The organism is Terriglobia bacterium, from assembly GCA_020072565.1.
Lineage (GTDB): Bacteria > Acidobacteriota > UBA6911 > UBA6911 > UBA6911 > JAFNAG01.
In genome coordinates this window covers 1-57,671 of the sequence record JAIQGI010000048.1, presented here as the reverse complement: position 1 = coordinate 57,671, position 57,671 = coordinate 1, and the positions used below count along the sequence as shown (strand labels likewise).

Annotated in this window: 53 protein-coding genes and 1 tRNA gene; 24 read left to right on the top strand and 30 right to left on the bottom strand. The window is 58.5% G+C overall.

All coding sequences use genetic code 11. From position 1 onward, the window contains the following. The first annotated feature begins 116 nt into the window (after nucleotides 1-116). From rimO to LAP85_23145, 11 genes are all read left to right on the top strand, one after another. The gene (gene rimO, locus LAP85_23195) at nucleotides 117-1,460 is read left to right on the top strand and encodes a 30S ribosomal protein S12 methylthiotransferase RimO (GenBank protein ID MBZ5499315.1); all 1,344 of its coding nucleotides are present in this window, start codon (nucleotides 117-119) and stop codon (nucleotides 1,458-1,460) included. Between the two features lie 729 nt (nucleotides 1,461-2,189). Continuing rightward, nucleotides 2,190-2,492: a hypothetical protein gene (locus LAP85_23190; GenBank protein MBZ5499314.1), complete on the top strand. Its 303-nt coding sequence runs from the start codon at nucleotides 2,190-2,192 to the stop codon at nucleotides 2,490-2,492. Nucleotides 2,493-2,512: 20 nt separating this feature from the next. Next, complete coding sequence (gene yacG, locus LAP85_23185) at nucleotides 2,513-2,704, top strand: DNA gyrase inhibitor YacG (GenBank protein ID MBZ5499313.1); 192 nt, start codon at nucleotides 2,513-2,515, stop codon at nucleotides 2,702-2,704. Beyond that, nucleotides 2,701-3,168: a phosphatidylglycerophosphatase A gene (locus tag LAP85_23180; GenBank protein ID MBZ5499312.1), complete on the top strand. Its 468-nt coding sequence runs from the start codon at nucleotides 2,701-2,703 to the stop codon at nucleotides 3,166-3,168. The genes yacG and LAP85_23180 overlap by 4 nt, the downstream gene beginning before the upstream one ends. Nucleotides 3,169-3,191: 23 nt before the next feature. Beyond that, complete coding sequence (locus LAP85_23175; protein MBZ5499311.1) at nucleotides 3,192-4,439, top strand: competence/damage-inducible protein A; 1,248 nt, start codon at nucleotides 3,192-3,194, stop codon at nucleotides 4,437-4,439. Then, complete coding sequence (thpR, locus tag LAP85_23170; GenBank protein MBZ5499310.1) at nucleotides 4,436-4,996, top strand: RNA 2',3'-cyclic phosphodiesterase; 561 nt, start codon at nucleotides 4,436-4,438, stop codon at nucleotides 4,994-4,996. Before LAP85_23175 ends, thpR begins: the two co-directional genes overlap by 4 nt. A gap of 5 nt (nucleotides 4,997-5,001) precedes the next feature. Beyond that, nucleotides 5,002-5,601 (top strand): glycerol-3-phosphate 1-O-acyltransferase PlsY, encoded by a 600-nt coding sequence (plsY, locus tag LAP85_23165; protein MBZ5499309.1) that lies wholly within the window; start codon nucleotides 5,002-5,004, stop codon nucleotides 5,599-5,601. 20 nt (nucleotides 5,602-5,621) lie between these two features. Then, on the top strand, nucleotides 5,622-5,813 hold the full coding sequence (locus LAP85_23160) for a Trm112 family protein (protein MBZ5499308.1): 192 nt from the start codon (nucleotides 5,622-5,624) through the stop codon (nucleotides 5,811-5,813). Nucleotides 5,814-5,911: 98 nt separating this feature from the next. Next, complete coding sequence (locus tag LAP85_23155; GenBank protein ID MBZ5499307.1) at nucleotides 5,912-7,021, top strand: glycosyltransferase family 9 protein; 1,110 nt, start codon at nucleotides 5,912-5,914, stop codon at nucleotides 7,019-7,021. 242 nt (nucleotides 7,022-7,263) lie between these two features. Further along, nucleotides 7,264-7,572, top strand: a complete 309-nt coding sequence (locus LAP85_23150; protein MBZ5499306.1) for a four helix bundle protein — start codon at nucleotides 7,264-7,266, stop codon at nucleotides 7,570-7,572. Nucleotides 7,573-7,733: 161 nt separating this feature from the next. Continuing rightward, complete coding sequence (locus LAP85_23145; GenBank protein MBZ5499305.1) at nucleotides 7,734-8,429, top strand: VIT1/CCC1 transporter family protein; 696 nt, start codon at nucleotides 7,734-7,736, stop codon at nucleotides 8,427-8,429. A gap of 256 nt (nucleotides 8,430-8,685) precedes the next feature. On the opposite strand, the gene rfaE1 is transcribed toward LAP85_23145, so the two are convergent. The 12 genes from rfaE1 to LAP85_23085 form a co-directional block, all read right to left on the bottom strand. Continuing rightward, entirely contained in the window at nucleotides 8,686-9,702 is a 1,017-nt protein-coding gene (gene rfaE1 / locus LAP85_23140; protein MBZ5499304.1) for a D-glycero-beta-D-manno-heptose-7-phosphate kinase, read from the bottom strand. Between the two features lie 39 nt (nucleotides 9,703-9,741). Then, nucleotides 9,742-10,383: a hypothetical protein gene (locus LAP85_23135; GenBank protein MBZ5499303.1), complete on the bottom strand. Its 642-nt coding sequence runs from the start codon at nucleotides 10,381-10,383 to the stop codon at nucleotides 9,742-9,744. Nucleotides 10,384-10,833: 450 nt separating this feature from the next. Beyond that, nucleotides 10,834-11,568, bottom strand: coding sequence for a hypothetical protein (locus LAP85_23130; GenBank protein ID MBZ5499302.1), 735 nt, complete (start codon nucleotides 11,566-11,568; stop codon nucleotides 10,834-10,836). Nucleotides 11,569-11,861: 293 nt separating this feature from the next. Further along, a complete protein-coding gene (locus LAP85_23125; protein ID MBZ5499301.1) occupies nucleotides 11,862-12,023 on the bottom strand; it encodes a hypothetical protein in 162 nt (53 codons plus the stop codon). Nucleotides 12,024-12,056: 33 nt separating this feature from the next. Continuing rightward, nucleotides 12,057-12,218 carry a hypothetical protein gene (locus tag LAP85_23120; GenBank protein ID MBZ5499300.1) on the bottom strand — a complete coding sequence of 54 codons (162 nt, stop codon included), beginning with the start codon at nucleotides 12,216-12,218 and terminating at the stop codon, nucleotides 12,057-12,059. Between the two features lie 33 nt (nucleotides 12,219-12,251). After that, nucleotides 12,252-13,298 carry a UDP-3-O-(3-hydroxymyristoyl)glucosamine N-acyltransferase gene (gene lpxD, locus LAP85_23115; protein ID MBZ5499299.1) on the bottom strand — a complete coding sequence of 349 codons (1,047 nt, stop codon included), beginning with the start codon at nucleotides 13,296-13,298 and terminating at the stop codon, nucleotides 12,252-12,254. A 255-nt stretch (nucleotides 13,299-13,553) separates the two neighbouring features. Further along, nucleotides 13,554-15,515: a radical SAM protein gene (locus LAP85_23110; protein ID MBZ5499298.1), complete on the bottom strand. Its 1,962-nt coding sequence runs from the start codon at nucleotides 15,513-15,515 to the stop codon at nucleotides 13,554-13,556. A 233-nt stretch (nucleotides 15,516-15,748) separates the two neighbouring features. Continuing rightward, entirely contained in the window at nucleotides 15,749-16,249 is a 501-nt protein-coding gene (locus tag LAP85_23105) for an isoprenylcysteine carboxylmethyltransferase family protein (protein MBZ5499297.1), read from the bottom strand. A 194-nt stretch (nucleotides 16,250-16,443) separates the two neighbouring features. Further along, nucleotides 16,444-18,456 (bottom strand): hypothetical protein, encoded by a 2,013-nt coding sequence (locus LAP85_23100; protein ID MBZ5499296.1) that lies wholly within the window; start codon nucleotides 18,454-18,456, stop codon nucleotides 16,444-16,446. A gap of 5 nt (nucleotides 18,457-18,461) precedes the next feature. Next, on the bottom strand, nucleotides 18,462-19,634 hold the full coding sequence (gene lpxB / locus LAP85_23095) for a lipid-A-disaccharide synthase (GenBank protein MBZ5499295.1): 1,173 nt from the start codon (nucleotides 19,632-19,634) through the stop codon (nucleotides 18,462-18,464). 15 nt (nucleotides 19,635-19,649) lie between these two features. Beyond that, complete coding sequence (gene mnmA, locus LAP85_23090) at nucleotides 19,650-20,768, bottom strand: tRNA 2-thiouridine(34) synthase MnmA (protein MBZ5499294.1); 1,119 nt, start codon at nucleotides 20,766-20,768, stop codon at nucleotides 19,650-19,652. Further along, nucleotides 20,765-21,658 (bottom strand): hypothetical protein, encoded by an 894-nt coding sequence (locus LAP85_23085; protein ID MBZ5499293.1) that lies wholly within the window; start codon nucleotides 21,656-21,658, stop codon nucleotides 20,765-20,767. The genes mnmA and LAP85_23085 overlap by 4 nt, the downstream gene beginning before the upstream one ends. A 234-nt stretch (nucleotides 21,659-21,892) precedes the next feature. On the opposite strand from LAP85_23085, the gene LAP85_23080 reads away from it, so the two are divergent. Together LAP85_23080 and LAP85_23075 are read left to right on the top strand one after the other, a co-directional pair. Beyond that, complete coding sequence (locus LAP85_23080; GenBank protein ID MBZ5499292.1) at nucleotides 21,893-22,354, top strand: (2Fe-2S)-binding protein; 462 nt, start codon at nucleotides 21,893-21,895, stop codon at nucleotides 22,352-22,354. An 8-nt stretch (nucleotides 22,355-22,362) separates the two neighbouring features. Then, nucleotides 22,363-24,522: a molybdopterin-dependent oxidoreductase gene (locus LAP85_23075; protein ID MBZ5499291.1), complete on the top strand. Its 2,160-nt coding sequence runs from the start codon at nucleotides 22,363-22,365 to the stop codon at nucleotides 24,520-24,522. Nucleotides 24,523-24,734: 212 nt separating this feature from the next. On the opposite strand, the gene LAP85_23070 is transcribed toward LAP85_23075, so the two are convergent. From LAP85_23070 to LAP85_23060, 3 genes are all read right to left on the bottom strand, one after another. Further along, nucleotides 24,735-25,352 (bottom strand): RNA polymerase sigma factor, encoded by a 618-nt coding sequence (locus LAP85_23070; protein MBZ5499290.1) that lies wholly within the window; start codon nucleotides 25,350-25,352, stop codon nucleotides 24,735-24,737. A 292-nt stretch (nucleotides 25,353-25,644) separates the two neighbouring features. Continuing rightward, nucleotides 25,645-27,057, bottom strand: a complete 1,413-nt coding sequence (locus tag LAP85_23065) for a sigma-54 dependent transcriptional regulator (protein ID MBZ5499289.1) — start codon at nucleotides 27,055-27,057, stop codon at nucleotides 25,645-25,647. Further along, entirely contained in the window at nucleotides 27,054-29,228 is a 2,175-nt protein-coding gene (locus tag LAP85_23060; GenBank protein MBZ5499288.1) for a HAMP domain-containing protein, read from the bottom strand. Before LAP85_23060 ends, LAP85_23065 begins: the two co-directional genes overlap by 4 nt. Before the next feature lie 149 nt (nucleotides 29,229-29,377). Between LAP85_23060 and LAP85_23055 the strand changes: the two genes are divergently transcribed. From LAP85_23055 to LAP85_23045, 3 genes are read left to right on the top strand one after another with little or no spacing between them, the layout of a single operon-like run. Continuing rightward, complete coding sequence (locus tag LAP85_23055; GenBank protein MBZ5499287.1) at nucleotides 29,378-29,968, top strand: sigma-70 family RNA polymerase sigma factor; 591 nt, start codon at nucleotides 29,378-29,380, stop codon at nucleotides 29,966-29,968. Beyond that, entirely contained in the window at nucleotides 29,969-30,526 is a 558-nt protein-coding gene (locus tag LAP85_23050) for a hypothetical protein (protein MBZ5499286.1), read from the top strand. It abuts the gene before it with no gap. Further along, entirely contained in the window at nucleotides 30,523-31,011 is a 489-nt protein-coding gene (locus LAP85_23045; protein MBZ5499285.1) for a Spy/CpxP family protein refolding chaperone, read from the top strand. The genes LAP85_23050 and LAP85_23045 overlap by 4 nt, the downstream gene beginning before the upstream one ends. A gap of 215 nt (nucleotides 31,012-31,226) precedes the next feature. On the opposite strand, the gene LAP85_23040 is transcribed toward LAP85_23045, so the two are convergent. From LAP85_23040 to LAP85_23025, 4 genes are read right to left on the bottom strand one after another with little or no spacing between them, the layout of a single operon-like run. Continuing rightward, the gene (locus tag LAP85_23040) at nucleotides 31,227-31,838 is read right to left on the bottom strand and encodes an HAD family phosphatase (protein ID MBZ5499284.1); all 612 of its coding nucleotides are present in this window, start codon (nucleotides 31,836-31,838) and stop codon (nucleotides 31,227-31,229) included. Further along, on the bottom strand, nucleotides 31,835-32,539 hold the full coding sequence (locus tag LAP85_23035; GenBank protein MBZ5499283.1) for an amino acid racemase: 705 nt from the start codon (nucleotides 32,537-32,539) through the stop codon (nucleotides 31,835-31,837). The genes LAP85_23040 and LAP85_23035 overlap by 4 nt, the downstream gene beginning before the upstream one ends. 57 nt (nucleotides 32,540-32,596) lie before the next feature. Continuing rightward, nucleotides 32,597-33,703, bottom strand: coding sequence for an o-succinylbenzoate synthase (gene menC, locus LAP85_23030; protein ID MBZ5499282.1), 1,107 nt, complete (start codon nucleotides 33,701-33,703; stop codon nucleotides 32,597-32,599). After that, nucleotides 33,703-35,304, bottom strand: a complete 1,602-nt coding sequence (locus tag LAP85_23025) for a hydantoinase B/oxoprolinase family protein (GenBank protein ID MBZ5499281.1) — start codon at nucleotides 35,302-35,304, stop codon at nucleotides 33,703-33,705. Before LAP85_23025 ends, menC begins: the two co-directional genes overlap by 1 nt. Nucleotides 35,305-35,832: 528 nt before the next feature. Between LAP85_23025 and ubiA the strand changes: the two genes are divergently transcribed. From ubiA to LAP85_22985, 8 genes are all read left to right on the top strand, one after another. Continuing rightward, nucleotides 35,833-36,723, top strand: a complete 891-nt coding sequence (ubiA, locus tag LAP85_23020; GenBank protein ID MBZ5499280.1) for a putative 4-hydroxybenzoate polyprenyltransferase — start codon at nucleotides 35,833-35,835, stop codon at nucleotides 36,721-36,723. A gap of 2 nt (nucleotides 36,724-36,725) precedes the next feature. Beyond that, nucleotides 36,726-38,459, top strand: coding sequence for a type IV-A pilus assembly ATPase PilB (gene pilB / locus LAP85_23015; protein ID MBZ5499279.1), 1,734 nt, complete (start codon nucleotides 36,726-36,728; stop codon nucleotides 38,457-38,459). A 15-nt stretch (nucleotides 38,460-38,474) separates the two neighbouring features. After that, nucleotides 38,475-39,617: a type IV pilus twitching motility protein PilT gene (locus LAP85_23010; protein MBZ5499278.1), complete on the top strand. Its 1,143-nt coding sequence runs from the start codon at nucleotides 38,475-38,477 to the stop codon at nucleotides 39,615-39,617. Nucleotides 39,618-39,632: 15 nt separating this feature from the next. Continuing rightward, entirely contained in the window at nucleotides 39,633-40,844 is a 1,212-nt protein-coding gene (locus LAP85_23005) for a type II secretion system F family protein (protein MBZ5499277.1), read from the top strand. A gap of 78 nt (nucleotides 40,845-40,922) precedes the next feature. Next, nucleotides 40,923-42,626 carry a PAS domain S-box protein gene (locus LAP85_23000; GenBank protein ID MBZ5499276.1) on the top strand — a complete coding sequence of 568 codons (1,704 nt, stop codon included), beginning with the start codon at nucleotides 40,923-40,925 and terminating at the stop codon, nucleotides 42,624-42,626. A gap of 5 nt (nucleotides 42,627-42,631) precedes the next feature. Beyond that, on the top strand, nucleotides 42,632-44,065 hold the full coding sequence (locus tag LAP85_22995) for a sigma-54 dependent transcriptional regulator (protein MBZ5499275.1): 1,434 nt from the start codon (nucleotides 42,632-42,634) through the stop codon (nucleotides 44,063-44,065). A 192-nt stretch (nucleotides 44,066-44,257) separates the two neighbouring features. Beyond that, the gene (locus tag LAP85_22990; GenBank protein ID MBZ5499274.1) at nucleotides 44,258-44,491 is read left to right on the top strand and encodes a hypothetical protein; all 234 of its coding nucleotides are present in this window, start codon (nucleotides 44,258-44,260) and stop codon (nucleotides 44,489-44,491) included. Next, a complete protein-coding gene (locus tag LAP85_22985) occupies nucleotides 44,460-44,942 on the top strand; it encodes a prepilin-type N-terminal cleavage/methylation domain-containing protein (protein ID MBZ5499273.1) in 483 nt (160 codons plus the stop codon). The genes LAP85_22990 and LAP85_22985 overlap by 32 nt, the downstream gene beginning before the upstream one ends. Before the next feature lie 180 nt (nucleotides 44,943-45,122). On the opposite strand, the gene rpoC is transcribed toward LAP85_22985, so the two are convergent. From rpoC to tuf, 11 genes are all read right to left on the bottom strand, one after another. Continuing rightward, complete coding sequence (gene rpoC, locus LAP85_22980; protein ID MBZ5499272.1) at nucleotides 45,123-49,301, bottom strand: DNA-directed RNA polymerase subunit beta'; 4,179 nt, start codon at nucleotides 49,299-49,301, stop codon at nucleotides 45,123-45,125. 122 nt (nucleotides 49,302-49,423) lie between these two features. Next, on the bottom strand, nucleotides 49,424-53,722 hold the full coding sequence (gene rpoB, locus LAP85_22975) for a DNA-directed RNA polymerase subunit beta (GenBank protein ID MBZ5499271.1): 4,299 nt from the start codon (nucleotides 53,720-53,722) through the stop codon (nucleotides 49,424-49,426). 342 nt (nucleotides 53,723-54,064) lie between these two features. Continuing rightward, nucleotides 54,065-54,454 carry a 50S ribosomal protein L7/L12 gene (gene rplL, locus LAP85_22970; protein MBZ5499270.1) on the bottom strand — a complete coding sequence of 130 codons (390 nt, stop codon included), beginning with the start codon at nucleotides 54,452-54,454 and terminating at the stop codon, nucleotides 54,065-54,067. Between the two features lie 58 nt (nucleotides 54,455-54,512). After that, on the bottom strand, nucleotides 54,513-55,019 hold the full coding sequence (gene rplJ, locus LAP85_22965) for a 50S ribosomal protein L10 (protein MBZ5499269.1): 507 nt from the start codon (nucleotides 55,017-55,019) through the stop codon (nucleotides 54,513-54,515). An 87-nt stretch (nucleotides 55,020-55,106) separates the two neighbouring features. Next, on the bottom strand, nucleotides 55,107-55,805 hold the full coding sequence (gene rplA, locus LAP85_22960) for a 50S ribosomal protein L1 (GenBank protein MBZ5499268.1): 699 nt from the start codon (nucleotides 55,803-55,805) through the stop codon (nucleotides 55,107-55,109). Between the two features lie 33 nt (nucleotides 55,806-55,838). Continuing rightward, a complete protein-coding gene (rplK, locus tag LAP85_22955; protein MBZ5499267.1) occupies nucleotides 55,839-56,264 on the bottom strand; it encodes a 50S ribosomal protein L11 in 426 nt (141 codons plus the stop codon). Nucleotides 56,265-56,359: 95 nt separating this feature from the next. Beyond that, on the bottom strand, nucleotides 56,360-56,896 hold the full coding sequence (gene nusG / locus LAP85_22950; protein MBZ5499266.1) for a transcription termination/antitermination protein NusG: 537 nt from the start codon (nucleotides 56,894-56,896) through the stop codon (nucleotides 56,360-56,362). 17 nt (nucleotides 56,897-56,913) lie between these two features. After that, nucleotides 56,914-57,141, bottom strand: coding sequence for a preprotein translocase subunit SecE (gene secE / locus LAP85_22945; protein MBZ5499265.1), 228 nt, complete (start codon nucleotides 57,139-57,141; stop codon nucleotides 56,914-56,916). 66 nt (nucleotides 57,142-57,207) lie between these two features. Continuing rightward, nucleotides 57,208-57,284 (bottom strand) — tRNA-Trp (locus LAP85_22940). 31 nt (nucleotides 57,285-57,315) lie between these two features. Further along, nucleotides 57,316-57,465 (bottom strand): 50S ribosomal protein L33, encoded by a 150-nt coding sequence (rpmG, locus tag LAP85_22935; GenBank protein MBZ5499264.1) that lies wholly within the window; start codon nucleotides 57,463-57,465, stop codon nucleotides 57,316-57,318. Nucleotides 57,466-57,528: 63 nt separating this feature from the next. Next, nucleotides 57,529-57,671: elongation factor Tu (tuf, locus tag LAP85_22930; GenBank protein MBZ5499263.1), on the bottom strand; the 143-nt coding region annotated here is incomplete at its 5' end.

The following is a 57,671-nucleotide window of genomic DNA, read 5'->3' as shown; positions in this document are numbered from 1 at the left end:
CCGTGGCGGTCTTGGTATCCTGCTTGTCCCCGGGGGTGCCACTTGAACGAGTCGGGCGGAAGGCCTAGTATTCATTGTCCCGTGGCATTGAGGCGCCCGGGCTCGGGAGCGGTTGAGTGGCAAAGATCGGATTCATCAGTCTGGGGTGCCCCAAAAACCTGGTCGACAGCGAGGTCATGCTCGGCTTGCTGCAGAAAGCGGGGCATACCATCACAACTGATACGGCCGAAGCCGAGATCGTCGTCATCAACACGTGCAGTTTCATCGAAAGCTCAAAAAAAGAATCCATCGACACCATACTCGAAGCGGCAGAGCTGAAGAAGACGGGTGCATGCAGGCGACTGATTGTCACCGGTTGCATGGCTGAACGCTATCCGAAGGAAATTCAGTCCGATCTCGGCGAGGTCGACGCCATCCTTGGGACGAACCAGCTGCAGCAGATCACGCAGGCCGTCGCGGGGGATCCCGTATTGCCGCCGACTTCGTTCGGGCGCAGCAACGCCGACTATTATCTCTACGATCACACAACACCGCGAGTCCTGGCCACGCCGGCCTATACCGCCTACATCAAGATCGCCGAAGGGTGTGACCACACCTGCTCTTTCTGCATAATTCCTAAGCTGCGCGGGCCCTTCCGCAGCCGGAAAATCGAATCGCTGGTGGAGGAAGCGCGCGGCCTTGCGGCGCAGGGGGTCAAAGAGATCACTCTGGTCTCGCAGGACACAACCAGCTTCGGGCTTGACCTGGGAATCGGCGACGGGCTGGCCCGCCTGTTGGAGGCGCTCGCCGGGGTTGAAGGCATCCATTGGCTTCGATTTCTCTATGTCTATCCGGATCTGGTGAGCGATCGGCTCGTGGAGGTGATCAACTCCTATGGGCAGATCTGCAAATACATCGACATGCCGCTGCAGCACGCCGGCGCCCGCGTTCTCAAATCGATGAGGCGTGGAGGCAACCGCAAAAGCCTTGAGCGGATGATCGAACGAATTCGCACCGGCATTCCGGGAGTGACGTTCCGGACCACCATGATCGTGGGGCATCCCGGCGAAACCGAAGAAGACTTTCAGGAGCTGAAGGAATTTTGCCGCGACATGGAGTTCGACCGGCTGGGCGTTTTCAGCTATTCAGATGAGGAGGATACGCTCTCGTACGAACTGACCCGAAAGGTGCCCGCGCGTACTGCCGAACGACGCCGGCGGGAGTTGATGGAGCAACAGGCCGCGATCGCGGCGACGAAAAATCGGCATCTGGTCGGGAGGGAGCTGCCGGTGCTGGTGGAAGGGCCGTCGCAGGAAAGCGAACTCCTGCTCCAGGGTCGCCTCGAATCCCAGGCCCCCGAGATCGACGGCGTCTGCCTCATCAACGACTCGGAAGTCGGAGAGGTGAATGCCGGAGAATTCCGGGTCATTCGGATCACGCAGGCACTGGAGCATGATCTTCTCGGCACCCTGGTGCGATAATCAAATGCGAACCCGGGCCCGGAACGAGGAGCAGGACGTGAGCATTCACGCCCCCATTCATTTTATACAGAGCGTTATAAATAATGCCTCGAGCGAAAGATCATTTCGGGCGTGCGACAAGTTATGGGTGTGTCTTGAAACAATGGTTTTGAGGCCCGAAGGGCCGACAGTTCGTAGGCCCGGCCGTAAGGCCGGGATTCCATTCCGGATGAAAATCGAGCGCCGAGGGCGCGGCACTATTGAGTTTTCAGGTGCCGCGCCTTCGGCGCTCCGTCTCTCTGCTATCTTTATCCCGGCCTTACGGCCGGGCCTATTCATTGCCGGCCCTTCGGGCCTGAATGGCCACAAAATCACACTGGCGGGCACGAAGAGTCGCTTCCCCGTTCTTATGCGTGCCTCACGGAATTCAGACAACATACGACTGCCCGGCATGCGGCAGAATTTATGTCGTTCTTCGGGCCCGAATGACCATAAAATCACACTGGCGGGCACGAAGAGTCGCCTCCCGGTTCTTATGCGTGCCTCACGGAATTCAGACAACATACGACTGCCCGGCATGCGGCAGAATTTATGTCGTTCTTCGGGCCTGAATGACCACAAAATCACACTGGCGTGCACGAAGAGTCGCTTCCCGGTTCTTATGCGTGCCTCACGGAATTCAGACAACATACAGCTGCCCGGCATACGGCAGAATTTATGTCGTTCTGTATAACTTAACCCGGATTATTCATGAATATGCGATCAAGAGAAACTTTTGGACGCGAAAAAACGCTGACAGACGCTGACGGTTCGGTCTTGGTCGGCGTGCAGGAGTTTTTGCCGCGCCGCAGGCGCCAGCGCTTCGCGCTGGTCGTGCTTGCCCGGAACGGGCTGTCGAACGCTCGTACGCCCAGAGGAGTTGGTCCCGGGCGAACACTCTGGAGCGCTCGACAGCCCGTTCCGGGCAAGCAGGACGGCAAGAGCTCCTGCCAGCGCTTTTCCGCGTCCAGTTTTGTTGCCTTTCACCGGCGTTCGGTTCTGCTTCACGAATAATTCGGGTTAATCAGTGTCTTATGAAGATAAAGTGTCCCAAGTGCGGGAAGGAAACCCGGCTCGAAGACAATCCTTTCCGGCCATTCTGCAGCGAGCGCTGCAAGCTCTTGGATCTGGGAAACTGGCTGTCGGGTTCTTACAGCATCCCGACAGTGAAAGATCAAGAGGAAGACAAGCCGGCGGATCCACCTAAAGAATCTGGAGATTCATGAGGGAACGCATCTCTCTCTTCCTGGCCACCGGCTGTTACATCGGAATGATCCCCGGCGCTCCCGGAACCTATGCCTCTCTGGCTACCACTCTAGCCTACTACCTGATCTATCGGATCTATTTCCGGATTCTGCCGGAGCTGCACCTGAGCGTAATCTGCTTGATTACAGCCGCCGGCATAATCACCTCCGCCCGCACCAGCCGCAGCTTGGGTCAGGAGGACCCACATGTGGTGGTAATCGACGAGGTCGCGGGTCAGCTCACAGCTCTGTTGTTTCTGCCGATCAGTTTTTTTAATCTCGTCGCCGGGACATTTCTCTTTCGCCTGTTTGATATCTGGAAACCATACCCCATCCGCAGGCTCGAGCCGCTGAAGAACGGCGTGGGCATCATGGCCGACGACCTGCTGGCCGGTGTGTATGCCAATATCGTACTCCACCTTGCCAACCGGCTCCTGCACGGATGAACGACGGCTTCTCGGGGCATGCCATGAAAGCGGAAATCATCGCGATCGGATCCGAACTTCTCAGCCCCGACCGCCTGGACACCAACTCTCTTTATCTGACAGAAAAGCTGAACGAAGCCGGCCTCGAAGTGCGGCTGAAGACGGTCGTGGGCGATAACACGGAGGATATCGAGAAGCTGCTGCGGGTTGCACTGCAGCGCTCACGGCTGATTGTGCTCTGCGGGGGCCTCGGGCCGACGGAGGATGATCTCACCCGCGCGGCCACGGCAAAAGCGCTCGGCCGTCCTCTGGCGCCCAACGAGGTCATTCTCGATGGCCTGCGGCGCAGGTTCGCCCTGCGCGGCTACCGCATGGCCAAAATCAACGAGAGGCAGGCGGAAGTCATCGAAGGTGCGGAAATACTGGATAATCCGGTGGGCACCGCCCCCGGCATGTGGATTGAGGAGAAAGGCGCTTCGATTGTCCTCCTGCCGGGGCCGCCGCGTGAGCTGCAAGCCATGTTTGAATCTCAGGTTCTTCCGCGAGCGTTGAAGATAGGGAGCGCAAGGCGCCTGGAGAAGAGAACATTCGGCCTTCAGGGTTTGCCCGAGTCCGAGGTAGACAGCCGGATCGCCCCGATATACAAGAGCTATCCTCAGATTCAGACGACCATCCTGGCGGCCAAAGGGTGCATTTCCGTCCGGCTGCAAAAATGGCGCGCTCATGGTGTGGATGCTTCCGATCTTGAGGAACTCGCGCACAGGATCCGGTCCGAACTGGGTGACATCGTGTTCACGGCGGCGGAAGAGACGTTGGAAGCGGTGGTAGGGCAAATGCTGCGTCATTCCGGTCGCACTCTTGCCGTTGCGGAATCCTGCACTGCGGGCCTGATCGGTTCAACGATTACCAGGGTTCCCGGGAGCTCGGACTATTTTCGAGGTGGCATCATCTGCTACAGTAACGAGCTGAAAGAGGAACTATGCCGGGTCCCGCGCGAGCTGCTGCAACGCCACGGCGCGGTAAGCGCCGAAGTGGCAGAGGCGCTGGCCCGCGGGGCGCGCGTGGCAGCGCATAGCAGCATAGGACTTTCGGTCACCGGTATTGCGGGCCCCGATGGAGGTTCGGAGCACAAGCCCGTGGGCCTTGTCTATTTCGGGCTGGCCGATGCAGCACGTTGCATTCATATCAGGCGGATCTTTCCGGGAGACCGGGACACGGTACGCGAGCTCGCGACCACCTTTGCGCTCGGGCACCTGCGCAGGTTCCTGATGCCGGCGGAGACGACAGCATGAGGACGTTCATTGCCATTCCGCTTTCATCTGAAGCGCGAGCGCAGCTCGAAGAGCTGCAGACAAGGTTGCGTTCATTCCGGGCAGACGTCAGGTGGACTGCAGTCTCGTCCATCCATCTGACCCTGAAGTTTCTGGGAGAGATCGACCCGGCGGCCCTGCCCCCCCTGGTAAGGCTGCTGCATGAGGCTGCCGCATTGCAGCGCCCCATGGCGCTTCGGTTGCACGGTGTGGGCGGATTTCCCAACCTGCGCAATCCCCGGGTGATCTGGTGCGGCCTCGAAGGGGACCTGCCGATGCTGGAAGCGCTTCAGCAGAGGGTGGAATCGGCCTGTCTGGGCGCCGGCTTTGCTCCCGAAGAGCGCCCTTTCCAGCCCCATCTGACCCTGGGCAGAGTCCGGGGCAAAACGAATTTGCAGCCCCTTCTGGACTATATTAAAATCGGCAGTGCGCTGGAACATGCATTCGTTGCGAGAGAATTCAACGTCTATCAAAGCACGCTGAGGCCGCAGGGGGCTCTTTATACCGTGCTGGAGAAGATCGAGCTGAAGGGTGAATGACGGCGATGAAACCCGAATATCTGATCCCAATCCTGGGCTACTTCCTTGGCTCCATCCCATTCGGTTACGTGCTGGTGAAGACTACCACCGGCGCGGACATCCGCAAGGCCGGCAGCGGGAATATCGGCGCCACGAACGTGTTCCGCAAGAGCCGCGCGATCGGCATCCTCACCTTCCTGATGGATGCGGGCAAGGGCTATCTGGCAGTCGTGGCAGCGGGGTGGCTGGGCGGCGATGTCCGTTGGCAGGCTGCCGCCGCAGTGGCTTCCATTCTGGGTCACGTCTTTACGGTCTTCCTTGGCTTCAAAGGCGGCAAGGGAGTCGCTGTGGGATTCGGTGCCTATCTGGCGCTTACTCCGGCGGCCGCGGGAACAACCATGATCGTGTTCCTGCTGACTACCGCCTTGACTCGCTATGTCTCGCTGGCATCGATCCTGGCCACGGCGGCATATCCGCTGTGGGTCTATCTTTATCATAAGCCCTCCATTGTCTTCTGGTCGGCCGTGATCGGGTCGGCGCTCATCGTTGCCAAGCATCATCAAAACATCCGACGGCTCCTTTCGGGCAAAGAGCACAAATTTGCGCTCGGGGATCGTTCAGGATAGCCGCATGATTTGGAGGCTTTATGGCCATCAGTAAGGAACTGCTCGAGATACTGGCTTGTCCCCTATGCAAGGAGGAAGTTCGTCTGACGCCCGACGGCAGTGGGCTCAAGTGCATCAAGTGTCATCGTGTCTATCCGATCCGCGATGACATCCCGGTGATGCTCATCGATGAAGCAAAGATCGAAGAGGATGAGGAGCAGGCCAGGCGTTAGCCCGCCAGTCACGGAATTCACCGATTTCTCCGGCATCGGTGAATTCCCTGGCGAGGATTTTTTCTGATCTCGCGACCTGACAGGAAAGACAGCTCATCTTGCCAAATTCGATTTCCCACGCCGAACGCATGCGCGCGCTGCGCCTGCAGCTGGAACACATTCCGCGGCTCCTCATTATCCGTCTGAGATCTTTGGGCGACTCCATTCTCGCGCTGCCTCTGCTGGAAGCGCTCCACGCGTGGCGCCCCGACCTGCAGATCGATGTGCTGGTAGAGGCGCAGTACGCCGCCGTGTTTTCCAGGCACCCGGCCGTGCATGAAACGCTGATCCTGAGGCCACGGAAAGTGCCGGAAGGAGAGGGATGGCCGCGCATCCGTACCTGCCTTGAAATCTGCAGGCGCCGGTACTCCGCAGTGGTCAATCTGCACGGCGGCACCACATCGTCGCTCTTTACCCTTGCCAGCTGCGCCGGCCTCAGAATCGGTCAGGAGAAATATCGCCAGGGTTGGGTCTACAACGCTCTGATCCCCAACCCCCAGGTCGTGTGGCAGCGTTCTGATCTTCACACCGTGGAAGATCAGCTCACGCTTCTGCGTTGGCTGGATCTTCCCATACCGGCAAGACCACGAGGGAAGCTGTTTCTGGACGATGGTGTGCGCGCCCGAATAAGGGAGCGCCTGGTTTCCTCCGGGATCGGATCCTCCGGGTATCTGGTGATTCATCCGACGGCGACCCTGCCGTCCAAGCAATGGAAGGAAGAAAAATTTGCCGGCCTGGCCGACCGGCTGCATGAGCGCTACGCGCTCCCTGTGATTTTTACCGCTGGTCTCCGGGAAGCTCAAGTTCTGCTCGACATTGGCCGGAACGCGCATTATGCGCACCGTTACTGGTCCGACCTCGGACTCGATGAGCTGTTTTCCCTGATCGAGGGTTGTCGGCTGTTCATCGGCAATGACAGCGGGCCGACCCATGCCGCCGCGGCGCTGGGCAGGCCTCTGGTGGTCGTATGGGGTTCCTCGGACTATCGCGACTGGCATCCCTGGGAAACGGAGTATGAATCGGTCGGGCTGGAGCTGCCCTGCATGCCCTGCCCCGGGTACACCTGTACCGCCTTCGGCACACCAAGGTGCATCGATGACATACCCGTGGAATTAGTCATGGATGCGTGCGATCGGTTTCTCAAGCGAGGAGTCATGGGTCATGAGTGAGGAGTGTGAATATCCGAACCGGCAAGTCGCATGATTTTGCGCTCATCAATCATTTGAGGACCAGATATTATAGTGACGCTATTCCAAGGATTGATGTGTCGCCCCTGCAGGGCTCCTTCTCCACCTGCCCACAACCCCGGGCTCACGCCCCATAGGCGTTAACTTAACTACCCGCCTCTGCGTGGACGTGGACTTGGACCTCGACTTGGACCTGGACTTCGACTATCTTGTGGGGCGTGAACTTGCGCAAGCTCGATGTTTATCAAGCCGCAGTCCGCTTCTTGCCATTTGCAGCCGGAATTGCCGACAGTCTGCCGCCACGATACCCGGCTATGTCCTACCAGCTTCGCCGTGCATCCCTTTCCATTCCGCTGAATATCACCGAGGGATCAGGAAAGAGCACTGGCCCGGACCAGCGCCGCTTCTATGCCATGGGCCGGGGCAGTGTCAGGAAGCGGACGAACTCCTTCTCTCCGCCGTTAGGATGCTCTCGAAAATGTGCCGAGCATGAGAACATCCGGGGCGAGGTCCAAGTCCACGTCCAAGTCTAGGTCCACGTCCAGGTCCGTCAGCGAGTGTTACCTTGAGTTAACGCCTATGGGGCTCACGCCCGGTGCTATTCTATTTCTGCCCCTTCGAGGCGGGGAATCTTATTTCTGTCACTATATTTCATGATTATCAGATGGCTCATCACTGATTCTCAAGGAGGACTATGCCACAAACTCCCCATGTCGAGCGTCACTTCACCGCTTCTGAAACGGTCAGGGATGTTGTGATCGGAATGTCGGATGGACTGACGGTTCCTTTCGCGCTGGCAGCCGGCCTGTCGGGCGCAGTCTCGGCCTCAAACATCGTGGTCACTGCGGGTTTCGCCGAAATCGCCGCCGGCTCGATCGCAATGGGATTGGGAGGCTACCTCGCGGCCAGGAGTGACGCGGAACATTATGCCAGCGAAGAGGCGCGTGAACATCTTGAGGTTCGCGAGATCCCGGAGGATGAGCAGAATGAAGTCCGCGAGGTCCTCGAGAAATACGGCCTGACGGCAGAGGAAGCAGAACCGATTGTCGCCGCCCTGACCCGCAAGCCCAAAGCCTGGGTGGATTTCATGATGCGTTTCGAACTCGGCCTCGAAAAGCCGGACCCCGCCCGCGCCCTGACCAGCGGGCTCACGATCGCCGGCGCATATATCGCCGGCGGTCTTATTCCCCTCAGCCCCTATATTTTTCTGGCCAATGTCGGGACAGGGCTGACTGTCTCGGTGGCAGTCACCATCGGTGCGCTGGCGCTGTTCGGCTACATCAAAGGCCACTTCACTGGGGCGAAGCCTCTGCGCAGCTCAATCCAGACAACTTTAATAGGCGGCCTCGCTGCTGCTGCTGCGTTCGCCATCGCCAGAGCCATCGCATAATCGGCTTCCGACCTCCGACTTCCGCAGAGGTCGACGAATTGACGATTGACCCGGATTATTCATGAATGTGCGACCAAAATGCAGTTTTGGACGCGGAAAAACGCTGACCGGCGCCGACTGTTCGGTGTTGGTCGGCGTGCAGGAGCTTTTGCCGCGCCGCAGGCGCCAGCGCCTCGCGCTGATCCGCGTCCAATTTTGTCGCTTTTCACGGGCGTGCGCTTCTGCTTTATGAATAATTCAGGTTAAGCCGAAGGAGTCAGAGCTCAGAAATCTGACGGATCCCGGAGAGCAGTTCTTCGGGGGTTACCGAGGCCGTGCCCAGCTTGCCGACCACAATGCCTGCCGCTATGTTCGACAGGATCGCGGCCTCCAGGATTGACAGACCGCTGACCAGGCCGAGACAAAGGGTGGAAATGACGGTATCGCCGGCGCCGGTGACGTCGAACACCTCACGCGCAAGCGTTGGGATTTGTGTCACCTTCGAATTCGAATCCCCTTCGAAGAGAGCCATGCCGTGCTCGCCTCGTGTTACCAGCAGATGATCGATCCCGGTCTGCCGCAGGATTTTTTTGCCGGACCGCACCAGGGTTTTCTCGTCGCTTATGTTTATTCCTGCGGCGCGCTCTGCTTCGGCAAGGTTGGGGGTAATCACGGTGGCAGGCCGATAGGCCGCAAGATTCCTCAACTTGGGATCGACGCAGACGATTTTCTGGGCGGATTTGGCCAGGGGCAGGATCTTTTTCAGGAGCGAAAGCGTGATGAATCCTTTGGCGTAGTCGGAGACCACCACCGCATCCATAGCATCCAGGTGGGTCCGGAACCAGTCCACGATTCGGCGCTGCAGTTCCGGAGCGAGCGGGCTCCTGTCCTCGCGGTCGGTGCGGCACACCTGCTGATGATGCGCGATGATGCGCGTTTTGACGCTGGTTGCCCGGTCCTTATCGATCAGAACTCCGCTCACGGACGCGCCGAGCTGACGAAACCCGGCGCGCAGTTGTTCGCCCTCCGCATCGTTCCCCACGATCGTGAGCGGAAAGGGTTCGCCGCCCAGGCTGCTGATGTTGGCGGCTACATTTGCGGCGCCACCCAGGCAGGCCGTTTCCTCCCGGATCTCGACAACCGGCACCGGCGCTTCCGGGCTGATGCGGCTGACCGAGCCCCAGACAAACCGGTCCAACATGACATCGCCGAGCACCAGGACTTTCTTTTTCCGGAACCGGCCCACCGCCGCGGCCAGCTTTCCCGGATGGCAATTGAATCGAGCCAGCACCATAGGTTCAACGCTCTCATTCCGCAGCAAGCGGGGCCGCTGCTATCGACCCGGGATAATAATGGATGGCTGTGCCGGCCCGACCCTGGCGCTCCGGGGCAGGTGCCGAACTAGAAACTCGACGAAGCTGAGCGAGGACGGCCCGGCCTCCACATGACTCGCGACCACAGCCCGCAGCACATCGAGGCACTCGATGGCATCTTTCAGATGGATGCGTGGATGGTCGGCTTCCTTAGGGTAACGGTAGGATTCGATCAAGCTGCTGAATTGCCTGCGCAGGCCATCCGCCCGCAGGTTGCCTGTAGTCGTCTCATAGAGCACCCCGCGTTCCTCCGTGCGCAACGTCTTTAATAGGCAATCCAGCGCCTCCGCCACGTCCGCGTCCGTAAGATCGCGCATGGACTGGCGCGCGGCCGCGATCAGCGTCTGCAGGTCGACAAACACCATTTCGAAGTCCGCCAGGATTCGGGCCCTTTTCCCCTGCTCCAACGGATCGGCGGCACGGTAATGGCGCAAACCCTCCTGGTTGGCTTCGTGATTCCTGCCGATCTTCAGATATTCACAACTCTCCGGGCAATCGATTTCGAGAATCCGCTTCTCGCCGCAGCACTGTGGGCAGATTGCCGCCTGCTTTGCCGGGCAGGATCTTCGGCCCTTCCGCTGGTTGCATACAATACATTTCATCGCGATTCCGCTTCTCTGTTTCGATTTTCAAACCATGTCGAAACACAGTTTATATCACAACAATAATGAAACCATGAAACAGGCGAAATGCACGCAAAATGTTTGGTGCATTTCGCATGTTCCATGGCCGCTCATTCCGCTTTAACCTGATCTATTCATGAAGCAGAACCGCACGCCGATGAAAAGCAAAAAAATTGGACGCTGATAAACGCGGACAGGAACTTTTGCCGCGCCGCAGGCGCCAGCGCTTCGCGCTGGTCGTGCTTGCCCGGAACGGGCTGTCGAGCGCTCCAGAGTGTTCGTCTGGGACCAGGTCCTCTGGTCATGCGAGCGTTCGACAGCCCGTTCCGGGCAAGCAGGACGGCAAAAGCTCCAACACGCTGACCAGGATCGGATGGTCGGCGGCGGTCAGCGTTTTTCCGCGTCTAAAACTGCATTTCGGTCGCACATTCACGAATTATCCGGGTCAAACACGCCTTTGCCGCGGGTCTGACAGAACCGGGTCAGAAATCTCCTGACTGCTGCATGGTCGGGGAAGGCTCTTTCGGCCCGGTTAAACTCCCGTGAGTGGTATCGTTTCTTCTGGGTCGTCGGGATTCCGTTGAACAGAGTGTGCAGCATCTCGTGGTAGAGCAGATACGATACGACTGATTTGGGGACATTGGGAGTGTCGAGGACCGGGCTGATCGTGATCGTGTGATGGACTGGATCGTAGTGTCCCAGCCGGTTCCAGCTTCTGCGGGTTCCCCAACCCAGTTTTCGAATTTCCACCTGATTGTTGAAATACAGCCGGTTCAGCTCGCCATAGATCTCTGCAAGAGAATGGCATTTCCCCAGCGCCTCGCCGATCTGCTTCCTTCCTCGTTGCCGGCGCCGCGCATGAACACGCCGTTCGACCTCCGGGTCCTGACGGAAACGTTCGTATATCTGCAACGCTTGGGAGGAGGGCTTTCTCCTCAAAACCTTGCACGCGAGCAGCAGGACGATCGCTTCCAGAACCGCCCGGGGTGCCCGACTGCAATGGTCGCTGATGCGAATCACCCACGCCGAATCCCGGCGCCGGATCGTGTGCGTCAGCCCGATGTAGGGATAGAATTCCGCCACAATTTCCTTGTCACCGAAGAAACTGGTAAAAGACTGCAACGCGGAGCGGCAGATTTGCTGGAGCTCGGCTACATCACACATCAGGTCGGAACTCTCTTGATTTTGGATTGCGGATTTTGGATTGCGGATTTGGAATCTCCCGTTACTCTTGAGGACCAGATATTATAGTGACGCTATTCCGAGGATGGATGGGTCGCCCCTTCAGGGCTCCTTCTTCACCTGCCCACAACCCCGGGCTCACGCCCGGGGCTATTCTCTTTCCGCCCCTTCGGGGCGGGAAATTTTGTTTCTGTCACCATATTTCGTGATTATCAACAATCTTGAGCGCGCCCTGATCTACGATCCCCCAAATCCAAAATCCAAAATCCAAAATCCTATTCATTCTCCAGGAGCGCCTTCTCGAGTTTGGCGACGGCCTCCTTCAGGGAATCGATATCGGCTTTCAGTTCGGGCAGTCTGCCGAAAAAGGCATTTTGGATTGCGGATTTGGAATCTCCCGTTACCAATCTTGAGCAAGCCCGGATCAACGATCCCACAAATCCAAAATCCAAATTCCAAAATCCAAAATCCTATTCATTCTCCAGGAGCGCTTTCTCGAGTTTGGCGACGGCCTCCTTCAGGGAATCGATATCGGCTTTCAGTTCGGGCAGTCCGCCGAAAAAAGCATTTTGGATTGCGGATTTGGAATCTCCCGTCACCAATCTTGAGCGAGCCCGGATCAACGATCCCACAAATCCAAAATCCAAATTCCAAAATCCAAAATCCTATTCATTCTCCAGGAGCGCTTTCTCGAGTTTGGCGACGGCCTCCTTCAGGGAATCGATGTCGGCTTTCAGTTCGGGCAGCCTGCCGAAAAGCGCGTTGAGGCGTTTGTATTCGCGCAGCGGGCGCACGGGAACTCCCCAATACACTTCTCCGGCGCGGACGATCTTGCCGGGGAGTACGCCTGCCTTCGAGCCGATCACTACGCCCTTCTGGACGTGGGCGTGATCCCCAAACCCGACCTGCCCGCCGATCACGGCGTAATCCTCGATCACGGTGCTGCCGGAAATGCCGGTCTGGGCCGCTATGACCACTCCCCGTCCGATCTGAACGTTGTGTGCGATCTGCACCAGGTTGTCGATCTTCGCACCGGCGGCGATGCGGGTCACACCCAGCGATCCTCTGTCGAGTGTGGTGTTGGAACCTATCTCGACGTCGTCTTCGATGATAATCCCACCGACCTGTGGAAACTTGATCTGGGTGCGGCCGTCGAAAACATATCCGAACCCGTCGCCGCCTACGACAACACCGGCATGGAGCACAACCCGGTCACCCAGAATGGATCCCGGATACAACACCACGTTCGGGTGAAGGGTGCATTGCTCACCCAATACGCAGTCATCCCCGATCACCACGCCCGCATGCAGGATGCATCCTCCGAATATCCGGGCGCGGGCGCCGATCACAACGAATGGCCCGAGGTCGACATCGCCGGCGACTACGGCTTCAGGAGAGATAGCAGCGCTCGGGTGTCGACGGCCGGAGGCGGGCTCCGGGGCGGTGAGCAAGGCGGCGGCCCGTGCAAAGTCCAGCTTGGGATTGCCGGAGAGAATTGCATTGCCAGCGACAGGCACGAAATCGGGGGGCGCCAGCACGCAGCCGGCACGAAGTCCGGCGGCGATCGGGTCGGCTTTCCGTTCCCGTTCGAGAAATACCAGGGCGGTGTCGTCAGCACTCTCCCAGCTGGAGACCCTGCTAAGCCGGCGGCTGCCGTCGCCACGGAACTCGAGGCCCAACAAAGCAGCGATTTCGGATACGGTATAGATCATTTTGCAGGCTCAACCCAATCAACCCTGATTATTCATGAATGAATGGCATCAATGGATCTCTGGACGCTGAAAAACGCAGACGGACGCTGACCGTTCGGTCTTGGTCGGCGTGCAGGAGCTTTTGCCGCGCCGCAGGCGCCAGCGCTTATCTGCGTCCAATTCTGTTGCCTTTCGCCGGCGTTCGGTTCTGCTTCACGAATAATTCGGGTTAAATGTGCGAACGGGTTCTCGAGTATTCGGCGGTCAACGGCGCAGTTATGTGGCCGACTTGCTGGCCGGCACAATTTCCTTCTCTTTTCCAGGAAGCTCCGGGCTGCATGCGGGGCATTTCGAGCCGGCCTCTGCCTCAGGTAACAGCAGGGTATGACTTGTGGATTCCAGCTCCACGGCCCTACCCTTGGCATAGATCCTGTGCCGGCCTTTCGTATTGTGCCACTCGGTCAGTGTTGCCGTTTTGTGCCTGTTTTCGATAATCTGGCGCCATCCGACGCCCGTGTTGTAAGCGCAAAACGATACTTCCCCTTCCTCGGTTCCGTAAGGAATCACGCACATTTCCGTGCGCCGGAAATCGTAGGTCCACAGGTCCTGGAACAGCATTCCTTCAACGCATAGCACACGCCAGTCATCCTGGCCGGAGTGTATCTTCATCCGGTCATTCCTGTCGCTGTCGGGTCTTTCCGAGCTGGGCTTGAGCAGACTGATGATACGGGACAGGGGGAATCCCGCCGGAGCTTCCTTCGCCTTGTAGTTGCGCAAGATGGCCAGCGCCAGCTGGGCTGAAGTCAGCGTTTTTCCCCGCGCGCCGTCGGCAATGCTGATCACGTCCCGGGTAAACCGCTCGAAGTCCACGAATTTGGACAGCGGTGTCCATTCATGCGTACGGCGGTTGACCACCAGAAGACTGGTCACACCACAATCGGGATGGCAATTGCATGCGCTCCAACCCCACGGCGCGTCCGGGCCCTGGAGAATGTCCATCACGTTCGTCATCGCACTGTAGGTGGACAGCGGAAACCAGTCTCTCATCGGTTCCCAATCCCCGTGCATTTGGGTTTTCAGGTCCTCGACCATCTGAGACAGTGGATAGCGCTGTGCGTAGCGGGTCTGGTCGTCAACTTCCTCGTCCCTGCCCGAGAAAGAGATGGGCTGTAACACGACGGTCTGCACCTTGTCGATGTTCCTGACGGCAAAATTCACGATGGATCCGATCGCGTCGTTATTAATCCCGTTCACGATCGTGGCCACGAGTGTGGTTTTCATTCCGACCCGGGCGGTGTTCTCTATTGCCTGCAGCTTGACGTCGAGCAGGTTGGCTACACCACGATGCTGGTTTTTCTCGTTCGTGACGCCATCGAACTGCAGATACGTTCCATGCAGCCCGGCCTCGCGAGCCTGGCGCGTAAATTCCTCGCTCTGGGCAAACCGGATCCCGTTGGTAGCCGCCAGAATCCTGTAGAAGCCGAGCTTTTTGGCATAGGCGACCGATTCGAGAAAAAACGGAGAAAGTGTCGGCTCGCCGCCCGAGAACAGGATGATCACCTGGCGCCGCGGCTTGAACGAAACCGCACGATCCAGGATCGCCTTGACGATCTCGAAGCTCGGTTCGTGGACATACCCGACCTGGTTGGCGTCCATGAAGCAGGGGCCGCACATCATGTTGCAGCGGTTCGTCAGGTCGACCGTAAGCACGGTACCCCGGCCGTACTTGATCGAGGAAGGCCCGTGGCAATGGATGCCCGCGTCGTCGGCAATTTCGAAATCCCTGCCGAAAAACAGGTTTTCGATGCGGCGTGTAAAAGCCGGATTGGTCGAAAGCACATCTTCGAAGGGACCGTGCTTCTCGCACACCTTGCGCATGAGGATGCGGCCATTCTCCTCGAAAAGCTCGGCTCTGATTTCCCCGAGATGGCCGTTGATGACTGCAGCTGGGTCAAGCTCGCCCTTCACGATTTTGGCGCGCGCCTCCGGGATGCAGTGCGGGCAAAGCGAGTCGGTGACCCTAGGAAATCCAAGGGGAGGTGAGGTGCGCTGGCGGTTTTTGGGAATCCGGTCAGGGGCCCATCGGGGATGCGGAAGCCGGCCTTCGGGAATGTGCCGGTTGACTGTCTGGAAGGCGCGCCAGAGAAGGTCCGACGCCCCTCTTACCAGGGACGAGCCGGCCCATGTCCATAGCGGGCTGCGCTCGCGCTCCTCGCGGACAATATGATCTGTGTACATACACCCTGCTGTGATCTGTGCCGGTTGTGACCGGCCGCCTGTGTTCAGTAGCCGGAATCCGGTTACATGCGCCGAATCGACGGGCCCGATTAGCTTTATATGCTCGCTATTTCCCGGAAGTCCGGAGTCCGTCGCCGAATGCCGCGGTTCCCGGACACCTCAAAGCCGCACGGAACTCAGCAGAACACCTTAACAACTTTTCCACATCTCGTCTATTGAAATTCTTGCCGGCCTTACAGAAAGCTCCTCACGATGAGAAATATCTCAGCGAGTGCGAGGACCAGCAGGTGGCGATGCTCCCGATTCCGTTTGACGCGCGACCAGAGGAAAGAGGACGAACGTATGGGAGCCGCCTTGAAGTTCGGGAAGAACCTGGGAACCCGCCCGGCATACTCAAGAAATCCTTCCCCGTAGCCCTGCAACAGATCCTGCTCCTCTTTCTTCATGACTGGATAGTAAAGCGCGATATAGAGGATGCCAAACGGCAGCAGGAGCCAATATACCTGCCCGGCAAGAAGCACTCCGAGTGCCATGATAAGGGATCCGAGATAGAGCGGATTGCGCGTCATGGCATATGGCCCGCCGGTGGCCAGAGACTTGCCCTTGTCGATATGCCCGGCAGCCCAAAGCCGGAGAAGCGCCCCGAGAGCGGCGACCGCGCCTCCGACCACGAGAGACTGCCGCGACGGGTGCATGAACAGAAAAACCACCACCCCGATTCTGCACAGTGGCACGCGTATTTTCTGTGCAATTGTCTCCCAGGAAGACATGCGCTTATCCGGGATTATTCATGGGTGAATGAAAAAATGGATCTCTGGACGCGGAAAAACGCAGACGGACGCCGACCGTCTTGATTTTGTCGGCGGCCAATTTCCTGGTCTTATTCCAATCGCCATCCAATTACGCCGGGATCCCATTACTACCTGTTTTATTTTCCTACCGTCGTGTCTCGAGTGTACGGAACAGCCAGCCATTTTTTGGCTTCATCCTGGGCGCCGTTGGTATTGTCCTTGGTGTTGAGGGCTTTGTTATACTCCGCCAGTGCGCGCTGACGTTGGCCGAGAATATCGTAGATCTTCCCGATATAGACGTAGCACCAGACCTCGATCCACTTCGGGTCCTTGTCCCCATTCAGTGCGTCGCGGAACGTGTTCGCCGACGCCTGGAGGTTCATCTGTTCGAAAAACACTTCCGCCAGCCGGAAATGCGCAATCGATTTTCTCGGGAATAGTTTGAGGGCCTGTTCGTAAGCGCGGATGGCGCCGACGTAGTCGTTCTTTTCCTTGAGTTCGCTCCCGAGTGTGAGCTGCACTTTGAACTGGAGCTCCTCGGAGTCGCGCAGGAGCTTGCTGTCCGGATCGAGAATCACCTTTTGGGGCCACGAAAAGGTATTAACGTCGAAAGGAGTCGACTTGCCGTTGAGCTCGATGGTGGCGCGTTCGGTCTTTCCCTCGCCCTGGGCCTCAATCTCCAGCGGCATGCGGAAAAGGTCTCGATCCTGTGTCACGCTCCCGGAAACCCGGAAACCATCCCGGGTCTTATATATCTTGTAATCCACCTGCAGGTTGGGCACTCCGATCGTATCGATCCATTCGGCAAAGAACCACGCCAGCTCCTTGCCATAAACCTGTTCCGCCAGCTTTTGAAAACTGGCGGTCGAGCCGCCGGTGGCGGCAAACTGTTTGGCATACTGCTGGAGGAGACCGGCAAACTTCTCCGGACCCAGCATACCCTGGAGCATGTTCAGCACGTATGCCCCTTTCCCCGCGACGATCGATTGATAAAATTCGGTTCCGTACCCGAGGCCGACAGCGTCACGAATCGCGCTCTTGGACTCGTACTTCAGGCCCAGGACGGCAAGATTGTCGATCTCGTTTCTCAAGGCTTCAGGGCCGTTGCTCTGGCCGAGGAAAAGGGCGGCCGAGTAATAAGCCATGCCGTCCGCCAGCCAGAGGTCATTGGCACTGCGGACTCCGACCGTATCCATCCACCATTGATAGGCAGCGCGCCGGGCAAGCTCACGCATAGGCGGTGTGGAACCGGACAATTCCTTGTGAGTGACGAAAATCGTACCCAAGGTACCCGGAGCCAGGGCAAGCCTGTCGTCCACTTCGACCAGCCGGTAGCTCTTCCCCGTCGCCGAGTCGCCCCAGAGCTGCTGATAGTACTCCAGCGGCTTCACCAATGCTTCGGCAGTCTTGCGGATGGCCTCGATGTGATCCTCGCGGGCGAAAGTGTCGATCGTCAACTTGTCGAACTGAGCCTTGCGCTCGAAGTATCGGCCCGCCACGACCGAGGCCGCCATCACCGGCAGCTGTGACGACCAGCCGAATGTCTCTGTGACGTCATGCGTCACAATCGGCATCTGAGCGCCCGGGCCGACAGCGGTCATACCGAGGGGCACGGTCACCTCGACGCTCACCGTGGGGCGATCGCCGAACAGTTTGTTGATCGGAAACCACCTGGCCGGATAGAGAAGATAGGTGCCCTCGATGCCGATATAGGCGCTGCCCTGATCGCGCGTGAAGTTGCGGCTGTAGCGGTCCAGGTCAAACCCGCCGTTGTATTCCAGTTTGATTACGGTACTCTCTCCGTCGTTGAGCGCCTTGGGAAAGTGAATCGCGATGCTGCCGGGACCAGGATCGTCCTGGGTGAAATCCAGGTTTCCCCCGCGTTCGTCCGTAACCTTGAGCACCGACAGATTTTCGCTGAGCTGAAACACGACCACGTCGGTGGACTGGACCACGTTGAACTTGACGGTTGCAACCGCTTTCATTTCGTGGGGGTCGGGATCGAGAGTCAGTTGAATCGTGTAGTTCCCGACACTGATTTGGGGAACCGCGGAAGCCGGTCTCCTGGCCTGGGGATAGAGGCCGGTGCCCAGACCGAACACCAGTGTTGAAACAAGCAATAAGCGTTTGCCTACCATTCGCATTTGCATTCTTTTCACTCCAGGTACCCCGCCACCAGAGCAGCGGCCCTGTCGGAAGCGCAACGTGAGCCCAGCATACTGCGGACCGCAGCCAGACGCGCCCTCATTGTGGCGGCCTTTTCAGGCTGTTCCAGGTATTCCAGGGCTGCACGGGAAAGTGCCTCGGGGGTTGCTTTCCCCTGCAGGTACTCCGGGACAATCTCTTCCTTGGCAATCAAGTTTACCAGCCCCTTGTAGCGACTGCGAATCAATATATTTCCCACACTCCAGTTCAAGGGAGAAACCCGGTACGCAATCAGGAACGGAGTCCCCACCAGCGCCGCCTCCAGGGTGCTCGTGCCGCACTTGATGAATCCGAAATCCGAGTTGGCCAGGATGGTTCGCGCTGAAGCGGAAACCATACGGAATTGCATCCGGTCGCCATCTTCCCCCAATATTCTGGAGGCGATCCTGGCCACCTGGCCTGGATCGATATCCGGCGCCACGGAGACCAGGAACTGCGCCGGCAGACGGCGCAAAATCCGCCGTGATGCTTGCAGGAACGTGGGGAGCATATGCTCGACCTCCACGCGCCGGCTTCCGGGCAGCAGGGCGATCGTCCTGAGAAAGGGATTCAGTCCAAGCTCGGAGAGAAAGCTTTCCCGATCGCTGGTGGCGTCAAAGTCTTCCAGAATAGGATGCCCGACGAATTCCACGTTTACTCCCCGCACCCGATAATACTCTTCTTCAAACGGCAGGATGACCAGCATGCGGTCCACATACTGCCGAACGATCCTGACCCGGCCACTCCGCCACGCCCACAGCTGCGGGCTGATGTAATAGATAACTTTTATGCCCAGGCGTTTCAGTCTTTTCGCAAGCCGGAGGTTGAAGTCGGGAAAATCCATCAGTACGGCTGCGGAAGGGCGCCTTTGACGGCAGGTCTCTGTGAGCAGCCGGAAGGTCCGATAATAATCGCGCAGGTGGTGGACCGCCTCGCGCACTCCGATGCTGGCAAGGTTGCGGATGTGACACAGAATCTCGACTCCGGCCGCCTGCATCTCGTCCCCGCCGGTACCGAAAACCCTCAAGGGCCGCTCACCGCGCAGCATCCGCAGCTTCCGGACCAGATTCGCCCCGTAGCGATCCGCGGACGTTTCTCCGACCACAACCAGAATGGAACGCTCTTCCATGTTGGAATGATTCACAGAATCCCAAGGTGCCTAAGAACCGTTGTCGCGAGTGATCCATGCGCCGCCGAGTACCCTGTCGCCCTGATAAAACACGGCAGCCTGCCCCGGGGTAACTGCCATCTGTGGAACATCGAATTCGACCTGCACGGAACCGCCGGCGCTAGGCGTGACGGTGGCTGGAGCTTCCGCGTGCCGCGACCGGATTTTAACGGCCGCACGCAGGGGTTCGGCCGGTTCGGGAACGGCAATCCAGTTCGCGCGCTCGGCGCGGAAAACGCTCTTGGCCAGCCGGGAGCGCTCCGCCACGATCACTCGTTTCTCGCGCGGCTGAAGGTCGATCACATACAAGGGAGCGGAGTGCGCGATGCCCAGCCCGCGCCGCTGCCCGATCGTATAATGGTGGATGCCCGGATGAGTTCCCACCACCCTGCCTTCCGGGTCGACAATTTCGCCCGCGAAGGATTCCCTCCGGCCCCCTTCTTCGCGGAGATGCCTCTCGACGAAACTGGCGTAGTCCCCATCCGACACGAAGCAGATCTCCTGGCTTTCGGCCTTTTCGGCCACTTCCAGGCCGTATCGGCGCGCGATCTGCCGCACCGACGCCTTGTCGAGCCCGCCGAGCGGGAACATGGCTCGGGCCAGTTGCTCCTGGCGCAACTCGAACAGGAAATAGGATTGATCCTTCTCGAGATCGAGCCCCTTCAGGAGCAGGTACCTGCCGGTTTGTTCGTCGCGCGTGACACGCGCGTAGTGTCCGGTGGCCACATGGCCGGCCTCAACTTTCGCCGCGAGTTTCACCAGGTGATCGAACTTCATGCGCGAGTTGCAGAGAACACACGGTGACGGGGTAAGACCGTTGCGGTAGTCTTCGATGAAGGATTGCACGACCAACTGCTCGAATTCATGCTCGAAGTTGACGACGTAATGCGGGATGCCGAGCCGGGACGCGACCTGCCGGGCGTCATAGAGATCGTCGAGCGCACAGCAGCGTCCGGACCGTCGCACATCTTCCTCGGGCCCGTTGCGCCTCTGATCGTACAATTGCATGGAAAAACCGACGACATCGTAGCCCTCTTCCTTCAAAACCGCGGCGGCTGCAGAACTGTCCACACCGCCGCTCATCGCCACCGCCACGCGGCCACGCGTCATGATCCCGGCACCTCCACCGGCATCCACAGCACGCACGTCCTGACCAGATGAAGGTCTCTGAGGCCGGGATGAATGATGTACTCATCAATGTTGCCCACTCTCTCCTGATAGGAGTTCACCAGCCTTCGGATGTCCACGCGCGCCTCCGTCTCGAGCGTCTCGAGAGACTGATCCAGGTCCGGCTGCGACGGGTCCGGAGAGTGCAGCCCGGGCGCGTCCAGGGTCTGGGCCGTCAGCCCTGTCTTCAGAAAAAGCTCGGCGATCCTCTCGGCTGCCGCATGAAGTCTGCTTCGGGCCCGAGCCTGCTTGCGGTCCGTAACGAACTCTCCCTCCTTGCCACGGCCGACGAACTTCTGCTCGATGCGCGCGAGCCGCCGGTTGGCCACCTCGCGCAACACCTCCAACTCGCCGCGGAAGGATTCAGTGAAACCATCCAGGCAACGGGCCTGAAAATCCTCCAGGGTCTCGCCGGGGTGGGAGTAAATGTTCAGGGCGAAGTTGCGGTAGACCCGTGCCTCGGCATGACGCAGCACGTAAGCGAGATATTGGGTCTCGATCCGGGACAGAAGTTCTTCGGTTACGAATTCGGGCAGGCTGCGCAGCTTCGCCTGCTCCGGCTTCGAGGTCTGGAGGGCTGCCGGATCCACGGTCCGCACCATGTCAGGGGTCCAGAGCAGGTCCTCATCCAATGGTCCTATGTCCAGTATGTTGTTCAATCCGCAAGTCATATGGTAGCCCGACCGCACGTCGGCAAAATCGATTCTGGCTTCCACGAAGAAATGAGGGGCATACTCCTGGACCGGGGCGGAGGATATGGGGCGGAGAAACAGATGTTTGATCCTTCCGGGATGGTCAGGCTGCGCGCCGAATACTTGAGAATCCAATGACATAGAGCAGAATCCACCTCGTGCAAGAGAATAAGAATTCTACCATGATGCCTGATTCCCCGGAAGTAAAACGAAGGCGCTCCGGATCTTGGATCCTGGAACCCGGTTTGCGGGTTTGCATCGACGATCGGCGCCGTGAAGGAGTGAAAGATTTTTCAGTTCAAAATCCGCATTCCAAATTCCAAAATCTGTTACAATCGCTTGCCAGCCAAACCATCTATCAAAGAAGAGACGCCTATGAAAGAAATCATTGATTTTCGACTCAACGGCAAGCCCACCAAGCTGGAGGTCGAAGGCGACCGAATGCTGTTATGGGTGCTGCGTACGGACCTGAATCTCACGGGAACGAAGTTCGGCTGCGGCGCGAGCTTGTGCGGTGCATGCACGGTAGTAGTCAACAAGGAAGCGATGCGCTCTTGCCAGCTTCCTGTGAAAGAGGTGCGGGGCAAGGAGGTCGTTACCATCGAAGGATTGGAGACCAACGGCAACCTGCATCCACTCCAGAAAGCATTCGCCGAGCACGATGCTCTGCAATGCGGTTTCTGCACGCCCGGCATGATCATGACCGCCTACGGATTGATGTTGAAGAATCCGAAGCTCACCCGAGCCCAGATCATTGACGGCATGGAACAGAATCTGTGCCGTTGCGGCACTCATAAACGCATCGTCGAAGCAATCGAAAGTGTTGCCAAAAAGTGAGGCATATCATGGGAGATGAAAAATCCAAGGTTTTCGAAACGCCAGATTCGGCATCCGGACTCTCCCTGGACAGGCGCGACTTCTTCAAGCTCGTGGGCGGAGGCATCATCGTATGGTTCACGCTCGACGAAGCGGTCTTGTTGGGGCAGCGGGGGCCAAGCTATCCGGCCGATCTGAACGCCTATCTGAAGATCGGCGAGAATGGCAGGGTGACGGTTTATTCGGGAAAGATCGAGATGGGACAAGGAGTCGTCACATCACTCGCCCAGGAAGCGGCCGACGAGCTCGGTGTGGCGCTCGAATCGATCGACATGGTCATGGGTGATACGGATCTGTGCCCGCCCGACAGCGGGACCTATGGATCGATGTCGACTCGCTTCTTCGGTCCGTGGGTGAGGGCCGCAGCAGCCGAAGCCCGGGACATCCTGCTCGACCTGGCGGCGGAACAGCTCAAGACTCCGAAAGAGAAACTCAGCGTGGAGGCCGGAGCCGTCTTTGTTACCGCCGACAAGAAAACCCGGGTGACGTTCGCACAGCTGGCCAAGGGCCAGAAAATCATGCGCAAGACGCAGGCCGCCCCATTGTCGGCAACCAAGTTCCAGGCCCCGCCCGCCCACCCGACCCTCATGGGCAAAGCGACAAAACGAACCGATGCCGTGGCGAAAGTCACGGGCAAGGCAAAGTATGCGGGAGACATGCGCGAGCCGGGTATGCTGTATGCACGGATCCTGCGCCCGCCGGCACACGGCGCCACTCTGAAGAGCGTCAATACCTCGGCGGCAGAGAAAATGCCCGGGATCATCGTGGTCAACCAGGAAGGTCTGATCGCGGTGCTCCATCAGGATCCCGAAGCCGCAGAAAAGGCTCTCGCAAGCATCAAGGCCGAATTTAATATCCCCGTGCCGGCGGTCGACAATCTGACGATATTCGACCACATCCTCAAATCGAGCCCTCGAGCTCAGGAGAACGATGCCAGAGGCGATCTCACCGCAGGGGAGAAAGCCGCTGCAACGGTATTCGAGGGTAAGTATGTAACGGCCTACGGCGCCCATGCGCCTATCGAAACTCATACTGCTCTGGCAAAGATCGAAGGCGGAAAGGCGACGGTCTGGATTTCCACCCAGGGTCCCTTCCCGAACCAGCGACAAATAGTTCAGGCTCTCGGTTTCACACCCGAGAATGTCCGGGTCATCACCCCATTCGTCGGCGGCGGTTTCGGCGGCAAGAATCCCGCCCCGCAGGCGGTTGAGGCGGCAAGACTGGCGAAAATCACCGGAAAACCCGTGCAGGTGATGTTCAGCCGGGCGGAGGAGTTCTTCTACGATACTTACAGGCCGGCTGGGGTCGTCAAGATCAAATCAGGCATCACCGCTGCAGGCAAGATCTGTCTGTGGGACTACAATGTCTATGCCGCGGGAGCGAGAAGCTCCGAGCAGTTCTACGATGTTCCCAACAGTATTATCAGGGTCTATGGCCAGGGCATGGGAGGCGGCGGCAGCGTTCATCCTTTCGGCACCGGCGCCTGGCGAGCCCCGGGTGCGCCGGTGAACGTCTTTGCGCGCGAGTCGCAGATCGACATCATGGCAGCAAGCGCCAAGATGGATCCGCTGGAATTCCGCCTGAACAACACCTCCGACCTGAGAATGCGGACGGTACTCCAGGCGGCGGCGGACCAATTCCCATGGAAAAAGGCAGCTGCTCCCAGCGGCCGCGGTTATGGCATCGCCTGCGGCATCGACGCCGAGACTTATGTTGCGCAAATTGTCGAGGTCGCAGTCGACAAAGCCAGCGGGAAAGTAAAGGTGAAGCGCGTCGTATGTGCCCAGGATATGGGCTTTGCCGTCAATCCCGAGGGTGCCAAGATGCAGATGGAAGGATGCATCACCATGGGATTGGGATACACCCTGTCGGAAGACATCAGCTTCAAGGGGGGCCAGATCTTTACCACCAATTTTGACACCTATGAAATTCCCCACTTTTCGGGAGTGCCCGCAATTGAAGCGATTCTGGTGAAGAATGACGAGTTGGCACCCAAGGGTGGGGGCGAACCTGCCATCGTGCCCCTGGGTGGGGCCGTCGCCAATGCGATCTTCGACGCGAGCGGCGCCCGCCTGTATCAATTCCCGATGACTCCCGAAAGAATCAAAGAGGCGTTAAAAAAAGCCTGATACTGTCCCCTGCAAACAACCGCCAAAACAGCGAAGACCTCAGAGCCATAAAAGCCCTGAGGTCTTCGGGGTATCGGCGGTCCGCTCGCTGACCCGGATTATTCATGAATGTGCGACCAAAATGCAATTTTGGACGCGGAAAAACGCTGACCGCCGCCGACCGTTCGGCCTTAGTCGGCGTGCGCTTCATGAATAATTCAGGCTAAAGCCTGTCAGTTGGCGCTGTTCGGGGCAAGAGCTCCGTTGCCGGTCAGTGCATTGTAAATATCCTTGAACTCCTGTCTCCCATAGAAGAGGCGGGACTTCACGGTCCCAACCGGGCAGTGCAGGATGCGGGCGATCTCCGGGATGGTGTTTCCTTCCATGTCGTGCAGTCGTACTACAACCCCCTGCTTTTCGGACATGCGCACAAAAACTTCTTCCACGAACGCCTTCAATTCGCTGGTCATCGTATACCTGAGCGGGTCGACATATGGGGTTGGGCTGGCTGGAAACTCCCTCGCAGCCGTGTCTTCATCCAGCGCGACAAAGCGCTTGTTGCGCCCTTTCCGAATCATTCCCAGGCATACATTCACTGTGATCCGGCTTACCCAGGTCGAAATCTTGGAAGCCCCCCTGAAGCGGGTGATGCCACGATAGATGTTGATAAGCGTCTCTTGAAGCGCATCCTCCGCCCACGACTCCTCTCCCAGGATGCGGAAGGCGGTGTTGAAAATCCTTCGGTTATAGAGCGCCAGGAGCGCGTTGCAGGCTTCGGGATCGTCCCTGCGGCAGCGATTCAGCAGCCTCGATCCCACCTCTTCTTGATCCAATCTTTCCGTCGTTTCCATATTCCCTCGCGAACCCCCGAACATAAACAACAGTCACCCCTTCTAAAGCAAACCGAGGGCCAATCCCGATCCGAAGGGATCATTGAGATAAGATCAATCATCTCAGCGATTTATGCGATTACGCGCGAAACCCTCGAAAAGCAGCAACTGTACATTTCGTGGGCAAGGTTAGCAGCCATTTTGTTAAGTCCCTATAAAACAACAAGATATGTGTGTCAATTTGTTAGACAGCAAAATGGTATCAAAAGTGACAAGTTCCACCTGGATGGCTCCTGACTTCGACGTATTGCGATCAGGCGGGCAGGTGCATGCGTCTGAGTTTTTCGAGCAGCGACTGGCGGCTGATGCCCAGGGCACGGGCTACACGTGATTTGTTGTGTTGAAATCGCTCCATGGTGTTGCGGATCATTTCTTCCTCGAGATTCTGCACGGCAATCTTGAGGTTTCCATCTGGAGGAGGGGAAGACCTCTGGCGCTGCCGGATGTGGTCAGAGAGGAATTCCGGACCGATCTCCTTTTCGAGTTCAGCCAGCAGCACGAGCCTCTCGATCTCGTTCTGCAATTCGCGCACGTTGCCCGGCCAGCTGTAGGCCTCCAGCAGATTCCGTGTTTCCATCTTGAAGTGGCCGATCTTCCGGTTCAGCCTGATGGAAAACTGCTTCAGGAAATATTCCGCGAGCGGAAGGATGTCTTTAGTGCGCTCGCGCAGCGGCGGGATGGTCACGGAAAAGACATTGATGCGGAAATAGAGGTCCTGGCGGAAGCGACCGGCATCGACTTCGGCGCGCAGGTCCCGGTTGGTCGAGGCGATGAGGCGGACATCGACGCTCTTGGGCTGGTGAAACCCGACAGGCATGATTTCTCCTTCCTGGATGACCCGCAACAGCTTGACCTGCAGTTCGGCAGGCGCCTCGCCGATCTCATCCAGGAAGATGGTTCCCCCGTCGGCCATCTCGAAAAAGCCCTTTTTATCGAGGCTGGCGCCGGTGAAGGCGCCTTTGGCATGACCGAAGAACTCGCTCTCGACCAGTTCTCTGGGGATAGCTCCACAGTTCACGGGTATGAAGATCCGGTCGCGACGGTTGCTCTCGTTGTGAATAAAACGTGCGACGAGCTCCTTCCCTGTCCCTGTCTCCCCCTGAATCAGGACGGTGGTCTCCGTTCCGGTCACCCGGCGCAGCAGCTTGAGGATGTTCTCCATCTCGGCACTGCCATAGATGATGGCCTGGGAACGATCTTCCAGTTCCGCCTTCCGGCGCAGAATGATGTTCTCTGAACGCAAGCGTTCATTGGCTTCCTGAAGCTCGGCGGCAAGGCGTTCGTTTTCGCGCTGCAGCTCACGCTTCTCCAGGGCTTCCCGCACCGCCATGCGCAGGTCATCGGGCGCCCACGGCTTGGTGATGTACTTGTGAACTTTGCTGGCGTTGATTGCGGCGATCAGATCATTCACTTCGGCGTACCCCGTGAGAATGATGCGCACGAGGTCGGGGTGATCTTTGCGGGCCGCGTCGAGGAACTCGATACCGGTCATGTTGGGCATCTTCTGATCGGTGATCACGGCGTCGATCGGGTGGGATTTCAGGATCTGCAGGGCTTCCTCCCCGGTCTGTGCCAGGTGCACAGTGTACTGATCCACAAAGGTACGGTGCATCTTCTGCAGGTTCGCGGGCTCGTCGTCAATCAGGAGCAAATCGTATTTTTTCACTGTTCAGCCTTCTCCTGGAAGATCGGCAGGCGCACGGTGAAGATGGAGCCGCCGCCCGGAGCATTTGCGACGAAGATTCTCCCGTGGTGCTGCTCGACGATGCCATAGCTGATGCTCAGGCCGAGTCCCGTTCCCTGGCCGACCGCCTTGGTCGTGAAAAAGGGTTCGAAAATGCGCTTCAGGTTCTCGCGAGGGATGCCGTGGCCGTTGTCCTGGATCTCTACCTGGACCACCCCGTCAGCGGCCCGGGTGCGAATCCACACATCGCCCTTGTCGCCGATGGCGTGGAAAGCGTTCGAGAGCAGGTTCATGAACACCTGACTGAGCTTCCCTGAATAGCCCTGGACTTTGGGGATTTCGCCGTACTCCCGGTGGATCTCGACGCGTTCTTTGTACTGGTTGCGAAGCAGGTTGAGCGAGATCTCGATCGAGGCGTGCACGTCAATCTCGGACATCGTGTAGCTGTCCATGCGCGAGAAGGTACGCAAATCGGAAACGATGTTGTTGATCCGGCTGGCGCCCTCCGTGAAATTATCGATCAGGGTGGGCAGGTCTTCCCGGATGAAGTTGTAGTTGATACTCTCCTTGATGCCGGTGATCCGGGCGCGATCCTCCGGCGACAGGCTCGGCATACCGTCATACGCCTCCAGCAGGGCCTGAAGCTTGCGCGTGTAGTCGGAGAGAAAGCTGGTATTGCCGTAAATGAAGTTGAGCGGGTTTTTGATCTCGTGGGCAATCCCCGCCACCAGTTGTCCCAGGGAGGCCATTTTCTCGGTGTGAACGAGCTGTTCCTGGGTATTCTGAAGATCCAGGTAGGCCTTCTTGAGCGCCTCGTGGGAGCTTTCCAACTCCCTGGTGCGCTGGCGCACCATGTCTTCGAGGTTGCGGTTGAGCTCCTGAAGCTGATTCTCGCGGGCCTCGAGGGCGCCCGCCATATCGTTAAACGTCGCACCGAGAATTCCCACTTCATCGGACGATCGTATCAGCACCCGTTGTGCCAGGTTTCCCTGAGCGATGGTCTGGGCAGTGTGGATCAGGTTCTTGAGCGGCACCGTGATCCCCTGTGCAACCAGGAACGTGAAAATCACCACCAGGATGGTAAGCAGCAGGGTCGCGCCGGCCAGCCACCAGCTCAGGTTCTTGATCGGGCGGAAGATGTCGGTTTCGTCCACGCCCACGCCGACGATCCAGCCGAGGGAGGTGTCGGCAATCGGGGCGATCCCTGATTCCTTCTTGTTGCCGGCGGGAAACTCGTAAGCGAAGGTGCGCTCCTGCAGCACGATCGCATCGTGCAGGTTCTTCAATCCATGATCCTGGATGATCCGCGTGTTGTAAAGATTCTGGGCGTTGGGCGGATAGGACTGCGGCTCAATATCGGCCCTGTTCAACCGGTATTTGTGCCCGATGATCGTGTTGATGTCCTTCGCATACATGAAGGCGTATCCGGTCCTGAGGCCCTGGTTAGCAAGATCCGGCTCCACGCTGTCGAGAATGCCCTGAATGTAGGACCAGTTGATGATGCCGATCCAAACCCCGATAATCTCATGGGTCGAGGGATTGCTCATGGGCTCGGAAAACGCGACGTTGTACTGATAGCTCACGTCTTCGTTCCGATAGTCATATAATTTCTGGACCAGCATGGACTGGTACCAATCGTGCTGCGAAACCTCACCACGGATGGACTTGGTAAATAGCTCCTTCTCAGCCGGATACTCGGTGATGTCCTCACCGATGCGATCCGGCGACAGGAGCCGTTGACCGAACCGATTCACCGTGTTTATGGCGACGATCTTTCCCCGATTGTCCAGAACGGCTAAGATGTCATAGACTTCGTTGTAGAGGCAGAAGTTGTTCAGCAGCGGAACCATGCTCCCGCGAGCCTGCTCGCCAAGCGACGGGTAGATCAGCGAGAAAGTGGTGGCCATGGACGCCACCTCCTGCTTCTGGCTGCGGAGCATAATGTCGATCTTGTCGGCGGTGTCCTGAGCCTTGTTCTTGAGAACCAACTGGATCCGGTCTTCCGCGATCTGTCTGCTGCCGACGAAGTAGGAAAACACGGAAATCCCCATCAGCGGCAGTAGCGAGAGCACGATCATCAGGACCAGCAGCTTGTTGCGCACACTCCTGAAGGCGACAAAATGTGAACCTATGCGAACGTCAGTGTTTGCCATCGATGCGCTTTTGTATCCTCCCGGCACCGGCCGGATAGCCCATCCGCACCCCCGGATACTCTGATGAAAGGAAGTCATCCTGACTGAAAAGGTTCATATCCTGAAACTTTCTGTTCCGCCCAAGGTTTTCATTAATGGTTGATGAGCCCATGGATTCGATCGATTCGGATGCGGCACTGATGGTTGCTTTTCAGCACGGTAACTCTGAGGCATTTGATCAGCTTCTGGACAAGTATCACAAGCCTATTGTCAATTTTATTTACAAAATTGTCAATAACTCAGCGGAAGCTGAAGAACTGGCGCAGGAAGTCTTCCTCAGGATCTACAAGGCTCGTCACGGTTATGAACCGCGGGCGAGGTTCGCTGCCTGGATATACAGGATCGCAACCAATCTGAGCCTGAAGGAGGCAGACCGGAAGCGTCGCATGCGTTTCTGGACCCGCAACAACAATTCCCATGAGGACTCCGCTGCCGAAGAAGAGAGACTCCGCGATCCGGAACCGGATGCCGAACGACAGCTGGTTTCCTCCGAATTGGGAATCGTTATCCGCCGCGCGATCAGCTCGCTGCCGCGGAACGAGAGGGTAGCCCTGGTACTCAGGCGCTATGAGGATTTGAGCTACAAAGAGATAGCAGGGATCATGGATTGCACGGAGGCGGCGGTCAAGACCTACATCCACCGCGGCAAGCTGCATGTGCGCGACCGGATTCTCCCTTATCTGCAGAAAGGAAGGATTTAAATGCGCTGCAATCGTGCGCGCCGGATGCTGGCGCAGAAGGCATCGCAGGACATCAGTATTCACGACGAGCATCTGCTGGCGGATCACCTGAGTGCCTGCGCCGAATGCGCCAGGCTGGAAGAGGAGCTCGAGCGCACCTGGAGCGCTCTTGGCTGTCATCCGACCGTGGAGCCCTCTGCGGACTTCCTTTTCAGGATCAAAGCCAGGCTTCAGGCTGGGGAGGTGGCGCCCGGTGGGTTGTGGAACCGGCTGCCTGCCCTGCGATGGCAGTGGGTGGCGTTGGCGGGCTGTGCCTTGCTTGCGGCGGTGTTGTTGACAAAGGGCGGGCAATTGCGCCAGCCCCCACAGTCTCCTGAGCCGGGGAAGAACATCACGGCCAATCATGATCGCTGGGATGAGCAGTTCCTGGATGATCTGGAACAGACACTGCAATATTCGGCTGCCGATGCTCTCTCCGCCTACGACTCATGGCCTGTTACAGCTTTGGATACTCCGGGCCCGGAAGCATCGCGGTCGAGGCCGGCCGTCAAATTGAAAAAGAAGGAGCCTTTGTTATGAGGAAGCGAATCAGCATTGCCTGGATCGGTCTCCTTGCCTTGTTCATGGTTGAGGGCGCTCTGGCCCAGGGAGTATTAAAGGACATTCCCCTGGGCAAGTGGTGGACGAACAAACGCATCATCCAGGAACTCAGGCTCACCCCGGAGCAGCAATCGAAGATAGATGCCGTGTGGACGCAGAACAGCAGAAACCTGATCGACCAGCAGGCAGAGTTCAAGAAACTTCAATTGGACCTTTCGGAACTTCTGGCTAAGGATTCGATCGACGAGGCTGCCGCCATGAAGGTGTTTGAAGCACTTCAGCAGGCGAGGCTGAGCCTCGAGCGCGGTACATTCTTAATGCGTCTCCAGATCAAGAACCTGCTCTCGCCGGAACAGCAGCAGAAGGTCGAAATGATCTCCGAACGCCAGCGCCAGCAGAAGGCAAAGAACGACGCTGCCGCTGCCGGTTCGGCACCACCGCCGGTGAAAAAATCGGGCCGCTGAGCATCCGATCCGCAAAATCAAAACTGCCGGCGGCCGTCTGCGTTTTTCGGCGTCCAGAGATCCATTTTTGCCATTCATTCATGAGCAATCCGGACACGGGCGGAACCTCGAACCGGCTATTTCTCGATGTCCGGTAAAAAACCCGGGCCACCAAGAACACCGGGAACACGAATTGAACCCTCGTGTTCCCGGTGTTGGTCGTGGCGGCTTCGGTTTCAGTAGAGTCCTCTGGATTTCAGTTCTGCAGCGAACTGGCCGGAATTCAGGAATTGAAAGGCACCGATACCCAGATCCTGAGCGGCCTTCACATTCGCTTCCTGGTCGTCCACAAACAGCACTTCGGAAGCGCTCGTCTGCATCTTTTCCAAGGCACTGAGAAAAATCCGGGCATCAGGCTTGAGCGCGCCCACCTCGTGGGAGAGCACGAAGCCTTCGAAATGGCGTAAAAAACTGAAGTGGCGTGCCAAAAAATCAAAGTGAAACTCGTTGGTATTGGAGATGACCCACATGCGGATTTTGCGCGCCAGCACGGCGAGCAGTTCATCGGGAATCATGGGCTGCCCGAGTACGGAGTCCCATGCCTCCAGGAAGTCCGGCCAGGGTACAGAGATTCCGATGCGCCGGCACACCTCATGATAGAATTGCGTTCCTTCGAGCTTTCCTGTTTCGAATCTCTGCACGAGGCCATCCGCCGTGAGCATAACCTGGAGTTGCGGGGGTTCGAGCCCCGTAAGCGCCTTCATCTTCTCGCCGAGGGTCCCGTAATTCAAGTCGATAAGAACCATGCCGAGATCGAGGAGCAGGCAGCGGGTGGGGCCCGGGCTCATTCTCTTCTCCTGAGCGCCCAATCGACGGCTGCCTGGGCAAGCACGCGCGTGGCGTTCACAACCGGATAATCCACGCGGCCGGCATTAAATCCCAGGGGGATCTCAGTGCACCCCAGAATGACGGCCATTGCCCCCCGCGCCACGAGCGCGGCACCGATCCGCTCAAAAGTCTCCTGCCGTGTGCGATCGTAGCTGCCGGCCTTGATCTGGAAAATGGCCTGCTGAATGCTCTCCTGATCGCCCGGATCCGGCACGAGCACTTCCATACCGTGCCGCCCAAATACGTCGCGATAGACTCCGCTCAGGATCGTTCCCTTCGTCGCCAACAGCCCAACGGCTTGAGCATCCCCGATCCGGGTACGCGTGCTCAGGTACGTCTCTTCGATCATATCTAGGATTGGGATGCTCACCTCCGGCCTCAACCTGGGCAAATAATAATGTGCGGTGTTGCACGGCATGGCCAGGATTCCGGCACCTGCGGTCTCCAGTGTCACGGCAGCCTTGACCAGGTAAGGGGTCGGATCTTCCCCGCCATGAAGAATCGCACCGGTCCGCTCGGGAACCCGGGGATCCGAATAGATTAGAATCGGTATGTGCTCCTGATCTTTCTTTGCAGGGGTAAGTTGAATGATTTCCCGGAAAAAGTCGACGGTGGCTTCCGGCCCCATCCCACCCAAGATTCCGATTACGCGATCCGGCATGTTGTTTCTCCTTCTCTGCTGCAGCGGTGGCGGGCTTGAATGCGTTCACTCACTCTGCTATTTGAAGTCTCTGATCCGCATGGTGGCGCGCTGGATCCGTTCCCAGTCCAAATCGTAACCGATTCCCGGCCTGTCGGTAAGGCGAATGGTTCCCTCAGGCGTCACAGTCACAGGCGGCTGAACGGTGTCTTCGGCGAAGTAGCGCTTGCTGGCCGAAACATCCCCCGGGAGCGTGAACGCGGAGAGCGAAGACATGGCGATATTGTGCGCTCTGCCGACTCCGCTCTCAAGCATGCCGCCGCACCAGATGGGGATCGCGAGGCGCGTGCAGTAATCATTGATCTTGATTGCCTCGCTGTAACCGCCCACGCGCCCAAGCTTGACGTTGATGATGCGGCAGCTGCCCATTTCCACTGCTTTGCAGGCGTCTTCCGCGCTGTGGATCGACTCATCCAGGCAGATCGGCGTTTCGATCTCCTTCTGCAGGACGGCGTGGTCGACGATGTCGTCACAGGCAAGCGGCTGCTCGATCATCATCAGGTTGAACTGGTCGAGCCGGCGCAACAGGTGAATGTCGGTCAGGTGAAATGCAGAGTTGGCATCCACCATCAGAGGAAAGTCGGGAAATTCGGCGCGAATGCGCCGCAGCGGCTCGATCTCCCAGCCCGGCTTGATCTTGATCTTGATCCGGCGATATCCTGCCGCCACCTCCCGGCGTACATTTTCCAGCAGGGCTTCGATGCTCGCCTGGATGCCGATGGACACGCCGCAGGAGATTTCGTTGCGCACGCCGCCGATGTGCCTGCTGAGCGGAACACCCCGCATGCGGGCTTCCAGGTCCCAGGCGGCCGTCTCAAGCGCAGCCTTCGCCATGCGGTGTCCGCGGATCGGGTCCAGGATCGGAGCTACGGCCCGCGCGTCCTCCAGGTCCCGCCCCAACAGGCGCGGGATGATGAAATCCGACAGAATGTGCCAGGCAGTTTCCGTCGTTTCGCTGCTGTAGCTCGGCTCCTCCCCTGCCGTGCACTCGCCATAGCCGGCGCCGTCTTGGGTCCTCACCGTGAGGAGGATGATCCTCCGATTGCAGGTGCGCCCGAAGCTGGTCTCGAAATAGTGAACCAGGGGCAGGTGGATCTCACGCAGCTGCACCGACTGGATGTGGATCATCCCTTCACTCTCCCGCGCCGCGGCCCCCAGCCGCCCCCGCCCGGAGTTTCGACAACGATATGCCCGCCTGCCCTGACCTTGAAGCGGCACTTGGAAGACAGGAGTTTTGCATGGCGCTGGTCCGTCACCCTGGTTCGCCCGGGCTTGCCCGCCTCGCCCCCCATCAGACCGTAAGGGCGGAAGTGTCGGCGATCGGAGAGAATCGTGGCGTCGGCGTCCGTCAGCAACTCGATCTCGCGCACAATGCCGTCGCCGCCCCGGTGCGCTCCCCTGCCGCCGGTGTTGGGCCGAAGTGAATAGCGACGCACTCTGAAGGGGAACGCGTACTCGAGCGCCTCCACGGGTGTGTTCAGTGAATTTGTCATGTGGGTGTGGATGCCGCTGTTCCCATCCTTTGAAGCACACGCTCCCATGCCCCCGCCGACGGTCTCATAATAGGAAAAGACCTGCCCATCCCGCGGATTGATGCCGCCCAGCGTGAGATTGTTCATGGTGCCGCTGCTGGCGGCGGGAATACGTTCCGGCACAGCCTGGGCAAACGCCTTCAGCAGCACGTCGACGATGCGTTGGGAGGTCTCGACGTTTCCCGCCGCAACTGCCGCGGGAAAGCGTGCATCAACCAGGCTCCTTTCCGGAGTTTTGATGCTGATGGGGCGCAGCACGCCGGAACTGGCAGGGATCGATTCGGGGATGAGCGCGCGCACGACATAGTAGACGGCGGATTCGGTGATGGCCCGGACCGCATTGACGCTCCCCGTGACCTGGGGATCCGTGCCCGCGAAATCGACTTCGAGCTTCCCGTCGCCGACGCTGATGCGTGCGGCGAGCTTCACGGGACGGCGGCTGATGCCATCGTCATCCAGGAAATCCTCGGCAGAGTATGTTCCCTCGGGAATCTGCCGCAGGAGGGCACGGACCATATTCTCGGCATAATCCTGCAGGTGGCCGGCGTAGGCGAGGGCTTCTTTCGCTCCGTAACGGCCGGTGATGTGCAACAGGCGGCGCTCCCCGGTTCGGTTGGCCGCGATCTGAGCCGTGATGTCCCCCTCGCGTTCGCGTGGCGTCCTGACGTTGGCCAGAATCAGCCGGAAAACCTCATCCACCCGCTTTCCGGCCGAGAACAGTTTGACCGGCGGGATGCGGAGCCCCTCCTGGAATATCTCGGTGCTCAGCGGCATCGAGCCCGGTGTCATGCCCCCGACATCGGAGTGGTGTGCACGATTGGCGACATAGAAAAGCAATCTGCGCCTCCGGGAGCCCGGCTCGAAAACCGGGCTGACAAGGGTGATGTCAGGCAGATGGGTGCCACCTTCATAGGGATCGTTCAGGACCACGATATCGCCGGGTCCCATGGTCACGGCCTGAACGGCCGCGCGCACCGACATCGGCATCGATCCGAGGTGCACGGGCATATGATCGCCCTGCGCGACCAATTGCCCATCGGCATCAAATACGGCACAGGAGTAGTCGCGCCGCTCCTTGATGTTCGGCGAAAACGCGGTGCGGCGCAGGGTTACACCCATCTCCTCGGCAGCCGAGGCGTAGAGGGACTTGAAGATCTCCATCCGTATCGGATCGTACCTGCGTGGTGGCGACATGGGCGTCTCCTCATTCTAAAAGGAATTCAGGCTAGCGAACAGGCCGCCGCTTTGCAAGGAATAACCACGGCAAACTCGGGATGGTACCCAGATCGCTGAGGTCTTGTCACGGAATCAATGAATCGGACGCCGCGAAGCGCGCGGTCATTTTACCTGCCATTCCGCGCCCACTGGCAAGCATTTTTCGCACTTCGAAGGAGGTGCGCCGACACCTGTCCCGCCCTGGGCGAGTGAGGCTTCGTCGCCACCGGGATCACACGGGCGGCGCTGAGGAGGTTGCTTGAAATAGATCCGCTGGTTGCGAAACAATAGGGGCGCCTGCCCGTGGTGGCGGAACGGGCTCGCACGGGGATTGGCCCGGCTGATATTATTCCTTTGTTTTGTTAGATTTGACCATTAGTCAAAAACTCTTTATCAACGCCGTTTTTATGCCGATAAATATGCAGAGGTATCGGTGCCCCTCCTCCTGGCCAGCAGAGGGGACGCTCGGCTTGATGAGATTTCGCGGCATCCTGCCATAACTGGTCAATGGGGGACTGCCTCCGGGGTACTTTCTTGTTGAAGAGACTGATAACCACGCTGGAGATGATCAAGATCGAGCACACACTTTTCGCGCTGCCGTTCGCATTTCTGGGCGCCCTGTTCGCGGCGCAGGGCCTTCCGGATATCGCCCAGATCGGCTGGATTCTGTTGGCCATGGTCGGGGCTCGGAGCGCGGCGATGGCTTTCAACCGCCTGGTGGATCTTCCGTTCGACGCCAGGAATCCGCGCACAACCGGTCGCGCGTTGCCCAGGAAGCAGCTCACGAGGGGTTTCGTCGTGGTGTTCGTCCTCATTTCCTCGGCCGTGTTCGTGTTCGCGGCCGCCATGCTCAACCCGCTGGCACTCAAGCTGAGTCCCGTGGCCCTGGCGATCGTACTGTTGTATTCCTATATGAAGCGGTTTACCTGGGGGACTCACTTTTTCCTGGGCCTGTCGCTGGCGTGCGCGCCCATTGGGGCATGGGTAGCTGTCCGGGGGACACTTGAGGCGGACCCACTCCTCCTTGGGCTCGCCGTGCTCCTCTGGGTTGCTGGCTTCGACATTATCTACTCCTGCCAGGATGTGCAGTTTGACCAGGCGGAGCAGCTCTATTCGATCCCCAAGCGCTTCGGCATCGTGCGTGCACTCTGGATCTCCGGATTTCTCCATGCTTTCATGGTGATCCTGCTCGCCCTGCTGTTCTTAAAAGTAGGCCTGGGCGTCCTGAGCCTCGCAGGTCTCGGATTGGTTACCTTACTGCTTGCCTACGAACACAGCCTGGTAAAACCGGCTGACTTGAGCCGCGTCAACGCGGCCTTTTTCACGATCAATGGCTGGATCAGCATTCTTCTGCTGGTCATTACAGGAATAGATATCCTCTGGCACCGGGCGTCGTAGCTATGCTGTCCCAAATTGGCGAACTCCTGATCAAAGAGAACTACATTACCAGCGAACAGCTGGAGGCTGCACTCAAGCACCAGCGCCAGCACGGCGGCCGACTCGGATCGATTCTGATCACTCTGGGCTTCGTTCAGGATGACGACATCACCTCCATCCTCAGCAAGCAGTATGGCGTGCCTTCGATCAACCTCGCCTACTTCGAAATAGATCCGTCCGTCATCAAGCTCATCCCGGTCGAAACGGCTCAGAAGTACATGATCGTGCCGTTGAGCCGGGTGGGCAGCACGCTGACGATCGCGACTGTGGATCCCACGAACGTTTTTGCCATGGACGACATCAAGTTCATGACGGGATTCAACGTCGAGCCGGTGGTGGCCTCCGAGACGTCCATTCTGGAAGCCCTCGAGAAGTACTACGGCACACCCCACTCGATCGAACTCAAGAAGGTGTACGAGGAGATCGCTCAGGGCGAGAAAGAGAGCTTCGAGCTAAACCTCGAGACCGGGACCGAAGAGAATGACGAGGTCTCGATCGATGAGTTGCAGCGCTCCAGCGAAGAAGCGCCCATCATCAAGCTGGTAAACCTGATCCTGTCGGAGTCCCTCAAAAAGGGGGCCAGCGACATCCATATTGAGCCGTACGAGAGGGACTTCCGCATCCGCTTCCGCATCGACGGCATCCTGTACAACATGATGAATCCGCCGTTGCGCCTCAAAGATGCCATCACATCCCGCATCAAGATCATGGCCAAGATGGACATCTCCGAAAAGCGCCTGCCGCAAGACGGGCGCATCAAGATCCGCACCACCTTCCACACCAAAAAGAAGGAGATCGACTATCGCGTTTCGACGCTGCCGACGCTGTTCGGGGAAAAGATCGTCATGCGCATCCTCGACCGGGACAACCTGCCGCTCGATATGAGCAAGCTGGGGTTTGAAGAGGCTTCCCTGAAGCGCGTCGAAACCGGAATCCTGAAGCCCTATGGCATGGTGCTGGTGACCGGCCCCACGGGCAGCGGGAAAACCTCCACGCTCTATGCGGCTCTGAATCGCCTGAACACGCCGGAGACCAACATCATGACGGCGGAGGATCCCGTCGAGTACAACTTTCGCGGCATCAACCAGGTTCAGATCAAGGAGCAGATCGGGCTGACTTTCGCCGCCGCTTTGCGGTCCTTTCTGCGCCAGGATCCGAACATCATACTCGTGGGTGAAATCCGTGATTTTGAAACCACGGAAATCGCAATCAAGGCCGCCCTGACGGGGCATCTTGTTCTGTCCACGGTTCACACCAACGACGCACCCTCCACGGTCTCGCGCCTGCTCAACATGGGCATCGAACCATTTCTTGTGGCCACGTCTGTGCATCTGATCTGTGCCCAGCGGCTGATCCGGAAGATCTGCAACGATTGCAAGGCCGAGGTCAAGACCCCCCTGCAGGTCCTGATCAACCTCGGATTCAGCCCGGAAGAGGCCAAGAACATACAGACCTTCAAGGGGGAGGGCTGCAAGACGTGCAACGGGACCGGATACAAAGGCCGCCTCGGCCTGTACGAAGTGATGGAGGTATCCGAAGAAATCCAGGAACTGATTCTCGTGGGAGCCTCCGCGCGTGAGATCAAGCGCAAGGCAGTCGAGGAGGGGATGCTCACCCTGCGCCAGAGCGGATTGAACAAAATCAAAGGTGGAGTCACCACGCTCGACGAGGTGTTGCGCGAGACGGTACTCAACTGAGGAAGAGAGGGTCAAATGCTCACACTGGCAGAAATGCTTCACAAGGCCATTCAGGCAGGCGCCTCCGATCTGCATTTGACGATCGGAACGCCGCCTCAGCTGCGCGTCGACGGTAAATTGCACCCCATGGACCAACCGGCGCTGACGCCGGCCGACACCAAGCGCCTGGCCTACAGCGTCATGACGGACGGGCAAAAGCACGCGTTCGAGGAAAAGTGGGAGTTTGACTTTTCGTTCGGCATCAAGGACCTGTGCCGCTTCCGTGCCAACGTCTTCACACAGCGCGGCGCGGTGGGCGCGGTCTTCCGCATGATTCCCTTTGAGATCAGGAGCTTCGAAGCTCTCGGGCTCCCTCCGGTCGTGCAGAGGCTGTGCGGCAAGCCGCGCGGGCTCATTCTGGTCACCGGCCCGACCGGCAGCGGCAAATCGACCACACTGGCGGCCATGATCGACAAGATCAACCGCGAGCGCTACGAACATATCCTGACCATCGAGGACCCGATCGAGTTTCTGCACTCGCACAAGAATTGCCTGGTGAATCAGCGCGAGGTGAACAACGATACCCACTCGTTCGGCGATGCCCTCCGGGTCGCATTGCGCGAAGACCCGGACGTGGTGCTGATCGGCGAAATGCGCGATCTGGAGACGGTGGAGTCGGCCTTGCGCATCGCGGAGACCGGCCACCTGACGCTGGCCACGCTCCACACCAACAGCGCGGCCACTACCATCAACCGCATCGTCGACATCTTCCCCGCCAACCAGCAGCCGCAGATCCGGGCACAGCTCAGCCTGGTGCTGGAAGGCATTTTGTGTCAAGCCCTCATCCCCCGCGCCAATGGTACCGGGCGCGCCATGGCCATGGAAATCATGATTCCGAACTCCGCCATCCGGAATCTGATTCGTGAAGACAAGATCCATCAGATTTACAGTTCCATGCAGACAGGGCAAGAGAAGTTCGAAATGCAGACTTTCAATCAGTCGCTGGCCCATCTGGTGCACACCCGGCAGATTAGTCTGGAGGACGCGCTGGGCAAATCCTCCAACGTGGATGAATTACAAGAGCTCATTCGTCGCGGAGTAGGGCTGAACACGCCTGCAGCTCCGGTGGCGCCCGCGCGCGCGCGCCGCCCCGAGGCTGTGGGGAGCTTCGGTCACTAGTCCGGAAAGGCCGATATGCCAGTTTACACATTCCGCGGACGTAACATCCGCACCAACGAAAGTGTCATGGGCGAGAGATTCTGCGCCAATCCGCAGGCTCTGGCTATTCTGCTGCGTCGCGAGCAGGTGGCGCCCATATCGATTCGCGAAAAGAAGGAGAAGAAGGCGATCTTCTCTTTTCGCAGGAGCGTGTCCAAAGCCGAAGTGGCGATTTTCACCCGGCAGTTCTCCGTCATGCTCGATGCCGGGCTGCCACTCGTGCAGTGTCTGGAGGCGATGGCGCAGCAGAATGCCAACCTGGCATTCAAACTGGTGCTCGAGCAGATACGGACGGACGTCGAGTCCGGGAGCACATTGTCGGACGCCATGTCCCGGCATCCCAAAGTGTTTGATGCGCTCTACACCAACATGATTGCAGCCGGGGAGGCGGGCGGCATCCTGGATACGATCCTGCAGCGCCTGGCAACATTCATCGAAAAGATCGTCAAACTTAAACGAGCCTTGCGCTCCGCCCTGATCTATCCGTGCGTGGTCATGTCGATCGCAGTCCTCGTGGTCGGGATCATCCTGTGGAAAGTGGTTCCGGTTTTCCGCACCCTCTTCGAAGGATTCAACCTCCAGCTGCCTTTGCTGACACGCATGGTCCTCGCGCTGTCGAGTTTCGTGGAGAGTTACATCGTCATCATGATTGGGGCGGTGGTGGCCGGCGCATTCGGCCTGCGTTCCTATTACAGGACCGATAAGGGCAGGCACGTGATCGACAGGCTCGTGCTCCGCATTCCGGTGCTCGGGGAGGTCTTCCGCAAGATCGGCGTCGCTCGCTTTACCCGCACCCTGGCGACTCTGCTGTCGAGCGGCGTCGCCATTCTGGAATGCCTGGACATCACGGCGCGCACCGCCGGCAACGCCATCCTGGAGGATACGGTCCGCCAGGTCCGCCGCAACATAGAAGAGGGGAAGACGATGACCGAGCCGATGAAGCAGTCGCATTTCTTCCCGGCGATGGTCATTTCGATGGTCGCGGTGGGCGAGTCCACCGGTGAGCTGGACACCATGCTGGTCAAGGTCGCCGACTATTACGAGGAAGAAGTCGATGTGATCATGGCCAATTTCCTGACCATTCTGGAACCGATGCTGATGGTGTTCCTCGGCGTGGTCGTGGGCGGCATTGTCATCTCCATGTACATGCCGTTGTTCAAACTCATCCAGGCCTTGTCCGGCGGCTAGACATGAGGCAACAGGCAAGCGGCCGGCTGGCAGTGGCATCTGCCGGCCGCCGGCTGCCTGCCGGGGCAGAGGAAGTGCATGGCCAAGATTTTTCCTCTTGAGAGGGTGATCCTGCAGTCATGGACCCGCTCGGGCGCCGGCCCCAGGCACATGCTGCCTGGGCGGACCGACGAACCGAGCCGCCGCCTCCTATGGCTGATCGCCATCCGCACCGCGATCCTGATCCTCGGTCTCAATCTCGCACGGCCCCTTGGGATCCTGCCTGACCGGCTCGGATCGTTGCCCTTTGTGGCAGTTTTCAACGTCTTTTCGGTGACCCTGGCCTTTGGTTACCTCGCGTTGTGGTGGAGCGGCTGGCGCCCCGCCATCCAGCTCTACCTGCAGATTGCCGTCGACCTGGGCATCGCGTCGGTGCTGGTCGCACACACGCACGGCAGCGAAAGCCCCTTCGTCTCTTTTTACCTGCTGATCATCATATACTGTGGCCTGAATCTGGGAAGAAACGGCGGCGTCATCGGCGCCGCGCTCAGCACGATCCTCTATGCAGGCATTATCGCATTCAGCCCTCTGGGTCTTCTCGCCGTCGCTGCCGGGCCGACGGCACTAAACAACCTGACCTTCCGCATTTCACTGCATGCGCTCGGATTCTTCTCCGTCGCCTTTCTCGGAGCCGACTTATCGCGGCGCCTGCACACCGTCCAGGAGGAACTCGAGCAGAAGATCGATTCCCTGGAACAGCTCCAGAGGGTCACAAGGCACATCGTGAGCAGCATCCGCAGCGGCCTGTTCACAACGGACCTGAACGGCTCCATCACGCTGTTCAACAGCGCAGCCGAAGAGCTTACCGAAAAACCGCGGGCCGCGGCGGTGAACCGGCCGGTCCGGGAGGTAATCGGCGACGGGCTGTGGAACAGAATCCAGGGAGCCGACCTGTTCCGGGATGCCCGCCCTTTGCGGCATGAGGAGTGGCTGATGCCTCCCAGCGGCTCACGGCGTTTCCTGGGCTACAGCGTCTCGCCCCTCCTCGATCAGGATCGGGAACTGATCGGCTACATCGTGTCGTTTCAGGATCTGACGGACATCAAACGCCTCGAGGAGGAGATTCGCATCAAAGACAGAATGGCTGCGATCGGGCGCATGGCCGCGGGCATCGCTCACGAGATCCGCAATCCGCTGGCCGCCATGCGCGGTTCGGTCGAGATCCTGCGCTCCCACCTGAGCCTCCCCGGCACGGACGAACGGCTTTTCGACATCCTGACCAGGGAAAGCGATCGCCTGAACAAGTTTGTCGAGGACTTCCTGATGTTCGCGAAGCCCGCCCCCTGCGTGCGCATACCGTTGGATCTGGTCCCGCTTCTCCATGACTCGGTCACGCTGCTGGAGAACAGCCGGGAGGTCCGGAACAAGCATGTGGTCGAGCTGAGCCTCTCCTCCCCGCAGATTCCGGTTCTCGGGGACGCAGACAAACTCAAGCAGGTCTTCTGGAACCTGGCTCAGAATGCCCTGCGCGCCATGCCGTCGGGCGGCACGTTGACCATTGCCGCGAAGACCATGGGGAGCGGCGGCGCCGAAATCCTGTTCCAGGACGTGGGATCCGGAATGACGGAGGAGGAGAAGGCCGGGCTCTTCCAGCCGTTCCATTCGAACTTCACCGGCGGAACCGGCCTCGGACTCAGCATCATCTTTCAAATAGTCGAAGAACACCGGGGGAAAATCCATTTTGAAAGCGAGAAAGGCCGCGGAACGGGGGTCACCGTCTATCTCCCGCCTGCGGTTCAATAATGCGGATGAATTCTAAAGCAAAGGTCCTGCTCGTTGACGACGAGCCCAACATCATCGAGGTCCTCGAAATCGTGCTGCGCGATGAGGGTATGGAGGTCCTCAAGGCGTCCTCGGCGAAAGACGCCCTGGATCTCCTGCGCAAGACCGAGGTCGATATCGTGATCTCCGACATCCGCATGCCCGGGATCTCGGGAGTGGAATTACTCAAGGAGGCGAAGCAGCTCGCCCCCGAAGCCGTCTTCATTCTCATCACCGCGTACGCCAGCACCGAAACTGCCATCGATGCCCTTCAGCACGGCGCCTACGATTACCTCACCAAGCCGTTCAAGATGGAAGAGCTCCTGAACATCGTGCGCCACTCGCTCGAGAAAAAGACGTTGAAGAACGAAGTCGCATCCCTGAAGGGTGAAATCGAAGCCCAGCAGGGGCAGAAGCTGTTTCAGGCTCTGCACCGGAGCCACCTGGTCGGCAAGAGCCAGAAAATGCTCGAAGTCTATCGCACGATCGGCACGGTCGCGATGGGCGAAAGCACCGTGCTCATCGCGGGAGAGAGTGGAACCGGCAAGGAGCTGGTGGCGCGCGCCATCCACGAGGCGTCGCAGCGCAAGGATCGCCCTTTTGTTTCCATCAACTGCGGCGCGTTCCCGGAAACCCTTCTCGAGAGCGAGCTGTTCGGGTATATGAAAGGGGCATTCACCGGGGCCAACGGCAACAAGAAAGGCCTGCTCGAAACCGCCGGCGGCGGGTCGGTCTTCCTCGACGAGATCGGCGATATGACGCCCGCCATGCAGGTGAAGCTGCTGAGAGTGCTCCAGGAGAGGAAACTCAGGCCACTCGGCGGCACCCAGGAAATAGCCGTGGATGTGCGCGTGATTGCCGCCACCAATCGCGACCTGCAGGCAGCCATCCACCAGGGACATTTCCGGGAAGACCTCTATTACCGCATAGCCGTCATCACGATCAGCCTGCCGCCTCTGCGGGAACGGGCCGAAGATATCGATCTGCTCGCCTTCCACTTTCTGAACCAGTATGCCGAGAAAAGCGGCAGGGGGGTATTCAGCATTTCGCGTGAGGCCCTGCGCTGCCTCGAGAATTACCACTGGCCCGGCAACGTGCGTGAGCTCGAAAATACGATCGAGCGCGCAATTGCCCTCGAGACGACCGAAGCCATTCAGATCGAACGCCTTCCCGATGCCGTGCGCAAGTTGCCGCCCCCTTCGATACGCGATTCCATTCCTCTTCCCGAGGAATCGTTTAACATTGAGGAGTTTCTGCACAACCTGGAACGGGACCTTATCTCCCAGGTCCTGAAGCGCACGGAAGGAAATCAGACTCTGACCGCGCAATACCTCAAGCTGACCAAGCCTTCACTGCGTCACCGCATCCAGACGCTGGGGATCGATCCTGCCATTTTCCGCCGCAACGGCTCGAACTCGTAAAGAGACCCAGGCCGCCACGAGCATTCCCACATTTCACGAATTTTTCGCTCAGTTTATGAAAGTGCCCGTTAGTAGTGTGGCAGGGTTTGTCTCCCGTTTTTTCTTTGCGGTCTCCGCAATCTCTGCGCTGAGATTTTTTTGCGGCTATGCCGCTCCGGACAATCCTGGGCGTTCGAACGGAGGTTGGTGTTGATGATTTTCAGCACCCCTGAAATGATGGAGATCATCACTTTGGTCAATTCACGGCGAGACAAGCGCTTCCATGGACGTCGCTATTACATTGTTTTTAAACCGCTTATCGTATTTCCTCGGTCTCGTGCGCTTTTGGCACGCCTATTGCTTTTTATAGCAGCGAGACGCATCCACCCATCCACAGGAGAGGAGAAGAAATTAGATGAAGAACGAACAGGGGTTTTCGCTCGTTGAATTATTGATCGTCGTGGCGATCATCGCCATCATAGCAGCCATCGCCGTTCCCAGTTTGCTGACCTCACGCATGGCCGCCAATGAAGCATCAGGAATTGAAGGCTGCCGCACCGCGGCCTCGGCCGAGGTGGCCTTTTCCTCAACCAACAACCAGAACTACACGACGCTAGCGGATCTGGTCACAAATAACTTCCTGGACAGCCGGTACGTCAATGCCGCTGGGTTCAATGGCTATATTTACACAGAGGACACGGATCCTGGCCTTCCGTCAACGATACCTTACCAGATCGCCAACGGAGGGTTTGGAATCGCCGCTACTGCACAGGTGGGGTACGCGCGCTTCAACTACGGCATCGGGCCGGACCAGGTAGTACGCTATACGGGTCACAACACCTCGGCTACGGCCGACCCGGTTGGACTCGTGGCAGGCGACCCGATTGGCAAAAAGTAATTCCAACTTGTTTGGCTGATAAGGGGAGCGGCTCCAGGGGAATGGAGCCGCTCTTCCCCGTTTCAGATGGGGAACAAAAAAGGCGAGGATCCCTCCTCGCCTTTTCTTTTGCGGTCTGAAGGATATGGGCGCGCCCATGATCTGGCCGCCTTCATTCTGATTCCTGATCAATTTTCGAACCTAGGAAAGCCCTTTCCCCTTGATGGCGTCCAGGCTGACTCCCCCCGAGAGCAGATCCGCTTCCAGATCAGGCTCCGGCTCGACGATCTCCTCCGGAATAATCTCCTCCGTCAAGCGGACATTGCGGTAGAACTCCATGCCGGTACCGGCGGGAATGAGCCGTCCCATGATGACGTTTTCCTTGAGGCCGCGCAGGTAGTCGACCTTGCCGCTGATGGCGGCCTCGGTCAAGACGCGCGTGGTCTCCTGGAACGAAGCGGCGGAGATGAAGCTGTCGGTCGAGAGCGACGCTTTGGTAATCCCGAGGAGCAACGGGCGCCCCTTGGCGGGCTGGCCGCCCGCGGACTCCACGCGTTCGTTCTCTTCGTAGAAGCGGAACTTGTCGACCTGCTCATCGAGCAGGAATTCAGTGTCGCCGACTTCTTCGACTTTGATCCAGCGCATCATCTGGCGCACGATCGTTTCGATGTGCTTGTCATTGATGTTGACCCCCTGCAAGCGGTAGACCTCCTGGATCTCGTTGACCAGGTAGCTCTGCAGCTCTTTCTCCCCCAACACCCTCAGAATGTCGTGAGGATTGCGCGGGCCATCCATGAGCGCCTCTCCGGCCCTGACATACTCGCCTTCCTGGACGTTGATGTGGACTCCGCGGGGCAGCAGGTATTCCTTCACGATCGGCGTCCCGCTGATCTGGCTCTCGTTGTGGACCTCGATTTTCCGCTGGCCGCGAACCAGACCGCCGTACTTGACCATGCCGTCGATCTCGGTGATGACCGCGGTTTCCTTGGGTTTGCGCGCTTCGAAGAGTTCCACGATGCGGGGCAGACCTCCCGTGATGTCCTTTGTCTTGCGCGTTTCCCGCGGAATTTTCGAAAGAATGCTGCCGGGATAGACATCATCGTTATCCGAAACCCAGAGGTGGGCCTTGGAGGGGAGCAGATAGCTTTTCACCACCTTCCCCCTTTCATTCTTGATGAGAATCTGAGGCTGGTACTTCTCATCCGGCGACTCGGTGATGACCTGGCGCACCAGGCCGGTGTTCTCGTCGCGCTCCTCCTTGACGGTTACCCCGTCGATGATGTCCTTGAACGAAATCGTGCCGCCGAACTCGGTCAGGATGGCAAAGGAGTAAGGATCCCATTCCACGAGCACCTGGCCGGGCTTGATTCTCTGGCCTTCTTTGACCTTGAGAAGGGCGCCGTAGGCGACCGAGTAACGCTCCTTCTCGCGTCCGGCATCATCGGCGATGATCAGGGTTCCGTTCCGGTTCATCACGACCAGGTTCTGATCGCGGTTGGTCACATGCTGGATATTGAGGAATTTCACGATGCCGTCGTTTTTGGACTCCTCGGTGGACTGCTCATGGGTACGGCTTGCCGTGCCGCCGATGTGGAACGTTCTCATGGTAAGCTGCGTGCCAGGCTCTCCGATCGACTGGGCGGCGATCACGCCCACGGCCTCGCCCATATCCACCAGGTTCCCCGTGGCGAGATTGCGGCCGTAGCACTTCACGCACACCCCTCGCTTGGCCTTGCAGGTCAGCACGGAGCGGATCTTCACCTTTTCGATACCGGACGCCTGGATATCGCTCGCGAGCGTTTCCGTAATCTCCTGGTTGATGCCTACGATCTGTTCGCCGGTCAGCGGATCCTTCACGTTCTCGAGCGCCACGCGGCCGACGATGCGGTCGCGCAGGGATTCGATAATTTCGCCCCCTTCGATGATGGAGGTGACGTAAATGCCGTCGAGGGTCTCGCAGTCATCGAGCGAGATGATGACGTCCTGAGCCACGTCCACCAGGCGGCGGGTGAGGTAGCCGGAGTCAGCCGTCTTCAGGGCGGTGTCGGCCAGGCCTTTGCGCGCGCCATGGGTGGATATGAAGTACTGCAGCACGGTCAGCCCTTCGCGGAAGTTCGCGGTGATGGGCGTCTCGATGATCTCGCCTGACGGCTTGGCCATCAAGCCGCGCATGCCGGCCAGCTGCCGGATCTGCTGCTTGCTGCCGCGGGCTCCGGAGTCGGCCATGATGAAGATGGGATTGAATTCATCCCCGCTCTCATCCTGCTGAGCCATCTTGCGAAACATCTCGTCGGAGACTCTCTCGGTCACGTCCGACCAGATGTCGATGATCTTGTTGTAACGCTCACCGTCGGTGATGGCGCCGTCCTGATACTGCTTCTCGACCTCGATGACGCTCGCCCGGGCGGCGTCGACCAGGTCGCCCTTGCTGTCGGGAACGATGAGGTCCTCGATCCCGATGGAGATTCCCGCCTTGGTAGCGTGGAGAAAGCCGAGATCCTTCAGATCGTCGAGCATGGCGACGGTGGTCGGGAGCCCGAAGTTGAGATAGCAGTAATTCACCAGCTGCTGCAACCCTTTTCTCTTCATCAGGCCGTTGATGAAAGGCATGCCTTTGGGCAGGATCGAGTTGAAGATGAGGCGCCCGATGGTGGTGTTGATGAATTCGTTCCTCACCTCGCGCACATCGGCCCGCATGACCGCCTGGTCATCGTACTGGGCGGTGAGGTCCATCAGGAGTCCGCTGAAGCGATAGCGTATGGGAGTCAGGCGCTCGACCATGCTGTTGTCGAGCGCGAACATAGCCTCGTCGTAAGAGCCGAAGATCCTCCCTTCCCCCTTCGTTCCCTTTTTCGCCTTGGTCAGATAGTAGCATCCCAGAACGATATCCTGGCTGGGTATGGCGATGGGCTGGCCGTTGGCGGGCGAGAGGATGTTCTGCGTGCTGAGCATCAGGACCGATGCCTCGATCTGCGCCTCCGGGGACAACGGAATATGAACCGCCATCTGGTCGCCGTCGAAGTCGGCGTTGAATGCCGTGCACACCAGCGGCGGGATCTTGATCGCTTTGCCCTCGACCAGTACCGGCTCGAAAGCCTGGATGCCCAGGCGGTGCAGCGTCGGGGCTCGGTTGAGGAGCACCGGGTGATCCTGAATCACCTCTTCCAGGATGTCCCAGACAACCGATTCCTGGCGTTCCACCATTTCCTTGGCGCCCTTGATGGTGGCGGCATGGCCTTCCTTTTCGAGCCGGTTATAAATAAAAGGCTTGAACAGCTCGAGAGCCATTTTCTTGGGCAGGCCGCACTGGTGCAGCTTCAACTCGGGTCCGACCACGATCACGGAGCGGCCGGAATAGTCCACGCGCTTGCCCAGCAGGTTCTGGCGGAAACGGCCGGACTTCCCTTTGAGGGTGTCGCTCAGTGACTTGAGGGGGCGGTTGTTGGCGCCGCGGAGAACACGGCCGCGGCGGCCGTTGTCGAACATGGCGTCGACCGCCTCCTGCAGCATCCGTTTCTCGTTGCGGATGATGACCTCCGGGGCACGCAGCTCCATGAGCTTCTTCAAACGGTTGTTGCGGTTGATCACGCGCCGGTACAGGTCGTTGAGGTCCGAGGTGGCAAACCTGCCGCCGTCCAGCGGCACCAGCGGTCGCAGCTCCGGCGGAATCACCGGGATCACGTCGAGGATCATCCACTCCGGCTTGTTGCCCGACTTGCGGAAGGCGTCGACCACCTTCAGCCGCTTGGCGTACTTGATGCGCTTCAGCTGAGAGGTTTCCGTCTTCATGGCCGCGCGCAACTCGTCGGCAAGTTCCTCGACATCCACTTGCCTCAGAAGCTCCTTGATGGCTTCGGCGCCCATCATGGCCCTGAATCTGCCGGCAAATTCCTGCATCAGGGCGCGGTATTTCTCTTCCGTCAGCAGTTCCTTGATCTTGAGCGGAGCCTCGCCCGGATCAATAACCACATAGGCCTCGAAATAGAGCACACGTTCCAGGTCTCTGAGGCTGATGTCCAGGAGATGACCGATGCGGCTCGGCAGCCCTTTGAAAAACCAGACATGGGAGCAAGGGGAGGCCAGCTCGATGTGCCCAAGCCGCTCGCGCCGCACCTTCGACAGAGTCACTTCGACGCCGCACTTGTCGCAGGTTACGCCGCGATACTTCATCCGTTTGTACTTGCCGCACAGGCATTCCCAGTCGGTGACCGGGCCGAAGATGCGGGCGCAGAAAAGGCCGTCTTTCTCAGGCTTGAAAGTGCGGTAGTTGATGGTCTCCGGTTTGGTCACTTCCCCGTGAGACCAGGCCCGGATTTTTTCCGGCGAGGCCAGGCTGATTCGAATGCTGTCGAAATCGTTGCTCAGATCTGACTTTTCAATTGTGTCCTTGAAACTTCTCAATGGTGCTTCCCCCTAATCTTAGAGGTTCAAATTCGAATAACTCGTTCCGCATCCGACCTCCGACCTCTCCGTTCATTCGGGGGTCGGATGTCGGCAACCGGTCATTCCATGGCTTCGGCACGCCTGATTTTTTGGCGCTGGATCAGCTCCACGTCCAGGCACAAGCTCTGCAGTTCACGGATAAGCACGTTGAACGATTCAGGAATGCCGGGCGTAAAGTGAGATTCACCCTTCACGATGGCTTCGTAAATCTTGGTCCTTCCCTGGATGTCGTCCGACTTTGCAGTCAGGAGTTCCTGAAGAATGTTCGCTGCCCCATACGCTTCCAGAGCCCAGACTTCCATCTCTCCGAACCTTTGTCCGCCGAACTGGGCTTTGCCGCCCAGGGGCTGCTGGGTGATGAGAGAGTACGGTCCGATACTGCGTGCGTGGATCTTGTCATCGACCAGGTGAGAGAGCTTCAACATGTAGATGTAGCCGACGGTCACCCTCTGGTCGAATCTCTCGCCCAGCATGCCGTCAAATAGATCGATCTTGCCGCTCTCGGGCAGGCCCGCGCGCCGGAGCATCTCTTTAATCTCCGATTCGGACGCCCCGTCAAAAACGGGCGTGGAAAAGTAAAGCCCGAGCGTTTTTGCAGCCCAGCCGAGGTGGGTCTCGAGGATCTGGCCCACGTTCATGCGGGAGGGCACTCCGAGCGGGTTAAGCACGATTTCAACCGGAGATCCATCCGGCAGGTAGGGCATGTCCTCTTCAGGCAGGATGCGCGCGATCACGCCCTTGTTGCCGTGGCGTCCGGCCATCTTGTCGCCCACGGAGAGTTTGCGTTTCATGGCCACATAGGTCTTGACCATCTTGATTACTCCGGGGGGCAGCTCGTCTCCCCGGCGCAGCTTGGCCAGCTGCTCTTCGTGAAGGGTCTTGAGGATCTGGATCTGCTTTTCGGTCTTTTCCTCCAGCCGTTTGATACTTTCGTAGACCTTCCCTTCCTTCTCGGCCTTGAAGTCGTTTTTGATCTTGGTCAGCTCCGTCGAGCTGAGCCCAACGAGCACGGAGCGCGTAAGTTTGGTCTTGGCGCGCAGCACAACTTCGCCGGAGCGGCTCGTAACATCTTCCACCAGATTCTCGCCCGCAAGAATGTCGACGAGCTGTTTGTTGCGTTCTTCCTTGATGATGCGGATCTCATCGTTGAGATCCTTCTCCATCTTCTCCACCTGCTCGGCTTCGATCGCCTTGGCGCGCTCGTCCTTGGGGACGCCCTTGCGGGAGAAGATCTTGACATCGACTACCGTGCCTTCGATCCCAGGAGGTGTCACCAGAGAGGCGTCGCGCACTTCGCCGGCCTTCTCGCCGAAGATGGCACGCAGCAGTTTCTCTTCAGGCGACAGCTGGGTTTCCCCCTTGGGAGTGACTTTTCCGACGAGAACATCGCCAGGCCGCACCTTGGCGCCGATACGGATGATCCCGCTCTCGTCGAGGTCGCGCAGCGAGGCATCGCTGACGTTTGGAATATCCCGCGTGATTTCTTCCGGCCCGAGCTTGGTGTCGCGCGCCTCGATCTCCAACTCTTCAATATGGATCGAAGTGTAACTGTCTTCCTTGACCAGCTTCTCGCTTACCAGGATCGCGTCCTCGAAGTTGTACCCGCGCCAGGGCATGAAAGCCACGAGCACGTTGCGGCCGAGCGCGAGCTCCCCTTTGTCGGTGCACGGCCCGTCGGCCAGCACCTGTCCTTTGACGACCCGATCTCCCCTGTTGACGAGCGGGACCTGGTTGATGCAGGTGTTCTGGTTGGATCGCTTGAATTTGGTCAGGCTGTAAATATCCACGCCGGCATCCCGGGCGCGCTTGCCATTCTCACTATCACCCTCGACGCGGACGATGATGCGGGTGGCATCGACGCTATCGACGGTGCCGGTGCGCTTGCAGATCACGACCGCCCCCGAATCCTTGGCGGTGATGTACTCCATGCCGGTGCCGATGTAGGGGGCTTCGGCCCGGAGAAGAGGCACGGCCTGGCGTTGCATGTTCGATCCCATCAAGGCCCGGTTGGCGTCGTCGTGTTCGAGGAAGGGGATGAGGCTCGCGGCCACGCTGACGAGTTGCTTCGGCGAGACGTCCATGTACTGTACCTGGTCGCGCGGCACCAGGGCAAAGTTGCCCGCGATCCGGGCGTCCACCCGATCCTGCAGCATCTGGCCGCTTTCATCCAGATCGACGTTCGCCTGAGCGATGGTGTACTCCTCGGCTTCCCAGGCTGTCTGATAGAAGGAGAAAGGCTCGAACTGCGCCGGCCGCTTTCCTGCCGCTTCGCAGCGCCGGTTCTCTTTGTCGATCGCGTCACGTTCCACCTGCTCGGCCACTTTGAAATGGGTGTCTCCCGGAAACACGATCTGGACGAAGTCCAGCACGCGGCCGTTCTTCACCTTGCGGTAGGAGGATTCGATGAACCCATACTCATTGATGCGGGCGTAGCAGCTCAAGGACGAGATCAAGCCGATGTTCGGCCCTTCAGGGGTTTCAATCGGGCAGATGCGTCCGTAGTGGGTGGGGTGGACGTCACGCACCTCGAATCCGGCACGCTCGCGGCTCAAGCCGCCCGGCCCCAGTGCCGAAAGGCGCCGCTTGTGCGTGATCTCCGACAGCGGGTTGGTCTGGTCCATGAACTGCGAGAGCTGGCTGCTGCCGAAGAACTCCCGGATGGACGCCATGACCGGCTTGGCATTGATCAGGTCATGAGGCATGGCAGTGGTCATCTCCTGGTGCACGGACATCTTTTCCTTGATGGCCCGTTCCATGCGCACCAGCCCGATGCGGAACTGATTTTCCAGGAGTTCGCCGACGGCACGTACCCGGCGGTTGCCCAGGTGGTCGATGTCGTCCACATTGCCTACGCCTTTGGGCAGCTTCAGGGAGTACCGGATCACGGCGTAGAAATCCTCTGCGGTAAGGGTGCGCTGTTCCAAAGGGGTGTTCAGACCGAGCTTGATGTTGAATTTCAGGCGCCCGACCTTGGAAAAATCGTACTTGCGCGGGTCGTAAAACATCCCCTCGAAGAGCGCCGTGGCCGTTTCCAGCGTCGGCGGGTCCCCGGGGCGCTGCTTGCGATAAATCTCTATCAGCGCATCCGGCTGCGACTTGATGTGGTCCTTTTTGAGTGTCTGGGAGATGGTGACGCCGGTGTCCTCCTTCTCCGGGAAGAACACATCGACTGACTTGATCCCCGCCTCACCCAGGTTGTTGATCGTCTGTGATGTTACCTCGGCATTGGGCTCGAGGAGGATTTCACCTGTTTCCGTGTTGATCACCTCGGACAGGGAGAGTGCGCCTTCCAGGCCATCCACCTCCATCCTGATTTCCGACACCCCGGCTTTGACCATCTCTTTGTAGTGCCCGGCCGTGATCTTTTTACCTTTGGCCACGATGACCGTCTTGCCGGCCCCATCCCGGATCTCTTCATTCGCCTTGGAGCCGACGAGGTCGCGCCCGAGGCTGCGGTACAGGTTCTTCTCCTGCCAGCGAATCTTGATGGGCTGGTAGAAGGTGCGCAGGATCTCCGAATCGCCGTTCAACCCAAGCGCGCGCACGAACGTCGTGGCGAGGAACTTCCGCTTCCGGTCGATGCGGACGTACAGGATGTTCTTTTGATCGTATTCAAATTCAACCCAGGACCCGCGGTAGGGGATGATTTTGGCCAGAATGAAGGTGCGGCCGGCGTTGGATTCGAAAAAAACACCCGGCGATCGATGCAGCTGGCTCACGATCACGCGCTCGGTGCCGTTGATGATGAAGGTGCCGTTTTCCGTCATGAGGGGGATGTCGCCGAAGTAGACTTCCTGCTCCTTGATGTCACGGATGCTGCGCCCTTCCGTGTCGGCATCCTTGTCCCACACTACGAGACGCACGGTGACCTTCAGAGGCACGGCGAAGGTCATGCCCCGCTCCTGGCACTCCTCCACCGTGTACTTCACATTCAGTTCCACCGCGCCGCCGCAGAATTCGCAGCGCGTATTTTCAATTTCGTTTCTGGCGCCGCAGTGCTTGCACATGCCGCCTTCGGGGTTGTACGGACTGTTGATGATGGTCTTGCCGCACTCCACGCAATTGGCCCGGAGGTAATCGAGCCCCTTCAGGTTTCCGCACTTGCACTGCCAGTTTCCGATCGAGTATTCGACGAATTCCAGCGAAGAGGTCCCGCGAAAGTCGTTGATCGGAAAGACCGAATTGAAAACGGCCTGAAGCCCTACGTCTTCCCGCTCGGCGGGAAGGACATCCATCTGCAGGAAGCGATGGTAGGACTTCCGCTGAACTTCAATCAGGTTCGGAATCGGGATACTGGTATGGATCTTGGCGAAGTCCATGCGATCCCGATAGACGTTGGAGGTGGTGATATTGGTCATCGATTGGTTTACCTCGACAGACTTGTTTGTCTCTCAATCTTTCGTTGGGGGTGCCGTGGCACTAAAACGCGTGGGGGCAGGAAAGTCCCCGCAGCAACCAGCGCCGCCCTGTGGTTGCCATCTGTTTGGACAGGTCGGAAGGCGGTAGGTGTTGACTCCGCGTTCTGCCTTCTGCCTTTACTGGTCCTCGGCACAGTGACCTCGCCTTGCCAGTGATGAGTCATGAGCGATGAGTCGTGAGTGATAAGCAATGATCAGATGATGGAAACGCTCCACCATCACTCATGACTCATCACTCATGACTCATCACTTCCTTGAGTAAGAGCAGAAACACGTCGGGCGTTACTTGATCTCTACGGTGGCTCCGGCTTCCTCGAACTTCTTCTTGATCGCCGCGGCTTCTTCCTTGGTCACGCCTTCTTTCAGGGGCTTGGGCGCGCCTTCGACCAGATCCTTGGCCTCTTTCAGCCCCAGGTTGGTCACTTCGCGCACTGCCTTGATCACGTTGATCTTCTTGTCGCCCACAGCAGCCAGGACGACGGAAAACTCCGTCTGCTCCTCGGCGGCAGGCTTGGCCTCGGCCGCCGCGCCCTGGCCGCCGGCCATGGCCATAGGCATCGCTGCCGCCGCGGTGATGCCGTATTTCTCCTCGAGGTTCTTCACCAGGTCCGAGATCTCCAGCATCGTGGCTTGATCAATCCACGCCAAAACATCGTTCTTCGTAATTGCCATTTTTTGTTAACTCCCTTGAGGATTGGTAGAAATGAATAGCTAGAACTCTCCAGAGCCCTTACTTCTTGACCTGTTTCAACACCAGGGCCAGATCTCTTGCCGGAGCTTTTAAAGCGCCTGCCAGCCTCTGCAGAGGCGCCTTGAGGAGGAAGACCAACTTGCTCAGCAGTACCTCGCGCGACGGAAGCGCGGCGATCTTCTGAATCTCAGTCGGCGGCACCACTTTGCCTTCGATCAAAGCGGCCTTGAACTGGAAGTTCGGATTGGTTTTGGAAATCTCGGTCAAAAGCTTGGCCATCCCGACGACGTCCCGGCGGTGGAACGCCACCGCAGTCGGCCCTTCCAGATAGGAGCCGATCTGTTCCAGGCCGTTTTCCTTGGCTGCCCGCAGCGCGAGAGTGTTTTTCACCACGACGTAGGAGCCGTCGAATTCCCGGATCTTGCGGCGCAGTTCAGTTGCATCTACGACCTTCAGTCCGCGGTAATCGATCAGGAACAGACTCTTGATCGTGCGGAACTGTTCGCTGAGAGATTCCACCACATGCTGCTTCTCTGATCTGTTCATAGACTTTGCGAAGCCTTTCCAAAATCGGTTGGCAGTCGGAACATGGCAGTCGGCAATACTCACTCCCTGCCGCCGGCCGCCCGCTGCCTACTGCTTTGATTCCAGCGTCGTCGCATCGATCCAGATTCCCGGACTCATGGTCGATGAAAGTGACACGCTCCTGACATATTTGCCCTTGCTGCTCGGGGGCTTGGCCCGTACCACGGCATCGATGAGCGCCTTGGCATTCTCGTAAAGGCTCTTCTCATCAAATTGGACTTTTCCGCAAGGCGCATGGATGATCCCCGTCTTGTCCACCCGGAACTCCACCTTGCCGGCCTTGATCTCCTTGATGGCCTTCGCGACGTCGAAGGTTACGGTCCCGGTCTTCGGGTTCGGCATCAGGCCACGGGGGCCGAGCACCTTGCCCAGTTTGCCCACGCTGCGCATCATGTCGGGGGTGGCGATGGCGGCATCAAAATCCGTCCAGCCGCCGGCAATCCGTTCCACCATGTCATCGCCGCCGACCTCGTCGGCGCCGGCATCACGCGCCTCCTTGACCTTCTCGCCCGAGGCAATCACGATGACTTTCTTGCTTTTTCCCAGGCCGTTAGGCAGCACCACGGTACCGCGCACCATCTGGTCGGCGTATTTCGGATTGACTCCCAGCCTCATCGCCACTTCGACGGTTTCGTTGAACTTGGCGTAAGCCATCCTCTTCAGCAACGCCACCGCATCTTCCAGCGAGTAGTGACGCGGTTCACGCGCAGCAACGGCCTTCGTGTACTTCTTTCCAGCTTTAGGCATTGAGATACCTCACAAATCCAGGCCGGGGCCCGGCTATCCCTCGACTTCCAATCCCATGCTGCGCGCGGTACCCAGGATGGTATTCACGGCGGCATCGATGGTGGATGCGTTAAGGTCCGGCATTTTGGCCTGGGCGATCTCGCGGACCTGTTTCATAGTCACTTTGCCGACTTTTGTCTTGTTGGGTTCGCCGGAACCCTTGGCAATATTGGCAGCCTTTTTGAGAAGCACCGCTGCGGGAGGAGTCTTGGTGACGAACGAATAGGTGCGGTCGCTGTAGACCGACACCACAACCGGAATGATCAAGCCCTCCTGCTTGGCCGTCTTGGCGTTAAACGCCTTGCAGAAATCCATGATATTGAGGCCGTGGGGACCAAGTGCGGACCCGACCGGCGGTGCCGGGGTCGCCTTCCCGGCCTGAACCTGCAGTTTGACGTTTGCGATAATCTTTTTCGCCATTCGAACCCTCTGTCATTTTGGATTTTAGATTTTAGATTTTGGAATGAAACCCGAAATCCAAATTCCAAAATCCAAATTCCAAAATCTAAAACTCCTTACGCCTTTTCCACCTGCTCGGATGCCAGCTCCACCGGCGTCGCCCGCCCCAGGATGGTAAGCATCACCTTGAGAGTGTTATGGTCCGGATTGACATCCTCAACCACTCCGGTGAAATCCTTGAAAGGCCCGTCGATGATCTTGACCGCGTCGCCTCTATCGAAAGTGAATTTGGGCTTTGGCTGTTCTGCCGTCACCGACACCCGGTTGACGACCTCGTTGATCTCCTCGTCGGTTAACGGCGTGGGCTTCTTTCCGGTGCTGATGAAACCCGTAACTTTCGGCGTCCCCCGCACGACATGCCAGGCTTTGTCTGTCATGTCCATCTCAACCAAGATGTATCCCGGGAAGGTGAGTTTCGTCGTCACCACCTTTTTCCCGCTCTTCATTTCCACGACGTCTTCCGTCGGGATGAGAATCTGACCGATGCAGTCGCCCAAATCGTAGGCCTGGATGCGGTTCATGAGGCTTTCCGCGACCTTCCTCTCATATCCGGAGTAGGTATGGATGATGTACCACTTCTTTTCGCCTTCCATCCGCAAATCCCTTCGGGCTAGGATGCGAGCTTAGCCAGCACGGCCGCCATGAGGTGACCGACCAGGAAATCAACCACGGCAAGAAATGCCCCGAAAAAGAACACGGTAACGATAACCACCACCGTAGTGGAAACCAGCTCGCGCCGATTGGGCCATGAAACGTTTTTGAGTTCCTTGCGGGTTTCCTTGATGAACTCAAGAACGTTTCGGAAAAAATCCCTGGTTTTCTGTAAGAATCGATTCATGAAATCAACTCCGCGAAATCCGCGGTCTCCCTTTCGGGCGGCCCGCGGTTCGAGGATCAGAAATTTTGGCAGGCCAGGAGGGACTCGAACCCCCAACATGCGGTTTTGGAGACCGCCGCTCTACCAATTCGAGCTACTGGCCTGTACCTGTCATTACGGGAACGCCGCGCCACCTCATCTCGATTCCTTGTGTACCGTATGGGCCCGGCATCGGTTGCAGAATTTCTTGAGCTCCAGGCGTTCGGTAGTGGTTTTCTTGTTTTTGGTAGACGTGTAGTTCCGATTCTTGCACTTGGTGCATTCCAACGTGATGATGTCTCGCATGATGTTCCCATCCGGTGCGCGCTGCAGCCCGTCCGGCGCAGGCAGCCTCCCCGGCCCGACTGGCTACTCCAGAATTTCCGCGATGGTGCCGGCGCCCACCGTATGGCCGCCTTCGCGGATCGCGAACCGCAACCCCTTCTCCATCGCAATCGGCGTGATCAGCTTGATCGTCAGGTTCACGTTGTCGCCCGGCATCACCATCTCCG

Coding starts and splice junctions, on each gene's coding strand:
- LAP85_23100 (MBZ5499296.1), bottom strand. CDS start 18,456: ATGCAAATGCGAATGGTAGGCAAACGCTTATTGCTTGTTTCAACACTG.
- LAP85_23085 (MBZ5499293.1), bottom strand. CDS start 21,658: ATGTCATTGGATTCTCAAGTATTCGGCGCGCAGCCTGACCATCCCGGA.
- LAP85_23040 (MBZ5499284.1), bottom strand. CDS start 31,838: ATGAGCCCGGGCCCCACCCGCTGCCTGCTCCTCGATCTCGGCATGGTT.
- lpxD (MBZ5499299.1), bottom strand. CDS start 13,298: ATGATCTATACCGTATCCGAAATCGCTGCTTTGTTGGGCCTCGAGTTC.
- LAP85_23160 (MBZ5499308.1), top strand. CDS start 5,622: ATGGCCATCAGTAAGGAACTGCTCGAGATACTGGCTTGTCCCCTATGC.
- LAP85_23110 (MBZ5499298.1), bottom strand. CDS start 15,515: ATGTACACAGATCATATTGTCCGCGAGGAGCGCGAGCGCAGCCCGCTA.
- rpoB (MBZ5499271.1), bottom strand. CDS start 53,722: ATGACCAATATCACCACCTCCAACGTCTATCGGGATCGCATGGACTTC.
- LAP85_23130 (MBZ5499302.1), bottom strand. CDS start 11,568: ATGTGTGATGTAGCCGAGCTCCAGCAAATCTGCCGCTCCGCGTTGCAG.
- plsY (MBZ5499309.1), top strand. CDS start 5,002: ATGAAACCCGAATATCTGATCCCAATCCTGGGCTACTTCCTTGGCTCC.
- rplK (MBZ5499267.1), bottom strand. CDS start 56,264: ATGGCGAAAAAGATTATCGCAAACGTCAAACTGCAGGTTCAGGCCGGG.
- LAP85_23000 (MBZ5499276.1), top strand. CDS start 40,923: ATGGCCAAGATTTTTCCTCTTGAGAGGGTGATCCTGCAGTCATGGACC.
- LAP85_23180 (MBZ5499312.1), top strand. CDS start 2,701: ATGAGGGAACGCATCTCTCTCTTCCTGGCCACCGGCTGTTACATCGGA.
- LAP85_22995 (MBZ5499275.1), top strand. CDS start 42,632: ATGAATTCTAAAGCAAAGGTCCTGCTCGTTGACGACGAGCCCAACATC.
- LAP85_22985 (MBZ5499273.1), top strand. CDS start 44,460: ATGAAGAACGAACAGGGGTTTTCGCTCGTTGAATTATTGATCGTCGTG.
- rpmG (MBZ5499264.1), bottom strand. CDS start 57,465: ATGCGAGACATCATCACGTTGGAATGCACCAAGTGCAAGAATCGGAAC.
- yacG (MBZ5499313.1), top strand. CDS start 2,513: ATGAAGATAAAGTGTCCCAAGTGCGGGAAGGAAACCCGGCTCGAAGAC.
- rplL (MBZ5499270.1), bottom strand. CDS start 54,454: ATGGCAATTACGAAGAACGATGTTTTGGCGTGGATTGATCAAGCCACG.
- LAP85_23035 (MBZ5499283.1), bottom strand. CDS start 32,539: ATGCCGGATCGCGTAATCGGAATCTTGGGTGGGATGGGGCCGGAAGCC.
- LAP85_23025 (MBZ5499281.1), bottom strand. CDS start 35,304: ATGTCGCCACCACGCAGGTACGATCCGATACGGATGGAGATCTTCAAG.
- pilB (MBZ5499279.1), top strand. CDS start 36,726: ATGCTGTCCCAAATTGGCGAACTCCTGATCAAAGAGAACTACATTACC.
- mnmA (MBZ5499294.1), bottom strand. CDS start 20,768: ATGACGCGTGGCCGCGTGGCGGTGGCGATGAGCGGCGGTGTGGACAGT.
- rplJ (MBZ5499269.1), bottom strand. CDS start 55,019: ATGAACAGATCAGAGAAGCAGCATGTGGTGGAATCTCTCAGCGAACAG.
- LAP85_23135 (MBZ5499303.1), bottom strand. CDS start 10,383: ATGAAATGTATTGTATGCAACCAGCGGAAGGGCCGAAGATCCTGCCCG.
- LAP85_23190 (MBZ5499314.1), top strand. CDS start 2,190: ATGAATATGCGATCAAGAGAAACTTTTGGACGCGAAAAAACGCTGACA.
- LAP85_22990 (MBZ5499274.1), top strand. CDS start 44,258: ATGATTTTCAGCACCCCTGAAATGATGGAGATCATCACTTTGGTCAAT.
- LAP85_23005 (MBZ5499277.1), top strand. CDS start 39,633: ATGCCAGTTTACACATTCCGCGGACGTAACATCCGCACCAACGAAAGT.
- LAP85_23055 (MBZ5499287.1), top strand. CDS start 29,378: ATGGATTCGATCGATTCGGATGCGGCACTGATGGTTGCTTTTCAGCAC.
- LAP85_23175 (MBZ5499311.1), top strand. CDS start 3,192: ATGAAAGCGGAAATCATCGCGATCGGATCCGAACTTCTCAGCCCCGAC.
- thpR (MBZ5499310.1), top strand. CDS start 4,436: ATGAGGACGTTCATTGCCATTCCGCTTTCATCTGAAGCGCGAGCGCAG.
- secE (MBZ5499265.1), bottom strand. CDS start 57,141: ATGAATCGATTCTTACAGAAAACCAGGGATTTTTTCCGAAACGTTCTT.
- LAP85_23080 (MBZ5499292.1), top strand. CDS start 21,893: ATGAAAGAAATCATTGATTTTCGACTCAACGGCAAGCCCACCAAGCTG.
- ubiA (MBZ5499280.1), top strand. CDS start 35,833: ATGGGGGACTGCCTCCGGGGTACTTTCTTGTTGAAGAGACTGATAACC.
- rfaE1 (MBZ5499304.1), bottom strand. CDS start 9,702: ATGGTGCTGGCTCGATTCAATTGCCATCCGGGAAAGCTGGCCGCGGCG.
- LAP85_23060 (MBZ5499288.1), bottom strand. CDS start 29,228: ATGGCAAACACTGACGTTCGCATAGGTTCACATTTTGTCGCCTTCAGG.
- nusG (MBZ5499266.1), bottom strand. CDS start 56,896: ATGGAAGGCGAAAAGAAGTGGTACATCATCCATACCTACTCCGGATAT.
- rplA (MBZ5499268.1), bottom strand. CDS start 55,805: ATGCCTAAAGCTGGAAAGAAGTACACGAAGGCCGTTGCTGCGCGTGAA.
- LAP85_23145 (MBZ5499305.1), top strand. CDS start 7,734: ATGCCACAAACTCCCCATGTCGAGCGTCACTTCACCGCTTCTGAAACG.
- LAP85_23075 (MBZ5499291.1), top strand. CDS start 22,363: ATGGGAGATGAAAAATCCAAGGTTTTCGAAACGCCAGATTCGGCATCC.
- LAP85_23045 (MBZ5499285.1), top strand. CDS start 30,523: ATGAGGAAGCGAATCAGCATTGCCTGGATCGGTCTCCTTGCCTTGTTC.
- LAP85_23010 (MBZ5499278.1), top strand. CDS start 38,475: ATGCTCACACTGGCAGAAATGCTTCACAAGGCCATTCAGGCAGGCGCC.
- LAP85_23070 (MBZ5499290.1), bottom strand. CDS start 25,352: ATGGAAACGACGGAAAGATTGGATCAAGAAGAGGTGGGATCGAGGCTG.
- LAP85_23050 (MBZ5499286.1), top strand. CDS start 29,969: ATGCGCTGCAATCGTGCGCGCCGGATGCTGGCGCAGAAGGCATCGCAG.